This is a genomic window from Pantoea sp. X-Soil-MYKO-1785, assembly GCF_059730675.1.
In genome coordinates, this window is record NZ_AP036000.1 from 2,170,629 (window position 1) to 2,223,026 (window position 52,398).

General features: G+C 51.9%; 72 protein-coding genes, 1 tRNA gene and 1 pseudogene (2 of these 74 running past the window's edge). 24 read left to right on the top strand and 50 right to left on the bottom strand.

The features are described from left to right. The 16 genes from AC6I8D_RS10240 to AC6I8D_RS10315 form a co-directional block, all read right to left on the bottom strand. On the bottom strand, positions 1-797 hold the 5' end (the start) of the coding sequence (locus AC6I8D_RS10240) for a phage tail tape measure protein (RefSeq protein ID WP_497820105.1). 2,485 nt of this gene lie to the left of the window's left edge; only the first 797 of its 3,282 coding nucleotides appear in the window; its start codon is at positions 795-797; the stop codon falls past the left edge of the window. A 34-nt stretch (positions 798-831) separates the two neighbouring features. Beyond that, positions 832-1,095, bottom strand: coding sequence for a phage tail assembly protein T (locus AC6I8D_RS10245; protein ID WP_497820106.1), 264 nt, complete (start codon positions 1,093-1,095; stop codon positions 832-834). A gap of 23 nt (positions 1,096-1,118) precedes the next feature. Next, on the bottom strand, positions 1,119-1,529 hold the full coding sequence (locus AC6I8D_RS10250; RefSeq protein ID WP_497820107.1) for a phage tail assembly chaperone: 411 nt from the start codon (positions 1,527-1,529) through the stop codon (positions 1,119-1,121). Positions 1,530-1,602: 73 nt separating this feature from the next. After that, the gene (locus AC6I8D_RS10255; RefSeq protein WP_497820108.1) at positions 1,603-2,073 is read right to left on the bottom strand and encodes a phage tail protein; all 471 of its coding nucleotides are present in this window, start codon (positions 2,071-2,073) and stop codon (positions 1,603-1,605) included. 60 nt (positions 2,074-2,133) lie between these two features. Further along, a complete protein-coding gene (locus AC6I8D_RS10260; protein WP_497820109.1) occupies positions 2,134-2,481 on the bottom strand; it encodes a DUF3168 domain-containing protein in 348 nt (115 codons plus the stop codon). Beyond that, positions 2,478-2,924, bottom strand: a complete 447-nt coding sequence (locus AC6I8D_RS10265; protein ID WP_448309792.1) for an HK97-gp10 family putative phage morphogenesis protein — start codon at positions 2,922-2,924, stop codon at positions 2,478-2,480. The genes AC6I8D_RS10260 and AC6I8D_RS10265 overlap by 4 nt, the downstream gene beginning before the upstream one ends. Continuing rightward, on the bottom strand, positions 2,921-3,262 hold the full coding sequence (locus AC6I8D_RS10270; RefSeq protein WP_497820110.1) for a phage head closure protein: 342 nt from the start codon (positions 3,260-3,262) through the stop codon (positions 2,921-2,923). The genes AC6I8D_RS10265 and AC6I8D_RS10270 overlap by 4 nt, the downstream gene beginning before the upstream one ends. Next, positions 3,262-3,594 (bottom strand): head-tail connector protein, encoded by a 333-nt coding sequence (locus AC6I8D_RS10275; protein WP_497820111.1) that lies wholly within the window; start codon positions 3,592-3,594, stop codon positions 3,262-3,264. Before AC6I8D_RS10275 ends, AC6I8D_RS10270 begins: the two co-directional genes overlap by 1 nt. A gap of 34 nt (positions 3,595-3,628) precedes the next feature. Further along, on the bottom strand, positions 3,629-4,786 hold the full coding sequence (locus AC6I8D_RS10280; RefSeq protein ID WP_497820112.1) for a phage major capsid protein: 1,158 nt from the start codon (positions 4,784-4,786) through the stop codon (positions 3,629-3,631). A 1-nt stretch (position 4,787) separates the two neighbouring features. Then, a complete protein-coding gene (locus AC6I8D_RS10285) occupies positions 4,788-5,465 on the bottom strand; it encodes an HK97 family phage prohead protease (RefSeq protein WP_497820113.1) in 678 nt (225 codons plus the stop codon). Positions 5,466-5,482: 17 nt separating this feature from the next. Then, positions 5,483-6,757: a phage portal protein gene (locus AC6I8D_RS10290; protein WP_497820114.1), complete on the bottom strand. Its 1,275-nt coding sequence runs from the start codon at positions 6,755-6,757 to the stop codon at positions 5,483-5,485. Beyond that, the gene (locus AC6I8D_RS10295; protein WP_497820115.1) at positions 6,757-8,271 is read right to left on the bottom strand and encodes a terminase large subunit; all 1,515 of its coding nucleotides are present in this window, start codon (positions 8,269-8,271) and stop codon (positions 6,757-6,759) included. Before AC6I8D_RS10295 ends, AC6I8D_RS10290 begins: the two co-directional genes overlap by 1 nt. Positions 8,272-8,277: 6 nt before the next feature. After that, positions 8,278-8,763: a phage terminase small subunit, hendrixvirinae-type gene (locus AC6I8D_RS10300; RefSeq protein ID WP_497820116.1), complete on the bottom strand. Its 486-nt coding sequence runs from the start codon at positions 8,761-8,763 to the stop codon at positions 8,278-8,280. 164 nt (positions 8,764-8,927) lie between these two features. Further along, on the bottom strand, positions 8,928-9,239 hold the full coding sequence (locus AC6I8D_RS10305; RefSeq protein ID WP_497820117.1) for a hypothetical protein: 312 nt from the start codon (positions 9,237-9,239) through the stop codon (positions 8,928-8,930). Continuing rightward, positions 9,239-9,580, bottom strand: coding sequence for an HNH endonuclease signature motif containing protein (locus AC6I8D_RS10310; protein WP_497820118.1), 342 nt, complete (start codon positions 9,578-9,580; stop codon positions 9,239-9,241). The genes AC6I8D_RS10305 and AC6I8D_RS10310 overlap by 1 nt, the downstream gene beginning before the upstream one ends. Further along, positions 9,577-10,164, bottom strand: coding sequence for a hypothetical protein (locus AC6I8D_RS10315; RefSeq protein ID WP_497820119.1), 588 nt, complete (start codon positions 10,162-10,164; stop codon positions 9,577-9,579). The genes AC6I8D_RS10310 and AC6I8D_RS10315 overlap by 4 nt, the downstream gene beginning before the upstream one ends. Positions 10,165-10,476: 312 nt before the next feature. On the opposite strand from AC6I8D_RS10315, the gene AC6I8D_RS10320 reads away from it, so the two are divergent. Next, on the top strand, positions 10,477-10,809 hold the full coding sequence (locus AC6I8D_RS10320) for a hypothetical protein (RefSeq protein ID WP_497820120.1): 333 nt from the start codon (positions 10,477-10,479) through the stop codon (positions 10,807-10,809). A 126-nt stretch (positions 10,810-10,935) separates the two neighbouring features. Here the strand turns inward: AC6I8D_RS10320 and AC6I8D_RS10325 are convergent, their stop codons facing one another. Then, complete coding sequence (locus AC6I8D_RS10325; RefSeq protein ID WP_497820121.1) at positions 10,936-12,393, bottom strand: glycosyltransferase family 2 protein; 1,458 nt, start codon at positions 12,391-12,393, stop codon at positions 10,936-10,938. Between the two features lie 32 nt (positions 12,394-12,425). Continuing rightward, positions 12,426-13,028 (bottom strand): hypothetical protein, encoded by a 603-nt coding sequence (locus tag AC6I8D_RS10330; protein WP_497820122.1) that lies wholly within the window; start codon positions 13,026-13,028, stop codon positions 12,426-12,428. Between the two features lie 224 nt (positions 13,029-13,252). On the opposite strand from AC6I8D_RS10330, the gene AC6I8D_RS10335 reads away from it, so the two are divergent. After that, positions 13,253-13,522, top strand: a complete 270-nt coding sequence (locus tag AC6I8D_RS10335; RefSeq protein WP_497820123.1) for a hypothetical protein — start codon at positions 13,253-13,255, stop codon at positions 13,520-13,522. Positions 13,523-13,654: 132 nt separating this feature from the next. Here the strand turns inward: AC6I8D_RS10335 and AC6I8D_RS10340 are convergent, their stop codons facing one another. The 7 genes from AC6I8D_RS10340 to AC6I8D_RS10370 all read right to left on the bottom strand — a co-directional run bounded on the left by AC6I8D_RS10340 (position 13,655) and on the right by AC6I8D_RS10370 (position 16,470). Further along, a complete protein-coding gene (locus AC6I8D_RS10340) occupies positions 13,655-14,038 on the bottom strand; it encodes a hypothetical protein (protein WP_497820124.1) in 384 nt (127 codons plus the stop codon). Between the two features lie 119 nt (positions 14,039-14,157). Next, complete coding sequence (lysC, locus tag AC6I8D_RS10345; protein WP_497820125.1) at positions 14,158-14,397, bottom strand: Rz1-like lysis system protein LysC; 240 nt, start codon at positions 14,395-14,397, stop codon at positions 14,158-14,160. Beyond that, the gene (locus tag AC6I8D_RS10350) at positions 14,312-14,749 is read right to left on the bottom strand and encodes an Rz lytic protein (RefSeq protein ID WP_497820126.1); all 438 of its coding nucleotides are present in this window, start codon (positions 14,747-14,749) and stop codon (positions 14,312-14,314) included. The genes lysC and AC6I8D_RS10350 overlap by 86 nt, the downstream gene beginning before the upstream one ends. Then, positions 14,737-15,369: a glycoside hydrolase family 19 protein gene (locus AC6I8D_RS10355; RefSeq protein WP_497820127.1), complete on the bottom strand. Its 633-nt coding sequence runs from the start codon at positions 15,367-15,369 to the stop codon at positions 14,737-14,739. The genes AC6I8D_RS10350 and AC6I8D_RS10355 overlap by 13 nt, the downstream gene beginning before the upstream one ends. Then, positions 15,353-15,706, bottom strand: a complete 354-nt coding sequence (locus AC6I8D_RS10360; protein ID WP_497820128.1) for a phage holin, lambda family — start codon at positions 15,704-15,706, stop codon at positions 15,353-15,355. Before AC6I8D_RS10360 ends, AC6I8D_RS10355 begins: the two co-directional genes overlap by 17 nt. A gap of 180 nt (positions 15,707-15,886) precedes the next feature. Continuing rightward, on the bottom strand, positions 15,887-16,039 hold the full coding sequence (locus tag AC6I8D_RS10365) for a DUF3927 family protein (protein WP_497820129.1): 153 nt from the start codon (positions 16,037-16,039) through the stop codon (positions 15,887-15,889). Further along, the gene (locus AC6I8D_RS10370; RefSeq protein WP_497820130.1) at positions 16,039-16,470 is read right to left on the bottom strand and encodes a tellurite resistance TerB family protein; all 432 of its coding nucleotides are present in this window, start codon (positions 16,468-16,470) and stop codon (positions 16,039-16,041) included. The genes AC6I8D_RS10365 and AC6I8D_RS10370 overlap by 1 nt, the downstream gene beginning before the upstream one ends. Positions 16,471-16,706: 236 nt before the next feature. On the opposite strand from AC6I8D_RS10370, the gene AC6I8D_RS10375 reads away from it, so the two are divergent. Then, positions 16,707-16,889: a type II toxin-antitoxin system HicA family toxin gene (locus AC6I8D_RS10375; RefSeq protein WP_124890676.1), complete on the top strand. Its 183-nt coding sequence runs from the start codon at positions 16,707-16,709 to the stop codon at positions 16,887-16,889. A gap of 45 nt (positions 16,890-16,934) precedes the next feature. Beyond that, entirely contained in the window at positions 16,935-17,348 is a 414-nt protein-coding gene (locus AC6I8D_RS10380) for a YlcI/YnfO family protein (RefSeq protein ID WP_497820131.1), read from the top strand. Positions 17,349-17,526: 178 nt separating this feature from the next. Here the strand turns inward: AC6I8D_RS10380 and AC6I8D_RS10385 are convergent. The 6 genes from AC6I8D_RS10385 to AC6I8D_RS10410 all read right to left on the bottom strand — a co-directional run bounded on the left by AC6I8D_RS10385 (position 17,527) and on the right by AC6I8D_RS10410 (position 21,877). Then, positions 17,527-17,601 (bottom strand) — tRNA-Asn (locus tag AC6I8D_RS10385). 115 nt (positions 17,602-17,716) lie between these two features. Then, entirely contained in the window at positions 17,717-18,496 is a 780-nt protein-coding gene (locus AC6I8D_RS10390) for an antitermination protein Q (protein WP_497820132.1), read from the bottom strand. Beyond that, positions 18,493-19,866 (bottom strand): replicative DNA helicase, encoded by a 1,374-nt coding sequence (locus AC6I8D_RS10395; RefSeq protein ID WP_497820133.1) that lies wholly within the window; start codon positions 19,864-19,866, stop codon positions 18,493-18,495. Before AC6I8D_RS10395 ends, AC6I8D_RS10390 begins: the two co-directional genes overlap by 4 nt. Next, positions 19,863-20,744, bottom strand: a complete 882-nt coding sequence (locus AC6I8D_RS10400) for an ATP-binding protein (RefSeq protein ID WP_497820134.1) — start codon at positions 20,742-20,744, stop codon at positions 19,863-19,865. Before AC6I8D_RS10400 ends, AC6I8D_RS10395 begins: the two co-directional genes overlap by 4 nt. Continuing rightward, positions 20,741-21,592, bottom strand: a complete 852-nt coding sequence (locus tag AC6I8D_RS10405; protein WP_497820671.1) for a helix-turn-helix domain-containing protein — start codon at positions 21,590-21,592, stop codon at positions 20,741-20,743. Before AC6I8D_RS10405 ends, AC6I8D_RS10400 begins: the two co-directional genes overlap by 4 nt. Before the next feature lie 39 nt (positions 21,593-21,631). After that, positions 21,632-21,877 carry a transcriptional regulator gene (locus tag AC6I8D_RS10410; protein WP_089561472.1) on the bottom strand — a complete coding sequence of 82 codons (246 nt, stop codon included), beginning with the start codon at positions 21,875-21,877 and terminating at the stop codon, positions 21,632-21,634. 105 nt (positions 21,878-21,982) lie between these two features. Here AC6I8D_RS10410 and AC6I8D_RS10415 point away from each other — a divergent pair, with 105 nt between their 5' ends. The 13 genes from AC6I8D_RS10415 to AC6I8D_RS10475 all read left to right on the top strand — a co-directional run bounded on the left by AC6I8D_RS10415 (position 21,983) and on the right by AC6I8D_RS10475 (position 27,384). Continuing rightward, positions 21,983-22,648, top strand: a complete 666-nt coding sequence (locus AC6I8D_RS10415) for a LexA family protein (protein ID WP_497820672.1) — start codon at positions 21,983-21,985, stop codon at positions 22,646-22,648. 484 nt (positions 22,649-23,132) lie between these two features. Then, positions 23,133-23,390 carry a hypothetical protein gene (locus tag AC6I8D_RS10420; RefSeq protein WP_179420096.1) on the top strand — a complete coding sequence of 86 codons (258 nt, stop codon included), beginning with the start codon at positions 23,133-23,135 and terminating at the stop codon, positions 23,388-23,390. Between the two features lie 109 nt (positions 23,391-23,499). Beyond that, complete coding sequence (locus tag AC6I8D_RS10425) at positions 23,500-23,718, top strand: hypothetical protein (RefSeq protein ID WP_448309827.1); 219 nt, start codon at positions 23,500-23,502, stop codon at positions 23,716-23,718. Next, a complete protein-coding gene (locus tag AC6I8D_RS10430; RefSeq protein ID WP_448309828.1) occupies positions 23,702-24,046 on the top strand; it encodes a hypothetical protein in 345 nt (114 codons plus the stop codon). Before AC6I8D_RS10425 ends, AC6I8D_RS10430 begins: the two co-directional genes overlap by 17 nt. Further along, a complete protein-coding gene (locus tag AC6I8D_RS10435) occupies positions 24,043-24,264 on the top strand; it encodes a ParE family toxin-like protein (protein ID WP_497820135.1) in 222 nt (73 codons plus the stop codon). The genes AC6I8D_RS10430 and AC6I8D_RS10435 overlap by 4 nt, the downstream gene beginning before the upstream one ends. Beyond that, entirely contained in the window at positions 24,261-24,653 is a 393-nt protein-coding gene (locus AC6I8D_RS10440) for a hypothetical protein (protein WP_497820136.1), read from the top strand. Before AC6I8D_RS10435 ends, AC6I8D_RS10440 begins: the two co-directional genes overlap by 4 nt. Positions 24,654-24,664: 11 nt before the next feature. Beyond that, positions 24,665-25,426: an ORF6N domain-containing protein gene (locus tag AC6I8D_RS10445; RefSeq protein ID WP_497820137.1), complete on the top strand. Its 762-nt coding sequence runs from the start codon at positions 24,665-24,667 to the stop codon at positions 25,424-25,426. Further along, positions 25,426-26,013, top strand: coding sequence for a hypothetical protein (locus AC6I8D_RS10450; protein ID WP_497820138.1), 588 nt, complete (start codon positions 25,426-25,428; stop codon positions 26,011-26,013). Before AC6I8D_RS10445 ends, AC6I8D_RS10450 begins: the two co-directional genes overlap by 1 nt. Beyond that, positions 25,997-26,131, top strand: coding sequence for a hypothetical protein (locus AC6I8D_RS10455; RefSeq protein WP_497820139.1), 135 nt, complete (start codon positions 25,997-25,999; stop codon positions 26,129-26,131). The genes AC6I8D_RS10450 and AC6I8D_RS10455 overlap by 17 nt, the downstream gene beginning before the upstream one ends. Continuing rightward, complete coding sequence (locus AC6I8D_RS10460; RefSeq protein ID WP_497820140.1) at positions 26,128-26,349, top strand: hypothetical protein; 222 nt, start codon at positions 26,128-26,130, stop codon at positions 26,347-26,349. The genes AC6I8D_RS10455 and AC6I8D_RS10460 overlap by 4 nt, the downstream gene beginning before the upstream one ends. Beyond that, a complete protein-coding gene (locus tag AC6I8D_RS10465; RefSeq protein ID WP_497820141.1) occupies positions 26,346-26,678 on the top strand; it encodes a hypothetical protein in 333 nt (110 codons plus the stop codon). The genes AC6I8D_RS10460 and AC6I8D_RS10465 overlap by 4 nt, the downstream gene beginning before the upstream one ends. Next, positions 26,665-26,907, top strand: coding sequence for a hypothetical protein (locus AC6I8D_RS10470; RefSeq protein ID WP_497820142.1), 243 nt, complete (start codon positions 26,665-26,667; stop codon positions 26,905-26,907). Before AC6I8D_RS10465 ends, AC6I8D_RS10470 begins: the two co-directional genes overlap by 14 nt. 129 nt (positions 26,908-27,036) lie before the next feature. Further along, complete coding sequence (locus tag AC6I8D_RS10475) at positions 27,037-27,384, top strand: phage protein NinX family protein (protein ID WP_497820143.1); 348 nt, start codon at positions 27,037-27,039, stop codon at positions 27,382-27,384. A 185-nt stretch (positions 27,385-27,569) separates the two neighbouring features. On the opposite strand, the gene AC6I8D_RS10480 is transcribed toward AC6I8D_RS10475, so the two are convergent. The 5 genes and pseudogenes from AC6I8D_RS10480 to AC6I8D_RS10500 all read right to left on the bottom strand — a co-directional run bounded on the left by AC6I8D_RS10480 (position 27,570) and on the right by AC6I8D_RS10500 (position 31,591). Continuing rightward, positions 27,570-28,757: a tyrosine-type recombinase/integrase gene (locus AC6I8D_RS10480; RefSeq protein WP_497820144.1), complete on the bottom strand. Its 1,188-nt coding sequence runs from the start codon at positions 28,755-28,757 to the stop codon at positions 27,570-27,572. Between the two features lie 396 nt (positions 28,758-29,153). Further along, on the bottom strand, positions 29,154-29,636 hold the full coding sequence (locus tag AC6I8D_RS10485; RefSeq protein ID WP_312757093.1) for a hypothetical protein: 483 nt from the start codon (positions 29,634-29,636) through the stop codon (positions 29,154-29,156). Between the two features lie 164 nt (positions 29,637-29,800). Next, the gene (locus AC6I8D_RS10490) at positions 29,801-30,034 is read right to left on the bottom strand and encodes a hypothetical protein (protein WP_312757096.1); all 234 of its coding nucleotides are present in this window, start codon (positions 30,032-30,034) and stop codon (positions 29,801-29,803) included. 621 nt (positions 30,035-30,655) lie between these two features. Continuing rightward, positions 30,656-30,985, bottom strand: a pseudogene (locus AC6I8D_RS10495) (DNA methyltransferase); the annotation flags it as partial. Positions 30,986-31,414: 429 nt separating this feature from the next. Beyond that, complete coding sequence (locus AC6I8D_RS10500; RefSeq protein ID WP_312757350.1) at positions 31,415-31,591, bottom strand: Arm DNA-binding domain-containing protein; 177 nt, start codon at positions 31,589-31,591, stop codon at positions 31,415-31,417. A gap of 286 nt (positions 31,592-31,877) precedes the next feature. Here AC6I8D_RS10500 and sapC point away from each other — a divergent pair, with 286 nt between their 5' ends. The 5 genes from sapC to AC6I8D_RS10525 all read left to right on the top strand — a co-directional run bounded on the left by sapC (position 31,878) and on the right by AC6I8D_RS10525 (position 36,824). After that, the gene (gene sapC, locus AC6I8D_RS10505; protein ID WP_031377773.1) at positions 31,878-32,768 is read left to right on the top strand and encodes a putrescine export ABC transporter permease SapC; all 891 of its coding nucleotides are present in this window, start codon (positions 31,878-31,880) and stop codon (positions 32,766-32,768) included. Further along, positions 32,769-33,764 carry a putrescine export ABC transporter ATP-binding protein SapD gene (gene sapD, locus AC6I8D_RS10510; protein ID WP_031377774.1) on the top strand — a complete coding sequence of 332 codons (996 nt, stop codon included), beginning with the start codon at positions 32,769-32,771 and terminating at the stop codon, positions 33,762-33,764. Between the two features lies 1 nt (position 33,765). Further along, the gene (sapF, locus tag AC6I8D_RS10515) at positions 33,766-34,569 is read left to right on the top strand and encodes a putrescine export ABC transporter ATP-binding protein SapF (RefSeq protein WP_031377775.1); all 804 of its coding nucleotides are present in this window, start codon (positions 33,766-33,768) and stop codon (positions 34,567-34,569) included. Between the two features lie 142 nt (positions 34,570-34,711). Then, entirely contained in the window at positions 34,712-35,500 is a 789-nt protein-coding gene (gene fabI, locus AC6I8D_RS10520; protein ID WP_312054475.1) for an enoyl-ACP reductase FabI, read from the top strand. Between the two features lie 217 nt (positions 35,501-35,717). After that, a complete protein-coding gene (locus AC6I8D_RS10525; protein WP_497820145.1) occupies positions 35,718-36,824 on the top strand; it encodes a CMD domain-containing protein in 1,107 nt (368 codons plus the stop codon). A gap of 5 nt (positions 36,825-36,829) precedes the next feature. On the opposite strand, the gene AC6I8D_RS10530 is transcribed toward AC6I8D_RS10525, so the two are convergent. The 3 genes from AC6I8D_RS10530 to AC6I8D_RS10540 form a co-directional block, all read right to left on the bottom strand. After that, positions 36,830-37,726: a LysR family transcriptional regulator gene (locus tag AC6I8D_RS10530; RefSeq protein ID WP_312054710.1), complete on the bottom strand. Its 897-nt coding sequence runs from the start codon at positions 37,724-37,726 to the stop codon at positions 36,830-36,832. A 163-nt stretch (positions 37,727-37,889) separates the two neighbouring features. Then, positions 37,890-38,213: a LexA family protein gene (locus AC6I8D_RS10535; protein WP_497820146.1), complete on the bottom strand. Its 324-nt coding sequence runs from the start codon at positions 38,211-38,213 to the stop codon at positions 37,890-37,892. Between the two features lie 2 nt (positions 38,214-38,215). Beyond that, on the bottom strand, positions 38,216-38,455 hold the full coding sequence (locus AC6I8D_RS10540; RefSeq protein ID WP_497820147.1) for a hypothetical protein: 240 nt from the start codon (positions 38,453-38,455) through the stop codon (positions 38,216-38,218). 405 nt (positions 38,456-38,860) lie between these two features. On the opposite strand from AC6I8D_RS10540, the gene AC6I8D_RS10545 reads away from it, so the two are divergent. Continuing rightward, complete coding sequence (locus AC6I8D_RS10545) at positions 38,861-39,130, top strand: hypothetical protein (protein WP_497820148.1); 270 nt, start codon at positions 38,861-38,863, stop codon at positions 39,128-39,130. A 584-nt stretch (positions 39,131-39,714) separates the two neighbouring features. On the opposite strand, the gene AC6I8D_RS10550 is transcribed toward AC6I8D_RS10545, so the two are convergent. Next, positions 39,715-40,947: a tail fiber domain-containing protein gene (locus tag AC6I8D_RS10550; protein ID WP_497820149.1), complete on the bottom strand. Its 1,233-nt coding sequence runs from the start codon at positions 40,945-40,947 to the stop codon at positions 39,715-39,717. A gap of 167 nt (positions 40,948-41,114) precedes the next feature. On the opposite strand from AC6I8D_RS10550, the gene cor reads away from it, so the two are divergent. Next, positions 41,115-41,339 (top strand): phage exclusion lipoprotein Cor, encoded by a 225-nt coding sequence (cor, locus tag AC6I8D_RS10555; protein ID WP_312759579.1) that lies wholly within the window; start codon positions 41,115-41,117, stop codon positions 41,337-41,339. On the opposite strand, the gene AC6I8D_RS10560 is transcribed toward cor, so the two are convergent. From AC6I8D_RS10560 to AC6I8D_RS10605, 10 genes are all read right to left on the bottom strand, one after another. Then, positions 41,328-42,287, bottom strand: coding sequence for a hypothetical protein (locus AC6I8D_RS10560; protein WP_497820150.1), 960 nt, complete (start codon positions 42,285-42,287; stop codon positions 41,328-41,330). The genes cor and AC6I8D_RS10560 overlap by 12 nt on opposite strands. Beyond that, entirely contained in the window at positions 42,287-45,421 is a 3,135-nt protein-coding gene (locus AC6I8D_RS10565) for a TipJ family phage tail tip protein (protein ID WP_497820151.1), read from the bottom strand. The genes AC6I8D_RS10560 and AC6I8D_RS10565 overlap by 1 nt, the downstream gene beginning before the upstream one ends. Before the next feature lie 9 nt (positions 45,422-45,430). Continuing rightward, on the bottom strand, positions 45,431-45,955 hold the full coding sequence (locus tag AC6I8D_RS10570) for a tail assembly protein (RefSeq protein WP_497820152.1): 525 nt from the start codon (positions 45,953-45,955) through the stop codon (positions 45,431-45,433). Beyond that, complete coding sequence (locus tag AC6I8D_RS10575; RefSeq protein ID WP_497820153.1) at positions 45,898-46,623, bottom strand: C40 family peptidase; 726 nt, start codon at positions 46,621-46,623, stop codon at positions 45,898-45,900. The genes AC6I8D_RS10570 and AC6I8D_RS10575 overlap by 58 nt, the downstream gene beginning before the upstream one ends. After that, positions 46,623-47,327 carry a phage minor tail protein L gene (locus tag AC6I8D_RS10580; protein WP_233985006.1) on the bottom strand — a complete coding sequence of 235 codons (705 nt, stop codon included), beginning with the start codon at positions 47,325-47,327 and terminating at the stop codon, positions 46,623-46,625. The genes AC6I8D_RS10575 and AC6I8D_RS10580 overlap by 1 nt, the downstream gene beginning before the upstream one ends. Continuing rightward, complete coding sequence (locus tag AC6I8D_RS10585) at positions 47,324-47,677, bottom strand: phage tail protein (RefSeq protein WP_497820154.1); 354 nt, start codon at positions 47,675-47,677, stop codon at positions 47,324-47,326. Before AC6I8D_RS10585 ends, AC6I8D_RS10580 begins: the two co-directional genes overlap by 4 nt. Before the next feature lie 3 nt (positions 47,678-47,680). Further along, complete coding sequence (locus AC6I8D_RS10590) at positions 47,681-50,800, bottom strand: tape measure protein (protein ID WP_497820155.1); 3,120 nt, start codon at positions 50,798-50,800, stop codon at positions 47,681-47,683. Positions 50,801-50,860: 60 nt separating this feature from the next. Continuing rightward, on the bottom strand, positions 50,861-51,316 hold the full coding sequence (locus tag AC6I8D_RS10595; RefSeq protein ID WP_480255221.1) for a hypothetical protein: 456 nt from the start codon (positions 51,314-51,316) through the stop codon (positions 50,861-50,863). Positions 51,317-51,399: 83 nt separating this feature from the next. Continuing rightward, on the bottom strand, positions 51,400-52,074 hold the full coding sequence (locus AC6I8D_RS10600) for a DUF6246 family protein (protein WP_497820156.1): 675 nt from the start codon (positions 52,072-52,074) through the stop codon (positions 51,400-51,402). 51 nt (positions 52,075-52,125) lie between these two features. Continuing rightward, positions 52,126-52,398, bottom strand: partial view of an Ig-like domain-containing protein gene (locus tag AC6I8D_RS10605; protein WP_497820157.1) — the final stretch only. The gene runs 474 nt beyond the window's last position; the window shows 273 of its 747 coding nt (coding positions 475-747); its start codon lies beyond the right edge, outside the window — the gene reads right to left on this strand; it ends in the stop codon at positions 52,126-52,128.

A 52,398-nucleotide genomic window follows, 5' to 3' on the forward strand; every position in this document is an offset into this window, starting at 1 on the left:
CAGGCGAGGAAGGCATTTTGCACCTTCTGCGCCGATCCGCTTACAGAGGCAGGCAGGCTCTCAAACTCTTTGCGGAGCACTTCGACATTCGTCAGAAGCGGCACAATCTTGTCTGTTGTCAGCTGGCCGTTATTAGCCATATTTCGCAGACCGCCGACCGTAACACCTAAGCCATCAGCCAGAAGCTTAGCCAGCCGGCCGCCGTTTTCCATAATGGCGTTAAACTCTTCGCCACGTAAGACACCTGAGCCCAAAGCCTGACTGAGCTGAGTGATAACCGAACTGGCTTCCTCTGTGCTCGCACCGGAAAGCTTCAGTGAGGTGGCGACCGTCTCAGTTACCCTGGCAACATCAGAAGATGCATAGCCAGCAGCTCGCAGTGACTGTGCAATACGGCTGTAGAGCGTGGAGTTTGCCTCAAGGGAAGTGCCGGTACGCTGGCTGATTTCCATCAAAGTGCGCTGTGCTGTAGCAAAATCATCCGTGGATGTGGACGCCAGTTTCAGGCGCCCGTTCATCTGATTCCACGTATCCGCAAATTCAATCAGCTGATGAGTAGCGAACGCACCAGCCCATGCGCCGGCGAGACCGGCTGCCGATGATTTTACTGTTGCCAGCTCTGAATTCAGCTCTGACAGTGATCGCCGGGTTTCACGCGTGGCCGCCGCCGCCTTTTTGCCTCCCTGCTCCATTGTTTTGTAATAATCGGCACCCATTCGTGAGGCGCGGGAAATTTCAGACTGAAAAGAACTGGAATTGGCGGAGATTTTGATAATCAGTTCGCGCAGCGTTGCCATATGTCACCTGTTGAAACCCCGCCGGCGCGGGTTATTAAAGACCACCCATCCATTCTTCAAGGCCGCTGATTTCTGCCTCTTCGTCTTTCTCACCCCATTTCAGGAGCATTTCACTGATGGTCGCTTTACCGCCCTGAGCTTTCAGGATGGCGGTTGATACCTGAGCTGCCTGAATATCACCGCGCCAGTCACCGATCGGACTCAGGCGGTCATAGGCGATCCACATTTTCAGTTCAGACGCGGAAAGGGTTTCGCGAATTTCGTGAAAGGTGCGCCCCAGCCGAAGGGCCAGCGTCATAAGGAAGAAGGTCAGCGGCTCTTTTACTTTGCTTCAGCGGCTTCCTGTGACATGCCAAGGTTCAGGGCCTGAGAAAGCAGGCGGGAATGAACCGGTCCGTAAATTTCAGACACTGTAGCTTCGTCCTGATCGCTAAAGACGCGATTGCCGTCTTCATCCAGCAGTACATCCATAAACATCACTACGTCCGCTTTTTTATTACGAATGTAGGTTTCCTGCTGGGTCAGTTTTGGCGCGTCTTCGCCTTCAGCCAGACCCGGGGTCATGATTTCCCGGAAACGCAGCCATGCTTCACCAGACGGCTCGCGAAGCATGACTTTTGCCCCGTTCCACTCAGGCACCTCAATTACTTTTGAGCGAAATCCGGACGATGGAGCAAGCGCCAGATCGCGAAGTGCAGACGGTGATGTTTTGGTTTTTTTAGTTGGCGACATTTCATGATCTCTGTGGTCTGTAATAACAGAGTGACCATAGGCCACTCAGTGAAAGAAAAGCGGCCGTAGCCGCTTATGAACCTGACGCAACGATGCGCTTAGGTTTGCCACGCACGCGCAGCGAGTAAGTGGCGCTGACAACAGATGAAGTGGTCGCACCCCACGAGCTCTGACGCACCTCTACCAGCACGTAAAAACCGTTGCCGGACGGGAAAACCACACGCAACGCGCGAAGCTCATCGTTTTCATATGCCGTCTGCAGCGCCGCCTGTGCCTCTTCATTACCAACCCAGTTTCGGCTGATGCTCATCTCTGCCGGCGCGGCCAGACCGTTGGTCTGCTCCTGCTCGGTTGAGCAAAGTGTGGTAACGTCAATGTCACCCTTCTGGCCGCCGGTATAGGTAATTTCCTTCGTTGCACAGGCCGCCTCTAGCCAATTAACGCCTGCAGAAGGAAAACCCGCCGCATCGAAATCTTCTGGTGTCACCGGCGCGTCAGAGACGGCAAACGTCATCCCCTTCGTTACTTCATATTTACTGGTCATGTTTTCTCCAGACGAAAAAAAACCGCCTTGTGGCGGTGGTGATATTGATGAGGGAAGCGATTACTGCTGGCTCTGAATTTCCAGCGTAGCCCGGAACAGGCCGGTATCGGATTCGTAGCCGTTAGTTTTGTTCATTTGGGTGAACTTCAGCGGCGACAATGCAGCACTGGCTTGCTCTCTGATGGTTCGTGCCTCATCCGGAGTCGATGCGTATACATCAACCTGCAGTGTGCCGCTCTCCTCTGCCGGACCACAGAGCGTATCCCCATACACTTCACTGACCACAGCAAACACAACCCATGGCGGCGAAACGGATGGTTGCCCCTGCGGGTTTAACGGTACCACGTAGGGATAAACCTTCCCGCCAGACAGCTCACTGAGCAGAGGATAAATCTGTGATTCCGTCATTTTGTTAGCGCCTCATCAATGGCCTGATTGGCACGGGCAAACGCGGCATTTGCGGCCTCTTCTTGCCTGGCATCATAAGCTGGCCGAACAAAAGGGATAGCCGGCATATTCGACGTGCCTAACTCAACAAACCGCCAGTAAAAAGCGTTCCGTGAGTCTTTGGTTTTCAGCTTGCTGTCGCTGTTGCCTGTGCGCGGATTCGTGCCTCGAATGTGAACGCCAGAGGAAATGTCGCCGTTACGCGTCCGCTGGGTCATTACAACGATATTCTTTTTCAGCTTGCCCGTTCTTACCGGGGCCCGCTTGATAACTTCGTCCTGAAAAACCGTGGCAGCGGCGCGGGTTGCATCACGCATGACCTTACGATTTTCGGCTTTACTGAGCGCCTTGAGGTCATCGCTCAAATCTAATAAGCCTGCAAAATCCAGTTTGGTATCGATCACGTTTTTACCCCCTGCTTACAGAGAATTTCCAACCGTGTTCCGTTGCTGTTGGGTACGGGGGTGCCGGCAACGTCCAGAATCATGCCTTTTAACGGTCCATTGGTGCAGATAAGGCGTGTCCCGGCGGTAATGTCCGCCCGAAACCGCATCCAGACACGAATGGTCGCCTCGGCTTTCTCGGCGCCAGAAGTCAGCAACTCCCGACCGCTAATCGCTTTGACTTCTGCAGGGCAGCCTACAGCCACATCATGCCATTCGTTTTTGGGCTGACCCGAAGGTGTCCTGACCTGAAGTGAATTCTGTATTGTCACCCGATGGCGAAAGCGTCCAGGTTCCATCAGCTACCTTCCTCCGGGTTTACATCCTCTTTCCCGCGCCAGTTGCGATGGATGAACATCATCCTCTCAGCCGCGGCATTTTCATAAAGCTGCGCTTCACTCTGCGCTGTACGGTGTTCGAACATATCCGCAAAGCAAAGCAGCACTGCACCCTTTACGGCAGCCGGTATATCCCCTGCTACTTTCCATGCGGGTTCATCGCACCACCGGTAGCAGTAGTCGAAAGCAGCCTGCGCAAAGAGAGTGATCAGCTCGTCGCGATCATCTCCCTCAAACTCAATCTGCTGTTTCAGAAGATTCAGGCTTAATACGTCCAGTACATCTATCGCCATGCGTTAAAAGGGCGGGTTTCCCCGCCCTCCCTCATCAGGAACCAGAAGCAAAGGTGCCCTTGATGATCGCTGTCGGGCGGTAGTGGGCCAGAGCAAGGCGCTCTTCGCACAGGATGGTCAGCATGTTTTTGATGAAGTTATCGCGATCCTGATTACTGATCTCGATAGTTGCATCCATGCGGTCCCAAACCTGAGAAGCCAAGTCAAAACCACCAACGGTGAAGGTGCCTGACGCCTGCGCACGGGTAGGAACAACCGGCAGACCCCACATGATGTTGCTGGTAAACGCCTGCGGACCACCGAAGATGTAGCGGCCTTCACCATCTTTCAGCAACGCGATGTTGTGCCAGTCACGTGGGTTAAGGATGATGCCTGATGCGCTGTATTCGGACTCGGTCACCTGGTAAATAGCATGAGCGATAATGTCTGCGCGGGTGTCACCCGTTGCATTCAGCGTGGTGTCATACGCTGTAGCAACATGGTTGATACCTTCCAGATCATCACCGGTGCCGTCACCATTCAGAAGCTGATCTTCTTCTTTCAGAGCCAAGCCATACAGCAGGCGGGTGTTGACGTAGGACTGCAGCATTGGCGCATCGTCCATAACCTGACGAGATGCCTGAATCCAGTGAGCGATGGTCTTCACGTTGGCGGTTTGTTTGCTGAATGTGATATCAGATTCTGGCTTCTGCGCCTTCTCTGCAACAATATCAGCGTTGTTGGTGAACACATCTTCACGCATATATTCCAGTGAGTTACTGGAAATGCGACCCTGAGCCAGCAGATCTCGGATGGTCAGACGGCGCAGGCCCGGAGCAACAATCCCCGGCACCTGCATCGGCTGGATCAGCGCACCTGCAGATGCAGCGTCACTACCGAGAGACTTGTTAAAAGTTTTAGCTTCGAAGCTGCCTCGATTGCCGTTCCATGACTTCTTCAGTTCTTCGGCGGCGCGTTCAGAGAAGGACTTCTTCTCACCCGGATTTTCAGCGCCAGATGCTAGCTTCTGCTCCAGGTCAAAGAGACGGGCACCGGATTTCTGCAACTCTTCGTTTACTTTTACAAGATCATCCTGCAGTTGCTTTGACACTTTACCGGTGCTTTCGATTTCTGCTTTCTGCGCATCGAAAAGCTGGGTCATTTTTGACTGTGAGTCTTCGATGGCTTTCTGAATTTGTGCAAGTTCGGACATGTTATTTACCTAAATGAGAGGGGAATGATTTGATGCTCTCTAAAAGAGCACTGATTTGCGTTTTGTTCGCGTCATCCTCGGACTCGCTCCGAATTGCTGACTTAAACCGGGATATAAACCCTACTGCCTGTGATTTGGTCAGGCCGACTGAATCCCTCAGCCAGCTCTCCACATCACGAATGGTTTCGATACCATCCAAACTTTTCATAGCTGCCACACCGGCAAGCTCATTGGCCGGGAATGTGCAGACGCTGATTTCACGTAACAGCGGGATGTTTTTGAAGATGCGACCGCTGGTACCGACCGAGTAATCGTCTTTATTAACTGAGAAGCCAACCGACATACCCTCCACCGTGCCGTGCTGCATGGCCGCGCGCAGGTCAGTTGCGCCGCTGTGGCCGGGCGTAAGCTGTCCGCGCACATACAGCCCTTTTTCGTCTTCCGCAATGCTGTCCCACTTCCCGACAGGCAGCTCCCATGTTTTATGATTGAAAAACATGGCTACTTTTCGCGTCTGGCTGGATAGCGCACTTTTAAACGCGCCGGGTAGAATAATGTCGCCGTCAGAGTCGGTGTTGTTGAACACGGACGCATAGCCTTCGAAAATCCCCTGCTTGCCGTCACCGGTAAACTTGATTTCCGTTTTATCAAACGACAGCGTTTTTACGATCTCAGGCATCACGGCCCCCATAAAAATTAAGCCCCGACATCGCGGGGCTCTTTGTTGGTTCCTAAATCAGTAATTGGCACGTACTGCGCCTGGCGCATCGCCACATCACCACCCGGCAGAGGCGGCATATTATCTGTCCGCCGCATTTCGTTGATCGTTCTGAGACCTGCCTCACCCATCGCTTTCATAAAGGCAGCGCGTGAAGCGGAATCGCCGCGCAGGAGCCCATCAAGGTTGTGCTCTGCGTGATACCGGCCGACATCCGCCGGCGGGATCAGCCAGCGCTGAATGCTGTTTTCCCAGCGGGATATGTAAGGCTGCAGCGTGTACTGAAGAAAGCCGAGGTTTTGCTGTTCAATGCCCGTCCCCCAGCTCGTAGACTTCTCAACGTCGCCGACGAGGTGAGGTGGAACGCCGAAGAATCGCGCCAGCTCACTGACCTGAAACTTCCGCGACGCCATCATCTCTGCGTCCTGCGGCGTCACGCCGATTGCCGAGGTTGAAAAGCCAGCTTCCAGAATCCAGAGCCGCTTTTTGACCGGTCCGCCGGCTATTTCCTTAAAATTCTCTTCTACCTGCGAGCGCTGAGCCTCTGTCAGCACTTTTTCGCCAGTAGAGAGGATTTGGGGTGATTTGGCGCCGTTCGCGAAGAAGTCACGCTGCTGATCTTCCATCGCCACCGCTACGCCAGCCGATTTGCAGGCAAATGCGATTGGTGACAGCCCGGTCAGGCCAGTGAAGCCGAACCCTTTAAGATGAAAAATTTCTTTTTGCGCAAAGTCCGCGTAGCTGCCATCGCGCTGATAGCGATAGACCAGCCTTTTGCCGTCCATCCGCACATCCATGTTGGCAGACTGCAGGGGCAGCAGGCTGATGACATCACCCGCGCCATTCCTCTCAACCAGTGCATACGCATTCCCGTAGAAACACAGCTGCATCGTCATAGCCTCCCGAAATTCCTGGGCGGTCATGTACTGGTTAGGAGAGAACCGTAGCAATCGGGCCAGCGGGTTATCCATGCCAACCTTACTGCGGTTATCGTCTTTGTCAGTTTCAAAAACATCGAGCGGAAGGCAGGCTGTAAGCGTTGAAATCAGGCTCACGCAGCGCCACACCGTCGAGATCTGGAGGATACGCTCATCATTTACGGATGAATCGCCGAGGTGTCCGTGTGCCGACACCGGGCCAGATTGCGATCCCTGATTGGGAGTGACTAACCGCCCGCCGACAAACCACGACTGCAGGCGCGCCCACATCCCGTTATTGGTTCGCAGGTCTATCGAGTATTTTTGTTCTTCCATCACATGCTCAGCGGTCTGAAAATGAAGTCTTCAAAGTCACCACCTTGCACAGTGACCTCCCCATTTGCCGCACCGACTGACATAGTCATCGCGACCATGCCATCAATACGGCCTGTTGCTTTGGATTTATCGAGTTTCCGGTTGCCGGCGGCGTCTTTTACTACCACTGCGTTAACGGCGCACATTGTCAGTACCGGATGCATGCCATGCCTGACGCGTCCGTTCAGCATCAGTGACTCCAGCGTATCGACCGCGGGGCCCATGTCTTTGAACCCCTGTCCAAACTCCACCAGTGGCAGTGAAAGGCCGATCGCGTCAGCATCCTTCCTGAACTGGTCGATTCGCCAGCGGTCAAATGCCATAGACGTCAGGTCGAATTCGCTGATGATTTCAGCGATATCGCTCACTACAAATGAGTAATCTACGGATGCTCCTGGGGTGGTTCTTAGCAGCCCATCCCTTACCCATACGTCATACGGCGCCCGATCTGTCCTGGTACGCTCTTCAAGCGTTTTTTCCGGGGTCCAGAAGAACGGGAATACGTCCCATATCCCATCAGATGATTCGCCAGCAATAACCAGCGCGGTTAAGTCATTTCGGGCTGAAAGGTCAAGGCCGGCATACCATTTACGTGGAGTGTTCAGAGGTTGCTCACCACAGGATTCCCACACGCCGCGGGAAATGAAAGGTGACACCGTCGAAACGCGCTGGTTAAGGTTCAGGTTGCGGAAGGTGTTTTCAAAGCTGGGCATGCGGCCGGCCTTTTCAGCCTGGCGGGCCATGTCTTTCTCTGATCTGAAGGTGCCTAGCGCGGGGTTTGCCGCCAGCCAGGACTCATGCTTGCTGATGTCCGCCTCTTTCGGCGCCTCATAAACATGGCAGACGATATGCGGGTCTTTTGACTTCACCGCGTCATCAATCCAGATGCTAAGCAGGTCCGCGTCATTCGCTGCCTGGGTACTGATCACAATCAGCAACGGGTTTTCATGGGCACCCTGTGCCGTAGTAATGGCATCAATGAAGTCATCCTGCGGTCCGCGCACCTGCCCGGTTTCGTCGAGAATTGCCAGAACCGGTGACAGGCCGTGCGTTGTCTTACCCTCAGCAGACAGCGCTTTATATTCAACATTGCACGGCAAGCCAATGAGCTTTTTACCGCTCGGCGTGATGCGCACTATTTCCTGCAGCGCAGGATTAAGGTTCACCATCTTTACCGCGAGGTTAAAAACTATCGATGCCTGTTCGCGGCTCAGCGCCCCACTAACGATCTGCGTGTTTTGTACCGCCTCCGGCCCAACCAGGTGAGCAAGCAGAATCCCGGCGATAAGCCCGGTCTTGCCGTTTTTTCGGGCGATACTCAGGATAGCCATGTCAGTGCCGGCGGGGTTGTCGTAAACCGCCAGAATGAACTCTTTCTGAAAAGGGTCCAGCCGCATAGGCTGACCAATAAGCTTGCCTTCAGGCACAATGCAAAAGCGTTCGATGAACGCTATTACACGCTCACCTCGCGTCATAGGTTGTTATCCGTGTTTGGGGAAGGCGATCAGATTGTCTTCTTCTGACTGGTGCTGTTTAGCAACGTCACGCGCTGTCTTGTCGTTCTGGTTACGCTTCTTCTGATCGCGCGTCTCACCGTTAGTGGCATGCGAATGAATTTGCAGGTCCCGGCGCTGGGCCAGAATGGTTCGCTGAAGCTCAGGAACCTGTTTTCTCAGATCTTTGATAAGCGCTTCGTTGCGTTCCTCGCCCAATACTTTTTCCTGCCTTCTTAGCTCTTTACGCAGGGCAATGACATAGAGCTGATTGTTTGCCAGTTCTGCCGCAGCCAGCAGGTCCGCGGGAGTCCAGCTGTCGAGCGCTTTGGATCGGATGTTGTCATGCCAGAATGGTTCGGCGCCGGCTTCAAGCCCTGCATAATCCGGGGGCTGAATGGTGTCCTCGGCTGCGTTTTTCATGGCCTGAATCGCCGCCGTAGAACTGTCTGAGCGGGTTCGTCTGTCTGCCATATGTCAATGCCTAAAGTGGAAAAAATCGGGTTAGCGTTAAAATAAAACTTTGGCGGCGGTCATTTGGAGCAAAGGGTTTGAAGATTTACCCTCCCCCCCTGCTCTGATGAGATTCATTCTCATTTGATATAGTTGCAAATGAAATGATTTCACAGTTGCATCAATCATGCAGCATCGTCTGGCGGGTTAGGTTGGTCGGTATCATCATATTTGTGAGGATGTCTGAGAGCGCACGGGAGGCCACCGAAAGGAATCTGACCTTCACCGAATCGCTTCGTTACTGATTCAAGTGTCTTCCGATCAATGTCTGGCGCTATCAGCGTCTCTTTGCTTGATACCTTCGTAGTGATCGTCAGCGTTGGCAGATCACTGCCCTCATGGATCAAATGTAATGACGACAGACATTCAACCAGTACGCCATCAACACGGCACTCCAGCAACTTGCCATCGCAGTATTCAATCTTCAGCGACTTCATTACTTACTCCAGTGAGACGCGGGGTCGAGCGGGTAGCCGTTAGCATCGCAGCCAATGACTGTGCCACTCTTCTCCATTCTCTGTTTGGTTGAGTCGTGATGCGCTTTGCACAGTGGCTGCCAGTTCTCTTTACTCCAGAACAGGTGCTGTGCTTTCGATATCGCCAGCGGATTGCCAGACTTCAGCGCGTCTTTAAGTTTGTGGGGTTCGATATGATCAACAACTGTGGCCGCTGTGATTCTCCCCTGCTGTTCGCACATCACGCATAGCGGGTGCTGCTGCAGGAATCGAAGGCGTGCTTTATCCCATCTGCTGCCATAAACGCGAGGTTCTTTAATCATGCCAGCCTCCATGCCCTGCGACGCTCTGTCCTCGGTTCATTGTCCGGGTGTCGCTCAACTGTGGGCGTGTCAGCGTGATCCACCAGCGAGTAACACGGATAGATAACGCGGCTACCAAATGCATCACCTACTGCGTAATCAGCAGCCAGCGTTTGATTCCATCTGCTTAATACCTGCTGCACTTTATTCACTGGCAGGCTATAGCAGACGCCGTGAATGAGCTTGCTCATGGCTATGTAATCGCCGTTTGTTCGGTCAGCTTCCACCAGCATTCCGGCAATCTCGTTCTGATACTGAGGCGGTCTGCCGGTACCGAGATAGAAGCTGATAAGCTCATTGGGGAAACGGCTGAGCCAGGCTGTTACCTTCTCAGTGAAGCCGTTAACCAGAACCGCATCATCCTCCAGTATCACTACCCGGCAATCCTGCTGGCTGGCCCACTCGATTGCACGACGATGATTCCAGTTAGCGCCGTGCTGCCCTTCGTCAATAAGCAGGTGAGCACGCATCGACCAAGCAAGTTGTTCTGCCTGATGCTGGCGTGCGTGATGACCAACCACCACGAACTTAATCTCGCCACTCATGTGCTTCCTCGGATACTGATCAAATATCAGGATATTTATTTTGATAGGCCACATATAAAGTGAGGATTAAACGAAAAAGACAAAATCCGTTTCACTTTTTTTTCTGAGGCAGCAATGGCAAATGAAAAAGCTTTAGTTCCAAATCGAGTTTGCGGTGAATGTACCGTATGTTGCACATCACTGCGCATTGATACACCTGAACTGAAAAAAAGATCGGATGTACCTTGTCCACATCTTTCTCCCGTGAAGGGCTGCTCAATATACGATTCAAGGCCGCAAGTATGCCGTAACTGGTACTGTGGCTGGAGAATAATGCCTTTTCTCGGAGATGACATGCGGCCGGACCGTGCAAAGGTTTTGATTAAAATAGATGGCTCAAAATTTACTTTCATGCCCATACAAAGAGACGGTGCTTCTAATTTGCTGGCGATGAACGTAATGAATGCTCTGGCAACGCTGGTCTCGGGTGATGTAAAGGTGCAGGTATCTGTTCCAACAAGGCCTGGATACACTAATTCTTTAGCACCCGTGAATGATGCGTTGAAGCCATCGCTCAAAACGATGGATTTTGAAGAAGGAATCAAAGCAATGAATAACGTTATTTTCTTTGCTTCACGGACTCTGACCCTTCAAGAGCGTGATTGAAATTTACCTTTTCAGAGTCGATATATTTGAGGTTTACGTTTTTGATATTTTTAAAAACCTCATTTATATCGGCTGGAATTTCACACTCGTCCATGCTGTTTTTATCGCTACTTATACCTTTCGGTATCACTTGTGTTTCCACCAGGCAAACTCCTTACCGATTCCGTCTGACTTGAACACTGTGTGGATGCGCGGACCGGTAATAACACGATCACCGAAAGACTTAGCCGCAATCCCGAAGGCTCCCATATCAACCAGAGTGGCGGGTGCCGTCTCCATCTTCCAGAAGCGGTGGCTTTCGATGAGATAATGTTGCCTGATAATACGGTGAGCAAACTCCATTACATCTTCACGGCTGGCGCCCAACAGACCAGCATTGAGCAGAGGTTCATTCCGGTGCTGTTCGAGAAACTCGCTATACGCTTTCCCGTGGTGATTTGCCTTCATCCATTGCTCGGCGTATGTCTTGTGCTCAGAGCCTACATAGATTTTGCCTGACTCCATCTCGTCCCATGGTGCATGCAGCATCTCAACGTCAGTGCCATCGGTACACCAGACCCGTCGATACTCTGGGTGAGCACGGAGGTATTGGTAGATATGGAGCCAGCGGGCGAAATAGGGACTCATCTGAAGCGCAGGTACATGAATCAGACATGCATCGCCCGGGGCAGTGGTTAGCTCATCGGCCAGAACAACAGCATCTGCACCGCGGACTGACGCAGCCCACGCCTGCAACAAATCGGCAGCGGGAGCAAGTTTAGTCCCGCGCTGTGGATCAGGCTGACTGGTCAGCAGTGTGGTGATAACAACATCTCGCTGCTGCCGGAATGGTACATAAGCCGTGTAACCGCTGTCGCGCCGGACGCTGTAGATAACAGCATTAGCCTTTGCCAGTGCTTCACGCTCAGGACGTGGAATAGAGCGCGTACCTTCTTCGTGCTCATCCATAGAGTGGATCAGCTTTTTCGAGCCAACCACATCAGCAAAGGCCCAGGTAGTTAATCCTGCATTGTGAATGCGTAACGCTAAATCAGGATGCTCATACATGCCGCGACCGTATACCGGATCGAAGCCACCCAGCTGCTCAATTGCGCTGCGGTGGTAATAGAGCATCACGCCGCGCTGACCGGTATACGCGATGTGCTTATCATCACGGTACAGCACCGTCATATCGTTCAGCTTATTTCGGCCAGCCAGGTCGAGGAACTGATACGCCAGATGTGGCTCAGGCGATTCGATGTATGGCTGTTCCCAGCCACCAGCAATCGGCCAGGCATCATCGTCCCACAGGAAGAGATGCTCACACCCGGCATCAATCAGCGCCTCAAGGCTCGCATTTTTAGCGGCCACGATACCGCGTGAAACATCATGACGAATAACCCTGACACCTTCAGGCGCTGTCACTGGTTTGGCTGAACCGTCATCAATAACAACCACCAGCGCGCCGGCCGGCAGAAACTTCAGATGGTGATCCAGTGCGCTGGATATGACGTCATGGCGGTTATGGGTGCTGATGGCGATACCAATATTTGATGCCCGCTCAGTTACCGGTGCGTACCGCACACCATCAATCATAACGTCCATATTGACCCCATAAAAAAACCTCCCGAAGGAGGTCATCGTTTGTGAAGTAAGCCGCCTGGCTGGCTTTCTGCCTTGATGCGCTGGCGAACTTGCTCGCTGATAAGTGTTGCAAGCTTGGTGTAGGCGCTTTCTTTCTCAATAAATGATTTCAGCTCACCCACCAGTTCATCTTCATACTGAGTGGCTTCGCCTGTCAGATAACGGGAAACAATCTCACGAATTTTATCAGCATAGGTGTCCGCTTTGTCAGAATTGACCTTGATGCAGGTATTCAATTTGTATGTTTTAGTGCCAGAAAGCAGCGCCTCATTGATGAATGCTTGCCCGTTGTTAAACATAAACGGCTGCTGTTCAGAAACGAAATCTGCTGTAACTTTAAGGTTAGGCAGGTCTGGCCGGTTATGAACTGCGACTAACTCACCATATGTTGCTTTCACCACTACAACGCGTGTGAACTGATGCGTCGCTTTACCTGAGAACGCTTCACTGTGAATTACCTTTCCGTCCTGAATGATCTCTACATTTGCTGTAGCACCAGAGACAATGCCATCTTTCCATTGCTCAAGCCCGGAGATGGTGATTCCAACCTTTCTGTCAAATTCAGGGCAACCGCCCATTGGTAAACTGGAAGTCATCAGAGTTTCCTGCTGGCTGGATGTGTTTAACCCTCGGCAATGGTGAGACCACCAGCCGATGATTCATTGTGTTTATGCTGAAAGTTGAACTCAGTGAATGCAGTTTTCAGCACAAAATAAATTACTCCATCCCGAGCAAGATTAATGACTTTTACTCAAATGTAATTTATGTATATTTGTGCCGATGCCTTCGCATCTCACACAGCCAATTAAAGGAAATAAAAATGAAGCTATCCAAGCACCATATCAAAACGATACTTGATAAGTTAGAAAGCGTTTACCCCCTCATGCTTGAGTCGGACGGTTATCGTGAGCTTGTTGAAGAAATCGGAGACGATGTAACTCTCGATGCTCATCTGCTGTATCTATATGAGAAAGGCCTGATTGAGACTGAAATGAAGTACGACCCTTATACTCCTGGCTGGACGGTCAGCGCTCATCAGACGCGTATAAACAGTAGCGGCATTGATTTAATCGCTAACGCAAATGCCTAATAGTGATGTTTTAGAAGCCGCTAATCAGCGGCTTTTTCTTTCAGCTTCGCAGCGCTTCACAGCGTGGCTAACCGCTATCCCTTGTCGGAGAGATTCATCATCAGGCGCACTCGCAAATGCGCCTTGTGATGGTCACTTAACCAAGTGAGCGGCGTATTCGATGAGGTAGAGCTTTGGTGCCAGCCAGATTTTTAACCACGTCAGGTTCAGCCATCCAAGCGGAATCAGGGTAATCAGCCAAAGCATAAGCAGGAAAATAGCCTCGGGATGCTGAATAAAATCATCTCCCGCCCATTCTTTGCGAAGATATTTAATCCCTCTCCACGTGCCATATTGCGCAGCCACAAATAAAGCTGCACCAAAAAAGCTGAAGATGATGCTCACTGCGAAGTTCCACACCAGTAGCTGATGTACCACATCCGGAATCTGAGCCTGACTGAATGACACGGCGGCATCAATGCCGTTACTGGCCTTCTGCAACAGGTCAGCAAGAATTTTATTGGCTTGTTCGTTCATGTTTTCCCTTGTTCTGGTTACTTAAACCCTTCAGCAATCATCATGAGGACAAAGACAATGAACGATGACAATGCAATGCCTTTAGCCATTTCAATGAGATTCTTCATTTTGTTTGCCTACTACTGCTGGGGTCTGGATGATTCGATGCGCCGAATGGCTGCCCGGTCGATATTGCACTGCCCCAGCACGCCATAAAGCTCTGCATTTAACGCCACGCTGTCACCGAACGTCATGAGCGCCGGCGGCTGCGGCGCTTCAATCTGGCTGGTCAGTTCAGCCGGCAGGTTTAACCGGGGCTGCTTTACTGTCCGGTACTCCACCGGCGGCTTTTGCTGCGTCCCGCAACCGGTCAACAGCATCAGGGGGAACAGGAGCAACAGCGCACTTATCCGCCGCAAGATAACGTTTGATTTCATTCTGTAGTTTCCGGTTCTGCTGTGCCGTCACTGCGCGTTGCTCGGTAACCTGTGTCATCACCGCATTCTGCTGGTTAACTGCTTTGACCAGGTCATTTACGCTGGCGGCCAGGTCATCGTTTTTGGAGCGCAGATCGTTTATCTGACTGTCTTTACTGTTTGCCAGCTGCTCCAGCCGGTCATTAGTGGCGCTCAGCTGTGAATTACGGGCGTTAAGCCCCCACAGGCAGACGCAGATAAGGCCGATGATGATGAGATGCGAATAATTTCGGATAAAGCCGATTACGTTGAACATAGAATCCCCTTAGCTTTGATTAAGCGGGATTTCCGATCTTCAAGACCATTGGTGCCACCGTTAATAATTCTGGTGATGCGGGTAACATCATCAGAGTCTGCAATCTCATTAAGTCCGTGAGCCTTCCACCATGCAGCCGCTGATGCGGCCGCCATCTGATAGCCCGTCAGTAGCTCAGGTTTTGCGACAACATCGGCTTCCAGCGCATCCACCAGCGCCGCATAATTGCTTTTTCCGGTTATCTGAATCAGCCCGCGTCCGCGATAGCGGTAGCCATCTCCTGACTGCGCATTACCATTACCGTTCCGGCTGGCATAGATAATGCTGGCGATCATCTTCTGGTTTGCCGGGTGCTGACTGTTACGCCCGTACATTCGCGCCTGCTCTACGCTGATACGTTTGCCAAACATCGACTTAAGCGCGCCCTCGCTGTAATTCAGCCCTTCTTCCAGCTTCTGGAACCCGGCAGACTCATGGCCGGTTTGTGCCAGAAAGTGAGATTGCCTCAGCGCGGTGGTGATCCCAAACTTAATCATCGCAGCGGCGATATGGGGATACCAGGTATCACGCAGCGCGTTACTGACGCCGGTTGCCTTCTGAAAGTCACTGGCTGTCAGCATTGCTGTCTCCTAACCGCTTATCAATCAACCGGCGCAGCTTTGAAGAAAGCCAGTCCACGCCAAGGAAGCCGAGAAACACCGCAACCACACGCGTTGTGTCGTCGCTGAAGTTCCAGTTAAAGACCGAGCCAATCACCTGCAGCGTCGGCTGGAGAAAAAAGGCAAAGACGCTGCACATCGCTGCATCGAGCAGGCGACGGGGCCATGTGTCTTTGCCGATATAAGTGGCGCGAAGAATGGCCATCACGCCTGCCAGCCCGGCATAACCGGATTCATTTTTGTGGGCATATAGCCAGGCAAGTAGGCTTGCCCAGAAGCCCGGATCTTTTTCTGGCATTCGTTTCATCCTCACCTCCCTAATGGTCGGTGCCGTTCGTAGTCATAGAAAAATGGCGTGCCTCCCCTACAGCAACGGGGAAATCTCAAAGTTTCGGGAGGACGCCAGAAGAAGTCCGGGTATGCCGGATCATTTGAATTCTTTCTGTCAAAGGCACCCAAAGATGCCTTTTGCAGAAAGCTATTTGTTTGCTTTAACCAGAGGCCAGAGAAGAGCAGTCACTACACAGATGATTGCGCCATCCGCAATTACTGACATCATCCGGCTGGTGAAATCGATGGCGATAACCAGGAACAGCAGAACGGCAATTGCCAGCCACCGCAGTCGGGCCATCAGAGATGATTTTCCAGACGCAGACCGAGAACATTGGCGATTTGCTCCAGAACCTTCTGCTCTTCCGGCTCCAGCTCGCCATCAGCCATTGCGATTGTTACTGCCACATCAAGTACGTCTTCACATTCACGCTGATCGCCTTTTACATCTTCGATTTCACGCAAGGCAGCACGACGACCAATACGAATATCAGTGTCCAGTTGGGCAATGATGCGAGTAGAGATATCGTTGATTTCACTGCTGAATGCCGAAAGCGTCGGGTTTGAGCGCAATACCTGCTCAATCTTTGCTTTCTCAGACGGCTCACACTCCCCATCGGCATAGGCCACCAGATAAGCAGCGTTTACTACAGCCTGTGCCAGATCGCGCTTCTCAAACTTTTTGATATCGCTGACAGCACGACGGGCATTCTTTTTGAACATACCGAACATAGTGACTTTCCTTTTAGGGGGTGAGCCAGCGCTCAGAAATGGTCAGCCCACAGAGATAGTCACACCGACCATCACTCTGGCTCACCTTCCGAAAGGCTCTGTGGTTGAAATGCGTCGAGCGTGACGCCTGATGAATATGTTACGCAAAAAATAAATACACATCATACATACTGTTTATTGCACATAGTGTGTATGGTGTGTATACTTGTCTCATCAGTTAACGAGACGGAGGAAGATTGAAAAGTTCGGAACTGATAAAGCTGTTAGAGAAAAATGGCTGGCAACTAGACAGAGTGAAAGGAAGTCATCACCAGTTCAGCCACCCGGATTTCACTAACATAGTAACGGTTCCGCACCCTAAGAAAGATTTGAAGACTGGTACAGCTCACCAAATCATGAAGGATGCGAAACTTAAATAATCAGGAGCCGCCCGCAAGGGCGCTCTTTATGCGTGAGGTGAATGCATGTTGTATTACGGCGTCGTTGAAATCGACCAAGACAAAACAGCCAGCGGTTACTTTCCCGGCATTACCGGCTGCATTTTCGCAGGCGATAATATGCGTGAAGCACTGCAGGATGCTGAGTCGGCGCTTAACGCTCACTTTGAGCTGATGGCCGAAAAGGGTCTTTCCATTCCTGAAGCGAACGATATACCCGATATCGATTCAGGTGATTACGGAGAGAGCGGCCTGAAGGTAGTGATGATCTGCGTTGATATCGATATCACCAAATATCTCGGCAAGTCAGAGAGGATCAACATCACCATGCCGCACCTACTGATTGAGAAGATCGACAGGGCTGTGGGACAGGACTCCCGCTATACCAGCCGCAGCCAGTTTATTGCAGAAGCCGCACGCAAAGAGCTGTCTCACCGCTAACTCTCTCTTCCTTCGTCTCAGGCCGCACATAGCGGCCTTTTTTATTATCCCTGACGCAAACGCGGTAAGTGCCTGGCTCGTCAACCACAGGGATAATCTGGTGCAAACTGGTGGTAACGATCCACCCTCTCAACCTCTTCAGGGAAGCGCTAATCCTTCTCAGCTAAGTTTGCATATGTGGCGGGCAAGGCAGGATTCGAACCTGCGACCAATCGGTTAACAGCCGAACGCACAACCTCTGTGCTTCTCACCCTGAATATGAGACATAAAAAAACCCCGCCGAAGCGAGGTTTAGAATTTATTTAGTGGCGTATGCGTATAAATATCCCACTATTTGGCTAGAATACGCCAGTTTTATGCAAAGTCAATTATTTTGTTACCTTTCTGAACATTGCATCAGCATGACTTTCCTCGATCTCACACTTAGCTACCAGCTTTTCAAAGAATGGCTTCCAGTTACGCGACCATGATGATTGAGTGAGATCCGGAACCAGCACATTAATGGCCCTGAATGCAGTGCTCGATGGCATCCGGCGATAACCACGGCCGGTGCAGCGCTCACACTCTTTATCGACCGGCGCTCCCCGGCGGGCTGATTCCGCCAAATCCCGCACCCGGCCTGTTCCATTACAGCGACAGCGCGATGAAATGCGCCCCTTCCCATCGCAATGCTGGCATTTCGCCCGCACTATCTGCATTTCCGTGCGGGGCGCAATCACCTGCTCACCTGACGCGCTGAATTTCCCAGCGTACTTAACTACTTCCGTTTCTGATTCGATGAATCCGGTGCCGTTGCAGTGCTCGCATGACTCTGTTGTAGCGGCAGAACGTACATACTCATCAAAGGCCAGCTTCGACAGAATTACCAGACAGCTTCCCAGCTTTGGACCAGCCGCTTTACGGAGCAGCTTTGGCGCGTTGCGGTTAGCGTACTGCATCAGCTGCTGAACTGTCCTGATGGTGTCCTGCTCACTGTTGCCCGTCTTTGCCATCACTGCAGAAATGCCGAAAGGCGATTTTGACTGGCAGAATCCGATGGCACCCATCAGATCGGTTCCGGTCAGTGATTCGCTTCCTGTTGCGCGCGAAGAGTCGGTGAAGCTCTGGCTTTTCGGATTGAAATACTTCAATGCTGATTCAATTTTCACGCTGCACGCCCCTTCGAATAACGCTTATTGCCAGTGTGTGATTCTTCCCGTTCCGTGCTGCGGACTCGGGCTTCTGCCTGGTCGATATGGTGGAAATGGCCGTTCCAGAACCGGCGATAAACGGTACCCAGTGGCCCGTTACGGTTCTTGGTGATGTTGATTTCAGCAATGCCCGCGGCTGGCGACTCCGGGTTATAAACCTCATCCCGGTACAACATCATGATGATGTCAGCGTCGGCTTCGATTTCGCCTGAGTCCTTAAGGTCAGCGTTTACCGGACGTTTGTTCGGGCGACTCTCCACGCTGCGAGAAAGCTGGCTGAGTGCCACTACAGGCACCCGGTTAGCCTTAGCCAGGGATTTCAGCCCCTTTGATACCTCGCCCACTGCCAGATCGTGACGGCTTGCGCTCTGCAGCTTAATCAGGCGCAGGTAGTCGATAGCCACCAGCGCGGTCTCCGGGTGCTGCTGAATGTGGCGGGTAGCGATGTGCTGAATCTGGTCAACAGTCAGGTTGTTGGCGTCGACGATCCAGATATTGCGCCCGGTCATCTGCCCGATCCCGTTGCTGATTCGCGCCCAGTCTTCGTCTTTCAGCTTGTCCGGTGACTTGAGGCGTGAGGCTGAGATACCGCCCGCCGCTGCAACGTGACGCTCTGCGATCTGGATGTCGCTCATTTCCATGCTGAAGAACAGCACCCCAGCGCCGCTGGCGGTCAGGTTTTCGGTGATATCCAGAATCATTTCCGTTTTACCCATCGATGGCCTCGCCGCCAGCAGGATCAGGTCGGTCTGGTCAAAGCCGCCGGTGACCTCGTCCAGCTCCTCGATCCCGGTCATAACCGAACGGCCGGCACTGTCGGACGCCATCCGCTCATCAATTCGGTTGATGATGGTTGGAAGAAGTTCATCGATTGAAACGGGACGGATTGCATCGGATTCCGTCTGTATCGCTCCTACAGCCGCTTTCACCTCTTCCAGAATGCGAATCCCCGCATCGCTGTTAGGTGCTTTCTGGAGGCTGTTAAGGGCAACAGATAGTGCCTGAAAAGCATCACGAAGCGCTGCGTTGCGAACCAGTTGCTGTGAGTAGGACTTGAGTGAAGACCTTGCCCACGCAATCCGGCCGGTCTCATCAATAAGCGCCTGGTGCTGAGGAAGTTGCTCACCAATCAGGATCGGGTCGATAACACCTTTGCCGCGTGCCTGTACAGTGATCGCCCGGTAGATATCCCGGTACTGAGGAAAGTTAAACGCAGAGTCCGGCAGCGAGCTGATGACCTCCATCACCTCAGCTTCAGCGCCGCGCAGGAACATCGCCCCCAGTACGGCCGCTTCCATATCCTGATCCCGCCACTGTGCATCACTCATACTGCCGGCGCTCCCTTCTGGCTGCGATAGCTGGGCCAGTCAAATACCAGCGTTGCCCCGCCCCCCTCAACCATGCGGTCTGTCAGGCGGTCACCGATAACCTGGGAAATCTGAGGCAGCGCCAGATTGCTGATGAGCACGGTTGGCAGCATGCGTTCATAGCGGGTGTTCAGGATGTCGAACAGGATGATCATCTCTGACTCTGAACCGTACTGAATACCTACCTCATCGATAATCAGCAGGTCCATGCCGGTGTACAGAGCGATCACGTCCTCTTCGCTGCGTTCACTGCCCTTATCCCAGGTACTACGGACGGCGCGGATGATGCGCATCACGGAGGTCAGCAACACTGTTGCCTGATGCTGCTCAATGATGTTTTTCGCCAGCGCCACTGCCAGATGGTTTTTACCGGTGCCCGGCCTGCCGGTCAAAATGAGGCTGGTACCGGCGTCGAGCATCTGCGGCCACGCACTGGCGTAGTCACGAAGGATCGACAGATTGTTTTGAGCGGATTTGTTCACGGCCTGATAGTTTTCGAAGCTGCAGGCCGCGAACCGCTCAGGGATGTTCGCACGCTCGGTCAGCATTTCGGTCTGGATAGCACGCAATTTGTTCTGTGCGGCTTCCAGCTCTGAGGCAATGCATTTCGGGCAGCGGGAAAACTTTTCAGCCACGCGACCACTGTATTCAGTCCAGATGCGCTGCTGCTGAAAATTACCGTGCGTCTCACAGATGCCGGCAACAGTTTCCTGTCGGTCAAAGCAGCGGTCCAGCATAGAGACCTTGCCACCAGCAAAGCTCAATTCTTCCTGAAGCGCTGAGATAGTGGTTTTCAGTGACTGAATATTTGCGCCGCGCTGTGTAGGTACATAGCTCATTCTGCTGCTCCTTTTGCCCAGGATGGTTTGGTGGTGGTGCCGTAGTCGCGCTCTGAGAATCCGCTATGGCGGCTCTGTGCTGGCGAATTGCGCTGCGAGCTGGCGGGTGCAACCCAGCTTTCAGCAAAGTGGTGATCAGGACCAAAGAACGTCGCTGCCTGCTTCACGTACTCGCTATTTGCTTTGCCTGTTGCAGTGATGTAGGCCGCATATCGCTGTACGCCTGCCAGCATGTCAGCGGGTTTAACGCCTTCACGGATGCGGGCAGACCAGCTCTTCCATGCTGAAGGCTTAGGATTGCCACCAGCACGCTTCGGATATGCCTGCCAGGCTTCTTCAAATTCAGATGAGTAATCCTGCTTAGCATTACGTGACGGCTCAGCGGCTTTAGCCGATGTGCCAATAGATTTAGATTCATTGACTGGTTCAATGACTGGTTCTAAAGAGTGACTGATTCTGGGGTCAGCTCCTGCCCCACCCCCTAGGTCAGCTCCTGCCCCACCCTCGGTCAGCTCCTGCCCCACCTCAGTCACCTGCTGACCTAGGTCAGCTCCTGCCCCACCCTTTGAAGGCTGCTTGTATTCTTTTTCATCAAGGCGCAAATGAAATAAATTGGACTGATTCAGCTCGCCCTTGCGCCGATATTCCCGGCGTAGCATCCCCATTTCTTCCAGTGCACGAACATGACCTTTAACAGTCGATCTTCCGATTTCACACTGGTCAGCGATGTGCTGATATGACGGCCAGCATTCACCCTGGTCGTTAGCGTTATCGGCCAGTTTCAGAAGAACCAGTTTGCGTAGCGGATTGCCGACTTTCAGCTTCATGGCTTTTACCATCAATTCCATACTCATTCTGAAACCCTCCGAAGAAGCTGATGCAATGATTTACTGGGCTGCACGGTCGGACACCTCAAGCTCAGGCCAAATCTTGCTCCAGTTGGACGGGCGTAGTGACTTTCGGGTTACTTGTCCGCCGCTGTGAACCTCAATCTGCGCACACAGCTCAGGTCCGATCGGCTTTCCGGTGCTCATGACCTTGCGGAGATAATTGATGGTTGTTCCACACTTGATTGCGAATTGCTTTTTTTCTTCTGGCGAAAGCTCAGACATAAAGGCGTTTAAGGTTTTCATGATGCCCCCTGTATAAATATCAGCATTGATATTACCCATAGGTAACAGGATAATCAATACCCACAGGGCATTTACCGACAGGTAACAAAGATTAAAATGGCAGGCATGGACAAATACGAAAAACGTCGTTTACGACTCATCCAGTTGCGGGATGACTTTTGCAATGGCAACGCATCAGAACTCGCTCGTAAAATCGATCGAGAACCTTCTTATGTATCAAGAATGTTATGGCCGGAGGGTAAGTCAGGCAGAAAAAGAATTGCTGACGATATGATGGAAGTTATTGAAAAGTCTTTCAAACTTCCTAGAGGCTGGATGGATGGGATTGCATCAGAGAATTCTAATGTTGAACTAATGCAGCAACCAATTTTAAGGAAGAAATATCCCGTGATTAGTTGGGTTAGCGCAGGAGCATGGGCTGAGGCATTAGAACCATATAGCCTTGATGACGTTGAAGAATGGTGTGAATCAGATGCACATGTAGAGGGTGAAGGCTTTTGGCTCAAGATTAAAGGCGACTCGATGACGTCACCGTCAGGGTTGAGCATTCCCGAAGGTATGATGGTGCTTTTTGATACAGGAAAAGAGTGGTGCCATGGTGCGCTGGTGCTAGCAAAGCTGGTAGATGCCAATGAGGCCACCTTCAAAAAGCTCATAGTTGATGGTGGCGATCATTACCTGAAACCCCTCAATCCATCCTATCCGCTACTCCCGATAGATGGGAACTGTAAGATTATCGGTGTAGCAGTTGAAGCTCGCATGAAACTCTGATTTCCCCCCAAATTATTTAACCCGCCTCGGCGGGTTTTTTTATACCTGTAATCAAAGACATAAAATAAAAACCAAAATATTTGTACCCATAGGTATTGACGAGACTTATTACCCACGGGTATTCTCAACTCATCGGCAAACATGGAGCCATAGAGATGAGTATCTTTTGCATTCACACCAAACTTAAAGAGCAGCAAAGCTCGATTAATTATTTATTCATCGCAAGTGACCGCGAGAGTGACTTTAAAAACAAGCTCATCACTTCATATGATCAAAATGACAATATGGAGCACGCGCTTTATAAGCGAGATGGCCAGTACTTTATCTTGGTTGACTTTTTTAAGGAAATTTCCGAAGCATGCCCGGAAGCCGTGAATATTATTAAGAACTCCCGATTCAGAAATCAATTCTTTTAATTTAATTGCAAATATACACAGCGCCCGCGCTGGGTCTAAACACATCCAGATAATCTTTGAGGTGAATTATGAGTCAGGTAATAGCTTTATCAGATAGCAAGATTTCCACTACCAAAGAAGTTGCCGGAATTAGCATTTCTAACTCTTCTGACACCTCAAAGGCGGCGCTGATGTATGCCGAACAGCTACAGCGGGAATACCTGGAGTTGCTGCATAGCCCGCTGGCCCGCGTGGATGCCAGCGTTGCGGGTCGATTCCACTCTCTGATTCATGAATTGGCATTCATGGTCGAACGAACAGAAAAAAACGTAGAGGCGGGCCGCTAATGTCTCCTTCAATTAATAAACAAAAGTTTCGTCAGGCTTTGCTAATGCGAGACAGTGGCCAGTGGCATCTGGCTGTTTTATTCCTCAAGGCTGCTTATGGGGTGGTGTGATGAAGTCTGAAATGATTATTTGCGAAGCGTCTGAATTGTCGGGCCAGCTAACATCGTTGCTTGAGCTTTTATATGAAAAAGGAACCGGAACTGGTCTTCCAGTTAATGACAACGTAATTGGGCTTGCTTACAGCATGGCTACAAGAGTCAGAATCTTCTTAATGGAAGAAGAGAAGAAACAGGATGAAGAGGAATTAAAAAATGCCAAGCCTCGTTGAAATTAACCGCACCCGCCTGGTGAATATTTATCTTGCAAATAAAGTCGCTAAAACAGGCGTGATGATGACGACCGCCAAATTACCGGACGGCTCAATCACTACCGTGCAGCTGGATGCCGAAATACTGAATAAAGCGCTTATTAAATTATTCGAAACCGCAGTGCGGAAAGTAACGCCTGCCGCAGCTGCTGACCGGGAAATAGCCGAGACGTATGGCGACTGCGTGAAGATTAAATCCGGGAAGCTATCGCACATCGGTGAGGGGTTTATGGAGGAGCTGGTTTCCAACCTGGTCGAACAGGCATTTGATCGGCGGGGTGTGAAATGACGCTGACAGCGCTCCGCGCTCCTGAATGGGTGATCGGCCAGGCAACACGAAAGCTGGCTCAGTACCGCAAGCGCCGAATCTATCCCTGCCGCATCCGTGGCACCGGCTATCTGAGCCTGAAGGTTAACCCGCGCTGGCGTCTGCTTTCGCAGAACGGCGGTAAAGACTGGCAGTTAATGACGCATGAGCGGTACAACTCCGCTAAGGATGGAAAATGATTCAAGTGACAAAAATTCTTGCCGGTGCTGAAGAAGCTTTCTGCCAGGTTGAAGCCCCTGTTTATATTGTGACACGTCACGGACGCCGCCGGCGCTTTCTGAGCCGCAGCGCTGCGATTAATAACCTGGTGCATTTCATGGTGACCGGCACCTTCGATAAAGCAGGTATTCCGACGCATAGCGAGACCCGCCAGGCGTGGAGCGAGACTCTGGGAGCAATGGTCCATAAGCGCGGTGAACTGACCGAGCAGTACTGGAACGCACATCACCGCACCTATCGCCGTGTTCAGAAGCTGATGACCCGCCGCCGTGAAATCGCAAAGTGGCAGAAAAACTATGACGCCGCCACCAGAAATATCGCTCAACTGTTAAGCCAGAAACCTTATTGAGGAAAGCGCCGATGAAAACGGTCACCATTTATAATACTCAGCTTCCGGTAGTAGTCCTTCGCGGTCAGCGTGTCGTTTCAACTGAAACGCTTGCAGAGGGCTACGGTACCGAAGCGACTAACATCCGCACCAATCTTTCTGCACACAAACACCGCTTCGTTGAAGGTGAGCACTACTTCATCATTTCAGGTGAGGAACTCTCCGATTTGCGAGTCAGTAATCCTGACGCACAAATTTCATCCAAAGTCAGGAGCATGGCGTTTTATACAGAGCGTGGGGCTTCCCGCATGTCAAAAATTGTCGACACGGATGAAGCGTGGGATTTTTTCGGCAAGCTGGAGAATGCCTATTTCCACCCTGCTCAGATGCAGCCGAAAACCCAGAATGAAATTATTGCTGCTATGGCGCTCGCCAATGTCGAGCAGGAACGCCGGATCAACCACGTGGAAAGTAAGGTGGATGAGGTTGCTGAGACCGTAGAGAAAATCAAGCGCGGTTCAATTCCTTCGGGCTGGGCCGGATTCTCTGTGCTGCGAGTTAAATGCGGGATGACTGACGCCAAATGCCGGACGCTGGTTAAAAGCTACGACATTCCAACCAACACGATCACCATCATGACACCGGAAGGCCAACCCCGCCCGATGAAGATCGTTCTGGAGGCAGATTTCATGGCGACTTTTCGCGGAATGATGAGCGAAGCGGAACAGCGAAACACCAAATGGTTCCATCCGAATATGGGGCTGTTTCAGGTCATCGGCTGGGAGGCTAAATAATGTTCATTCATACCGATCTGCTCCGTGCCGCGCTGTGCTGCGTGGCTGACCAGAAAGAAGAACGCCGCTACCTGCAGGGCGTCAACATCACCAGTACGCACATTCAGGCCACTAACGGTCATGCCTACGTCTCGATGGAGCATGGATGCACCGTCAAAACTGAAGGTGTGTTCATTATCCACGGTGAAATCCCTGATTCAGCAGAAGGAACTCTGTTCCAGCTGGTCAACAGTCAGTGGATCGCCTCGCATGTAGATGAAGAAGAAACACTGGTAGGACATAACGAAGTGGAATTCATCAAGGTGGATTTCCCTGACGTGTCAAAGCTGCTGGATGGCGAGCCGGAACCATGCGACACGATCCCTACTTTCCAGGCTAAATATCTCGCCCTGCCGCATCTGATGTTTGGGCGGTTTGCCAGCTTCGTACCAATGCAGATCAGGTCATGGGGAAAGGGAAAGCCGTGCCAGATTATCTTCGACAAAACCCTCAGCTATATGTACGGCAATCCACTGCTGATCATCATGCCAATGACGGATGACACCTTCGAGAAGCTGGAGCAGGCATTCGATGAACAGAGTGAGTGACATGGCCCAGGGCATCGTTGCGGTAATCCTGTTCGTGGCTCTGCTGACTGCTGGCCTGATTATTGGGTATCTGGGAACAAAGCAGGTGCTGCAATTTTTGTGGGAGGTGATTGGATGAAGTTTGAATTTAAGGATCACGGTGCCGTGGCAACGCTGACCATCACCAGCAGCCTGTTTGAGCTGCGCAAACACACCCGGGCAGTTGATGCTGCCCTTCTTTCCGCTGATGTGATTGCCAGAACGTCAGGCATCTTCATCCGTAAAACGGTAATCAGCGGACCGGTTAAACGTGGACTGCGTGCATACCGTGCGGCCACAAGGGAGGCGGCTAAATGACTCAGCCAAATGTATTCTCACTGGCGCAGGTTATCAAAGCGGCAGGTACCGACCCCAGCGAAGTTACCGATACTGTATGGGCTGCTGGTTATCGTCGGCCTGCCCGTACAGTAGAAGAAGCCGTAACGCTGACGCTGGACATCATCGCCGGTTTTGATGGTAACGATTTGCCATGGGCAGTCTGGCCCAAAAGCTATGACGACATTCTCAGGTGTGAGCTGAATGAAATTATCGAAGAAGCGCTCCACGCATACAAAACGGCACACAGCATCGCCAGCAATCTTCTGATTGCCGGTTACGACAAGGTACTGACCAATGACGCAGCATGAAATGGCAGACCTCAACGACGCGCTGGTACAGGCCAGCGTCAAAATCGATGACGGGTGCGACCACACACAGCGAATCGTGTGGCAGATGAACCAGAAGCGCTATATGCGTAATGGTCAAAGCCCTGCCCGGCCACCAGCACTGCAGGTAGCGCCGGTGAAGATTGAGCCGAAGAAGAAGCCACGCAAGCGCGGTTACAAAATTGTCCAGCAAGCGATAGGTGCGGTGTGATGACTAAGTGCAATGCTCTTCTCTACGCAATGGTAATCGGATTCGGCTTCGTAGCTGGAGTCCATACATACCTAGCATGGTCAAGTTTGCTCGAAGCTATCTTCAATTTCATTAAAGCGGCGGTGCTGAATGCTTAATTATAAAAAGATGACAGACGGTGAAATTAGTGTGCTGGTCTGCAGGCTGGAAAATCCAAAGTACGAGGCGGAGGTGCACCCCCATAATCCAAAGGGTGCTCAGTACACGCGGAGCTTCGGCAGCATCAGCCATAAGTACACCTTCTGCCCGTGCTCACGAAGTGAAGACGGCTTTCAGATTATCGTCCGTAACCGGATCGCTATTGCGCCGGCATCAAAAACAACGTGGGAAGCAAGACATGAAAGCGGCGCTGCTGCCCGTCACAAAAACCCGCTAAGAGCAGCAATGATCGTGTATCTGATGATTAGAGATTTTGAGGAGGGCAACAATGCAAGCTGATGAAATCATGCTCACACCTGACGTTCTGAAGCGTTACAAGATTTCTCGCAGCACACTTTACTTCTGGAGTACGCCAGAGAGAATGCCAGCATGCTTCAGTCGCCCTTTCCCCAAGCCAACGATCGGGGGAAGCCCTAAGCGCTGGCGAGGAGCGGACCTGCTTAAATGGGAAGAGGAAGTTAATATTATGCCAGCCGGCACGCAATCACCTTCTCCAGATGCCTGACCCAGACATCTAACCAGATGTGTTGATCCTCAAGGTAGTCATGAAGGTTATAACGTGCCATGACTCCTCCCATCTGATGCCCGAGCAGCTTCTCAATCACATGTGGCGGCGCGCCGAGTTCAGAAAGGCGCGTTGCTACAGTTCTCCGCAGGTCATGTAGCGACCATTCCTTCATCCCAGTCTTCATGATTATTTGTTGTGAGAAGAAAGCAATATTTGGCTGGGCCGGTGGCTTATCGTCTTCGGGTGATTTGTAACGGGACCGAGTAATTACATGCTTCGTTATGGACTGCTTTTGGTGTTGCTGAAGCATTAGTACTGCTGGCTCTGGAAGCGCCCTTCTTATAGTTTTACCGGTTTTATATTCACTGGATGGCACGGTCCATGTCCTTTCCTTAAAGTTGAACCAATCCCATTTCGCCACCCTGATCTCATTACTGCGGCAACCAGTCATCATCAGAAACCGCATGATGATTTGCTGGCGAACCGGCATTTCATTCAGCGTGTCCCAGACAAGCCGGATTTCATCATCAGAAAGGACCCTGTCTTTCATTGCTGCAGCTATTGCTACATCCGATCGCCGCAGGTCAACCAGCGGGTTGACGTCTATCACGCCCCTGTTGTGACAGAAGCGAAAGGCCCTTTGCATCAGACTGAGAATCTGGCCGGTAACGACCCTCCTCCCCATGCCATCGAACAGGCTGAGCCAGTGGCTTTTCGTCGTGTGATTAACAATCATCTGACCTAATACCGGCTTAACATGGTTCTGGAAGTTCTGTCGGTTTTTATGGATCTTAATAAGGCCCTCTGGTTTGCAGTAATGCTCCTCCCAGTAAACAAAAGCCTCTTCTACAGTCATGGCCTCGACTTTTTTTAACCGGTCCAGAGCTACCTGCCGGCGAGGATCTAGCCCCTCAGTAATCCACAACCTAAATTGCTGCCGCCGTTCCCTTGCCTGCGACAGTGATATCGACGGATAATCCCCTATAGTTAGCTGGATGGGCTTGCCCTCCCAGCGATACCGGTAAAAAAATGTCACGCCCCCTGAGATGGTCAGTCTGACATTGAGACCGTGTGAGTCAGAAATGATCTCTATTTTGTCGCGGCGCTTTCCCAGCGCTTTCCTGAGTTTGGTATCTGTAAGCAATGTGTACATCCCCCTTGGCGTATACGCAAGAGTGTACACAAAGTGCATAAATTAAAGCTAATCAGATTAAACCATAGTAAAGCATCATAAAGCACAAATGCGAGATAACCACCTGATATGAATTGTTTTTTTAAATCGAAGTTGCACAAAGTAAACCACATTAAAGCGGATACATATGCCCTCCGATAGCGCGTACGGATAGAATTAATAGTTATTAAAATTCATGCAGTTGGCAGTTTTATAGCTATTAAAAGGTTTCAGGCACGCTTTGATGTAAACAAATTTTATTGTGTCTTTATGAATAAGCAGCCGTAATGGCTGCTTAGATGAAAAATTTTTATAAAGTACAGGTCATCACCGATATGGCTCATAAACAGCCAGCACTTCGGCGATGACTTATCCCCGCACTATGACGCCATCAAGCCTGCTGCCATCGATCGTCTCGCCGTACCGAGTGATTATTTCTGACGGGAACAACTTCTCCAGTTGCAGGTATTCTTCTGACTGGTATGCCACAACATCACCCGGCCTTATTTGGCGGACCGATTCACCAGCAAAAATCCTTCCAGCCGGATGCACTTTAAGCCCGCCAGTGCCGCCGACGTCAGTTAATCCGGGATCGGCTATTACCTGATCGGCATCACATACCGTTTGAAACGCCATGCAAGACATCATCAGGGAGTGAGCATCTTCCGGCTCAAATATCACGCGTTCGATCAGCATCCCGGATGCCGATTTAGCAACAAAACCAACACCAAATACATCCGCCGCGTATTCAAAAAGAAAATATCCAAAAATTTGTATTCGCGCCACATCGCTGGCTGCGACGATAAAACATATCGACCCGGCAATCGCTTCGAACGCTATTGAAAAATTCACAGAGGTTATAAACCTCACCAGCGCAGACGTGACAATGCTCCCGCTGCTACCGTTCCGACAGTAGCGCTGGTTCTCAATGGCTCTGGTATTATTTACCCCTAAAGTCATTAGATTATCAGAAACAAAAAAAGCTCGCAGAAGCGAGCTTATTTTATCAGACGGTGTTACTCTCCTTTTCCACTCATGAAGTAAAGCGTCAAGTCTTTGAGCAGGGAAATACCGCCATAAAAACAAAATAAAATCACAAAAAATTTTGCAATTTCACACGGCAGAAAACCCATCAATCCATCATGAGGAAAAATATTTACTGAGGTTAAAAATACTGCAGCCAACAGGATGCCTGGTATAATGCAGGCGCTTTTAACTTTTTTTTCTCTACCAGGTGCATTGTCCACCATAATTACTCCCCGAACCGCCGCCGTTTCCATTTCCGCCAGCAAAGCACCCAGTTAGCGCCCCTCCGGCAATCCCCTTTGCCATAGCTGGCAATGAACCTGCACCAGATATAGCACCGGCAATAATACCCGTTGCACAGGGGTGATCTCTGATGATCGAACCCAAATCCAATCCACATGAGTTTGTACCAACGAACCCGTTGGCCTGTCCGCCATAACCTCCATGCTGGCTTCGACGGGCACTGGCTCCAGCATAGGCAGGATCATATGCACCGCTTGCACCAGCAGTCATTATTAACTGTGCTTTATTCAACATTTCCATATTCTATCTCCAACAGTCTTATCCATAAGTAACCCTGAGCAGCGCTGCGAATTTGTTATAACACTTACAGGTAAAATTATCAAAAACCACTACCGGAGATTAAAAACTAAATAAATAAACAATACAAACAGCCACTTACTTTAAGCCGAGATATTTTTATTAGGGCGGCGCGTTAAAAGAATTCAACAAAAAACCATTCAATTTTATTAACTGTGAGATTAATCTCGTTATTTTTAAAGTCTGCGTTAATTACATTAACAATGATTATATTTTAATAATGGAATCCGGCAACTGATTTATTTTTACATCATCTTTCGTGTTAAATTAAATGCCGTTCCTACATATTCTTTCATCTCTATTGCTGTCTGCAGAAAGTTTTCCCTCTCCAGCTTAACACCCATCACTCGTCGGCCCAGCTTCATGGCCGCTTTCAATGTTGAGCCTGACTCCATGAAAAAATCAGCAACCACATCACCCGGCCTGCTGCTGGCATTGATAGCCTGCGCCAGCATAACGGCGGGTTGTTCACACGGATGTTTGCCGGGATAAAACTGAACCGGTTTAGATGTTCACACGTCTGTAGAGGGAATCGTTACCGAGAGAGCAAAATATCTGCGGAGCGATCTATATTCCTGCTGCGGGCTAAATATGCATCACGGAAATGATCAACCAGCGGTTCTTCCGGTTATTTGTAACGGGGGCGTGTAAGGATATGCTGCGTGATAGACTGTTCCTGATGCCTCTTAACCATGACGCTAGCTGCATCAGGTAAAGCCCTCCTTTTTGTCTTACCGGTTTTATATTCACTGGCAGGAACCGTCCATGTTCTGTCTTCATAGTTAAACCATTCCCCTTTCGCCGTCCTGATTTCAGTACTACGGCAACCTGTCACCATCAAAAATCGCATATAAGCCAGTGGCTCCGGGTTGTGTGATTTCCCCCCCTTTGCCCCAGCACCGGCTTAACGTGGTTCCGGACGTTCTGCCGGTTCATGTGAATTTTTATCATGCCTTCGGGTTTGCAGTGATGCTCTTCCCAATAGTCATACGCCTCTTCGACCGTCATTGCCTCACATTTTTCAATCTGCTAAGCACAACCTGCCGACGAGGATCGTAACCCTTAGAAAGCCATAAGCGAAATTGCTGACGCCGTTCCCTTGCCTGAGACAGGGATATCGAAGGATAATCCCCTATAGTTAGCTGAATGGGTCTACCTTCCCGGCGATACCGGTAAAAAATGTCACGCCCCTGAGAGGGTCAGCCTGACATTCAGTCCATGTGAATCAGAAATGATCTCAACTTTGTCGCGGCGCTTACCCAGCGATTTCCTGAGTGTGGTATCTGTGAGCAATGTGTACATCCTCTTAGCGCATACGCATAGATGGACAAAAAATGCACAAATTAAAGTCGATCAGCTGAAGCGACAGTCGAACATCATAAAGCACAAATACGAGATAACCACCTGATATGATTTATTTTTTTAAATCAAAGCTGCACAAAGTAAACCACATTAAAGCGGATACCTATGCCCTCCGATAATATCTACGCCGAAAAACGCTTGCCGAGCGCTTTTCGTCAGAGCTGGCACCATTTTTATGGCGATACTCCGGCGATGGTCGGTCTGTACGGCTTCGGCGCGCTGCTGTTGCTGTGCATTTTTGGCGGGCTGATGGCGCCTTACGGCATTGATCAGCAGTTCCTCGGCTATCAGTTGCTACCGCCGTCGTGGTCGCGCTATGGCGATGTCTCTTTCTTCCTCGGCACCGACGATTTAGGCCGCGATGTGCTGAGCCGCCTGTTGAGCGGTGCCGGTCCGACCGTTGGTTCAGCGATTCTGGTGACGCTGTTTGCCACATTCTGGGCGCTGGTGCTGGGTATTCTGGCCGGCATGACCCACGGCGTGCGATCGGCGGTGATGAACCACGTGCTGGATACGCTGCTCTCGATTCCGTCACTGCTGCTGGCAATCATCGTGGTGGCGTTTCTCGGGCCCAGGCTGGAGCACGCGCTGCTGGCGGTCTGGCTGGCACTGATGCCGCGACTGGTGCGCGAAATTTACAGCGCGGTGCATGATGAGCTGGAAAAAGAGTATGTGGTCGCGGCGCGGCTGGACGGTGCCAGCAGCCGCAATATCCTGCGCTACGCCATCCTGCCCAACGTTCTGCCATTATTAATCAGTGAAATTACCCGCGCCCTGTCGATGGCGATTCTGGACATTGCCGCGCTGGGCTTTCTCGACCTGGGCGCACAGCTGCCCTCGCCGGAATGGGGTGCGATGCTGGGTGATTCGCTTGAACTGATCTATGTCGCGCCGTGGACGGTGATGCTGCCTGGCGTGGCGCTGATGGTCAGCGTATTAATTGTTAACCTGCTCGGTGACGGCCTCCGTCGCGCCGTCGAAGCGGGAGTGGAATAGATGCCGTTACTCGATATTCGTAATCTCACCATTGAATTTATGACTGCCGACGGGCCGGTCAAAGCGGTCGATCGCGTTAATCTGACCCTGAGCGAAGGTGAAGTTCGCGGCCTGGTAGGTGAGTCAGGTTCGGGCAAGAGCCTGGTGGCAAAAGCGATCTGCGGCGTGACCAAAGATAACTGGCGCGTGACCGCCGACCGGATGGTTTTTGATGATGTCGATCTGCTGCGCCTGTCACCCCGCGAGCGCCGCCGCATCATTGGCCATAACGTCTCGATGATTTTTCAGGAGCCGCAGTCCTGTCTCGATCCGTCAGAAAGTATTGGCCGGCAGCTGATGCAGGCGATCCCGCGCTGGACCTATAAAGGCCCGTGGCTGAAGCGCTTCTGGTTCTGGCGCAAAACCCGCGCCATAGAGCTGCTGCATCGCGTCGGCATTAAAGATCACAAAGATATCATGCGCAGCTTTCCTTATGAGCTGACCGAAGGTGAATGCCAGAAAGTGATGATCGCCATCGCGCTGGCGAATCAGCCGCGCCTGCTGATTGCTGATGAGCCGACTAACGCCATGGAGCCGACCACTCAGGCGCAAATTTTCCGTCTGCTGAGTCGTCTCAATCAGAATAACAACACCACGATTCTGCTGATCAGTCACGACCTGCGTACCATGAGCCAATGGGCCAATCGGATTAACGTGATGTACTGCGGGCAGACGGTTGAGACCGCCCAGAGTGACGATCTGATGAGCACCCCGCATCACCCTTATACCCAGGCGCTGATCCGCGCCATGCCCGACTTTGGCCGCGCCCTGCCGCATAAAAGCCGGCTGAATACGCTGTCGGGCGCAATTCCGTCGCTGGAGAGTTTGCCGATCGGCTGCCGGCTGGGGCCACGCTGTCCCTATGCGCAGCGCAAATGCGTTGAAACGCCACGGCTGGCGGGCGGCAAATCGCACCTGTATGCCTGCCATTTCCCGCTGAACATGGAGAGCCAGTAAGATGGAAACCCTGCTGGAAGTGCGCAACCTGAGTAAAACCTTCCGCTATCGCACCGGCCTGTTTCGTCGTCAGCACGTTGAAGCGGTGAAATCGGTCAGCTTTACCCTGCGCGAACGGCAAACGCTGGCGATTATCGGCGAAAACGGCTCCGGCAAGTCGACGCTGGCAAAAATGCTCAGCGGCATGGTCGCGCCGACCGAAGGCGAGATCCTGATTGACGATCATCCGCTTAGCTTTGGTGATTACGGCTATCGCAGTCAGCGCATCCGGATGATTTTTCAGGACCCTTCGACCTCGCTTAATCCGCGTCAGCGGGTCAGTCAGATCCTTGATTTTCCGCTGCGGCTCAATACCGATCTGACGGCAGAGGCGCGCGAAAAGCGCATTATCGCCACGCTGCGTCAGGTCGGGCTGTTACGCGATCACGCCGGCTATTATCCGCATATGCTGGCCCCAGGCCAGAAACAGCGTCTGGGTCTGGCGCGTGCGCTGATCCTGCAACCGAAAGTGATTGTGGCGGATGAGGCGCTGGCCTCGCTCGACATGACCATGCGCTCCCAGCTGGTTAATCTGATGCTGGAGCTGCAGGAAAAACACGGCATCGCCTACATATATGTCACCCAGCATCTGGGTATGATGAAGCACATCAGCGATCAGGTGCTGGTGATGCATCAGGGCGAAGTGGTGGAGCGCGGCGGCACCGCCGATGTGCTGGCCTCGCCGCTGCACGATCTGACCCGACGGCTGATCAGCAGCCACTTTGGTGAGGCGTTAACCGCCGAAGCCTGGCGGCGTGAGCACTGATTATTGCTGCATATCCCGGAAATTGCGGGCTGATTTACCTGATCTCTGACAGACGTGCTAGAATCCGCACGTCGATCAACGTCGGTCGCCTACTTTTTAAACACTGCGACCGCCAACTACAATGACCATAAGGATTACAGCTATGGGTTTTCTTTCCGGTAAGCGCATTCTGATTACTGGCGTTGCCAGTAAACTTTCCATCGCCTACGGTATTGCACAGGCGATGCACAAACAGGGCGCAGAACTGGCTTTCACCTACCAGAACGACAAATTAAAAGGTCGTGTGGAAGAGTTTGCTAAAGATTTGGGTTCAGACATCGTTCTGCCGTGTGACGTAGCCGAAGATGAAAGCATCAAATCCCTGTTCACTGAACTGGCAAAAACCTGGCCGAAATTTGACGGTTTCGTTCACTCCATCGGCTTCGCCCCTGGCGACCAGCTGGATGGTGATTATGTGAATGCCGTAACCCGCGAAGGCTTTAAAATCGCCCATGACATCAGTGCCTACAGCTTCGTTGCGATGGCCAAAGAGTGCCGTGCGATGCTGAATCCACACTCTGCGCTGCTGACCCTCTCTTACCTGGGTGCTGAGCGCGCCATTCCGAACTATAACGTGATGGGCCTGGCGAAAGCGTCGCTGGAAGCTAACGTGCGTTATATGGCCAATGCGATGGGGCCGGAAGGCGTCCGTGTGAACGCCGTTTCTGCTGGTCCAATCCGTACACTGGCGGCATCAGGCATTAAAGATTTCCGTAAGATGCTGGCGCACTGCGAAGCGGTTACCCCGATTCGTCGTACCGTCACCATTGAAGATGTCGGCAACTCAGCCGCCTTCCTTTGCTCCGATCTGGCGGGCGGCATCACCGGTGAAATCGTTCACGTTGATGGCGGCTTCAGCATCGCCGCAATGAATGAACTGGAACTGAAATAAGTTCTCAAGGGCGAGTCTGACTCGCCCTTCTCTTTCCTGCCTCTTGCCCCTTCCTGCCTGATTTTCCTCTCGTTATACCGTAACGCTATTAATTATCACCGATCATTCTTTTGCCCAGGCCTGGCCTTCGGCGACGATACGTCTGCCCTTCGGTTTATGCATTTTTTCAGATTCTGCCGCCTGCATGCCGAACCAGAATTTTGCAAAAGGATTGATCATGGAACAACGCCGCTATCCGGGCCATAACCACTGGTTTTACGAGAGCCAGACCAGTCCACGTACCTCGCAGGCCGCGCCGCTGGTCCCTGAAGCCGCCGATATCGATGACCGTTTTCTGCTGGGATGTGTTAACGATCAGCTGCCGTCACTGTTACGCGCTAACCAGCCCGCCTTGCTGGCGGCGCGCGATCTGGCCCAGCTGCTGTTCCCCGACCGCGTTGTGACCTCGCTGACCCACACGCTGACCCTTTACGATCGCCTGAGTACCGCCCTGACCGTCGCCCAGGTGGCGGGCGTCCAGCGCCTGTGTAATCACTACTCGGCGCGCCTCAATCCCCTGCCGGGGCCGGATTCATCCCGTGAGAGCAATAACCGCCTGACCCAGATTACCCAGTATGCTCGTCAGCTGGCGATGCAGCCGGAGCTGATTACCGCCAGTGCCATTACCGCGCTTGATGCGGTGGGACTGACCGAGCCGGACATCGTGACGCTCAATCAGCTGATCGGCTTTGTCAGCTATCAGGCACGAGTGGTCGCCGGACTGCAGGCGCTGCAGGCCCAGCCGGTACGCTGGCTGCCCGGCACTACGCCGCCGCCGGATGCGGATGCGGCGGGCTTTGGCAAACCAACCGTCTGGCGTCCGGCGCTGAAACCGCTGGAGCTGCGCTACGCCAGTGCCGAACAGCTGGCGGCGGTGACCCGCAGTCAGGCGCTGGCCGGCATGCAGGATGCGGTGTGGTTGCTGGCGCATGATGCCCCGGTATTGTATGGCTGGGTAATGCTGCGTCGGCAGCTGTCTGCTGGTCAGCCGCTGGCCGAAGCGACCGCTGCGCGTATCCTTGGCAGTCGCTGGGCTTTCCAGCAACTGTCAGGCGTCGAGGCGTTAATAGCGGGCGTGGATGAGGCGGAAGCGCCTGAGATTGAGCGGCAAATTATCGCCCTGGCTGCCCAGCTGACTCGTGCGCCGGAGCGGTTCAGTGCCGCACATCTGCAACCGCTGGCGGAGGCAGGCTGGTCAGCCGATGCCCTGTTTGATCTGATTCAGTCGGTGGCGATCGGTAACTGGAACAGCCGTCTCTGTTATGCGCTGGGCGAGGCGCAGTAAGCGACTTAAACCGGTAATTGCCCGCGCGCTTCGTCGAAAAAGTGCTGCGCCAGAGGCGTCGCGCGTCCCGGTTCGGCAATCACCAGCGCCGCTTCGCGCGCCATCGGCGGCAGCGTAATCGGCCGCTGCTGTAATCCCTGCAGGGAAGCAGGCAGCAAATGGCCGACCGGTGAGACCAGTAATCCCAGCCCGACCTGCGCGCACTGCATTAGCTGCATCACCGAGGCACTTTCGACAATTACCCGCGGCACCAGCGACGCTTCGCGAAACGCCATGTCGAGATAGCGGCGAAAGTAACGCGTCTGTTCGGCCAGGCAGAGCGGCTGCTGCGCCAGTTCACTGAGCGTGAGCGGCTCAGCAGAGACCAGATCGGGAAAATGATCGGGATGGAAGATCGCCTCGACCCCACGATCGGCCAGCATTGCCGTCTGAAAATGGAGTTCGCGCAGCGTAGCCATCTCAAAAAAGCCGATGCCAACATCCACGGTGTGGCTGTTAAGCGCCTCCAGCAGCTGGTCGGCGCTCAGCACCGCGATCCGGTAATCAAGCTGCGGATAACGCGCCTGCACCGCCTTTAGCAGCAGCGGCAACGCCACGCTGCACTGTGGCACCACCCCGAGTCGCAGGGTGCCATTGACCCCATGCTTCAGCGACTCTACTTCCAGCTTCAGTCCCTGGTAAACCGAGACGATTTCCCGCGCCCACGCCAGCACCCGATCGCCTTCCGGGGTAAAACCGGCAAAGTTATTGCTGCGATTAATCAGCGACAGGCCCAGCTCACGCTCCAGATTTTTCAGGCGCATCGACAGGGTCGGCTGGGTGACAAAACTGGCTTCGGCGGCCCGGCCAAAATGGCGTTCGCGTTCGAGATTACACAGGTAAATTAATTGTTTGATGTCGATATTCTTTTACCATCAATGACTTAGGTGGCTTCATTTTGCATGAATCTATTTTTATGTACTAGTTGCTGTACTAAATAAAATTTCGCTATGTTTTTTATCGCCGGGATTGGGAGCATCTTATGCCTAATATAGCCACGCTTCAAACAGCTGGAAACATGTCTCATCAGATAGTCGGCCGGTAAGGCTCATATACAGCCAAAACCTCGGCCGTGACCTTTCCCAGCACCACTACCTCCTCAAGCCCCTGACCGTCGATCGTCTCGCCATCCTGCGTGATGATGCCGCTGGGGAACAATTTCCCAATCTGCGGGTAATCCTCAAGCTGATATGCGACGGTGTCGCCTGGTCTGGGTGGGATAGAACGGTCTACCAGTACGAATCCTTCCGGCGTTTCAATGCGCATCATGTTGGCCGGGTTCGGCATCAGAATGCTGTTCAGGTTAAGCCGGTGCTCAATATGGTCCTGCGCAGGAGATGGAAAGCCCATATTTACCTCACATATCCCATGTTCATCAGTGCGTAAGTACGGTTGTCGCCGCCATCAGTTACCAGTTCCCTGAACATGTTCTGTTCGCGACGTATCCACTGGTTGCACTGTTGCAGCGTCCATATATGATTGACCGCCTCAAGGCTTCGCTGGAATGCGCCGGTGGTTACTACCTGCCGCCCCCTGCCGTCTCTGCTTATGGCCTGTAAAAATGCGCCTTTGATATCGCTGTTGCGCGCCATGATGAAAATCCTCCCTTGATAAATACTGTATGGATAAACAGTAATATCGATCGGTGGTTTTGATCAAGGCGGAGCGATTGAAGGAATTGTAAAGCTGTTGGTAGGAAAAGAATTTTAGTTTTCGGTGGACTTGATATGAGGTGAAACTGGATTAATGCACAGATGTGAAAAAATACAGCAGTTAAGCTGATCTTTTTATTGAGGTTTTTGTGCTGCCTGGATATTATCCCGATATTGTGCGGTCAAATAGTGATCTGCACATAAGGGAAGGCCCCTAACTGCGTCAACAGTTAAGGGCCAATAAAAACAGTCAGTGCTTGAATGTTTTCTTGAGATCTCGCCAAAGAGACTATCTCAAGCGAGATCCCGTGTAAAGCGTTCGGCGCCTAATTTTAGGTGCGCTTTATGAAGAAAATTTGTAAACAGAGTCATCGCTGCAACCAGATGTTTGAGGTTCTTCCAGAGAACCAGGGGCAGACAGGTCGTCACAAATGCGCTGGATGTGCATATGATTTAGGTAAATGGCACGCAATGATTGGCGTTCCTAAATCCAGTGACGATTGCGTACTTAGCGAACTTGCTGAGAGCCAAGCAAGCTATGTTCGCCACAAGGATGCCTTCACAGCATACCTTATGGGCTACGATGATGGCTTAAAGATGCGAAGTGTTGCTTAACCTTTTAACCCGGCCACCGCGCCGGGTTTTTTGTGTCACACGTTCAGCAGCACTACACAAAAAAAACTTACCGCTTACGCTTGTTGTTGAATTCATTATCAATAGACTTTCTGAAGATAGGTGGAAACGGATAGTTCTGCCAATCTGACGCAAGAAGGGAAATCCACCCCACTCCCTTCTTGTGTGCACTGTAGAGAGGCCGATAACAACAGAGCACCCATGCGCGCTCTAGCGCTTCACCTCACTTTGTACCTGCCCTGTTCATTGGGGGGCGGGTATTTTTTTGCCCACAGTTTCAGTGATGACTAATATCAAATTACCCACCCCGCAACCTGCTCAGACAGGAGCGGCTGAGTCATTGCCCGGTCGCCGGGCTTTTTTATGCCTGCCTCATACGTTTATTAACTGGCATTGATAGAAGAAACCTCAGCTTTCAATGGCCTTGAGTCAGTGAGCCTATTCTATATCTCATCTCAGAGGTTACTAATTGTGCAACTAAAGCCTATGATGCTCTTCGCACACAGCAGTATATATAACCAGAAACAACAACATCCGAATGATTGGCCCGCTTCAGGCGGGCTTTTTTAATGGTCAGCATTAGGTGAGTCTGTCGCTGGTTGCTCTGGTGGCGTTTCAGACTGATTGACTAAAGCCCACTCCATTCGCATATCAGTTTCGTTCGCGTCATCTGTTGATGCGTTGATAGAATCAACCAGTTCTGTAAGTTTGGCCCTGGCTGAATCGGGGTCAGTCAGACACTCTAGCATCAACTTAACTACATCTTTTAATGCCTCAGTATTCAATGCCGTAATCCCGGCATAATCCAGAGACAGCTGATCGTTAATTATTTCTCCATCTTCTAATACTATTTCTTCACCGCCGACAGTGACGGATTCTGGAAGTATTTTTTGTGCGTCTTGCGCTATAACACCTGCCCGAGCCTCTCCCTGAATCTGGTAGGTCATACCCCTTAGCGTCATGGACCTGGAAAGCGCATTACCAATGAAACGCTTGTTAAACTTAAGTCTTGAATCGGATGTCGGGTTGAATGAGGCCGCATAACAAGCCCCGTTACTGTTAGCCCGGAATATCTCCGTGCTGTTCTGGATAAAGCGCACGCAGTGATACTGGAGGTCAACAAGTCGGTAGTGGATTTGCACATCGTAAGAAGTAGAAGACCCTCTAATCAGCATTCCACGAGCAGTCTGACCCGTCGCGTCAGCGGCTGTAGTGGCTGCAACAAAACCATAATTGCCAGAAACAGTTGAGTTAAATGGCTGGTCACATGTCACGGAACCACTTATTAATCCGCCACTTTTACCATTTACCGTATTAAGCCGCGAATCATCACCTGCGGCCACTGTCCCTGACGTTGTTCCCACATTGCGCGTTGCTGAATTCCCAAGTCCTGCAAGGGAAGTTGCCAGGCTTTTCCATGATGGGCCACTGTACTGAGTACCGTCTGGCAGCGTAACGGTGATATTGCCGGCAGTGCTGTATACCTGCTGCCAGTTAGCCTTGTCGAGATTGAGCCCGCGAATAGCCCTGGCAACATCCGCTGCTACCTGAGCAGTAATCCCAACCAGCGCCGCATTAGGAACCGCCGTCCATGCCAGCCCTGAAGTTGTCGGCCCATTGTATGCCGTAGTCAGTGTCACGCTGGTCGCTGAGTTAACTGACTGCACGCCAAGTGTGTAAGTCACCCCGCCCACAATGGCTACCAGGAAATCGTTAGCCTTCAGCTCAGAGGAAAAATTAGTGCCTGAGCCGGTAACTGCGGTTGAGTTGTTAGTTAGTGCAATAGTGCCTGCTGGCATAGCTTTCTCCGGGCAATAAAAAACCCGGCGCAATGGCCGGGTGTTATTTGGAATGGTTTCCAGTTTTTTCAATTAAGCAAAATAAAGCCAAGCTTCTTTTCAATTTACTTAATCACACAGTCAGTGCATGATCTAAAATCTGCACATAATCAAAAAAGGATATTTAAATGAAAAAGGTAATGACTATCATTTGTGTTGCAATGACTCTTTCAGCTTGCGTCTCTAACTCGCCCCCCATCTGCTATAACGAAGCTGTTATCTATAAACAAAAGTACGACATTGCAGTTTTTAAAGTCGAGGAAGGAAAGTACCTTGCTGGCAAGCCTTTTTATACATGGACAGACAAATCACAGTTTACCGACACGGCAGCATGCGATCGATTAAACCCCTAGCGCCTGACGGTAATATGAGTCATATACATTGCAGTATATAAATCCCGGAGGGCCGCATGAATAAGCCGGCGGCCTACCCTGTGGGACCTGATAGTTAGAAGATGCAAATAGATCGCCACCGCTAGCCTCGTAGTTGCCAGAGCTATTCACTCCCCCGCTATAGCAGTTGTAAAGCGTTACTCCTGTATTTGGGAAGGCTGGGTCAAAAGGCTGACTAACTACTACCGAAACACCGCTGGTAGATGCAACCGGCTGACCGGCGTTGGTTGTTGAGCCAGTCTGCATCTGCAAGGGAAGGCAATTGCTGTGCCAGACCATCTGACCATTGTTGTACATGAAGAAGCCACCTGAAGGTACGTTTACCATCATCTTGGCAAAAACATAAATTCGGGTTGCGGTCATCGGGTAGCCAAAGTTAGGCCTGAACTGAATCGCCCAATACCCATTCTGATTAATCTCATTCCACCACACGTGATTGAATCCAGATGCCGCCAGGCTCCTGTGAAATGCTATCAAGGGAGTACTGACCGGAACGTTGGTCTGCACAATCTGACTAAAGGATGGTGTAAGATCGATTACCTGAACAAGGTTAAATGGCGTGAATGTCGGTGCAAGTTTGAATATCGGCGGATTGACTGAGTAGTCGTTATATACGAATCCTGCATAGCTCAACGTTGTAGTTGGTGTAGCGGTTACGATTAACTTTGAGACTATATCAACCCCTGCCCATGAGACAGTCTGGCCGGAAACAGATACCGTGTAAGTTATATTGCTTGTTCCCGCTGAAGTTCTTCCGCCAATTATCGCTGCGCTTATTGAGAACCCCGGCAAACTATAACTTTTGCTGCCCGTTCCTGATACTGACGCCACGTCAGCAATAAAATTGTATGACATGGCGTTTACAGCATCGAAAGAGGTTCCGTTAATAAAAGCCTGAAATCCTGCCATTACCTCTGAATCCCCATTGAGCACACCAACTGACCGCTAGCGTTGTACCAGGCGGCCCCTCTGTTATCCACTACAAACTTGCCCTGACCTGAAACTGGCCCGTTTAGCTCAAATGAACCATCGGAACGCATGATCGTCCCTGTCTGACCGGCGACGTAATTCGACGAATACCACGAGCCAACCTTGGCAAGCGTAATCGAGGCATAGTTAATGAAGGCATCCCGCATAAACACCTGTCCGTTAACGGCGGTGAATGCGAGCTGATAGGTGCCGTTGGTGGTGTTGTAGATGCCAAAGTTATCGGCACTGAACAGGGCAAATGATTGGGTTGTACCGCCATTCCCCTCCACACCAAGCTGCATGCCAGCAACATATTTGTTGCCGTTATTGTCTACCTGCACCTTCACGCCCCATTGGGCAGAAAGTTTGCCGCTGAGGTCAGAGTAAGCGCTGGAGACCTGTTGCACAGATGCTGTGTTCTGGTCTGACTGCGCCTGAATTTGCTCAAACTTCTGAGCGTAGGCGCTGTTATTGTCTGCAACCGTCTGGCTTACAGAGATGATATCGGCGCGATTGCGTCCGTAAGCTTCGAATTGGTGATCGACAGATGCATCAAGGTTCAGGGCGTTCTGCAGTATCCCCTCAATGTTCGTATCAATGTTGGAAGTAAGACGGTCGAATGCTTCCGACTCTCTTATCGCCTTATCGATGTAATCAATCATACCAGGGATGTCGGAAGATGCCTGACCCGATACCTGCACGAAAGGCGACACGCCAAACGCGTTTTTGGTCCTGACGTACATGTAGTAGGTTTTATCAGCCTTCAGGCCATGCAGTGTCCACTGTGAAGCCCTTCCGAGAAACTGCGCCTCCGTCTCCACGGCACCGATTGAGCTGGCCGGCACCTCCCCTGTGTACCAAAATTCGAATGTAGTATCTGTTGTTGCGCTGACATTCATCACCGGCACGATATCGGCCGAGAAGATGCCTGGTGTCCACTGTATGAACGAAGGTGCAGAAGGTGCGCCAATCACCAGGCTGACCTGAGTTTCGGCACCCTTCATGCCGTTTTCATTACGGCCACGCACGCCCAGCGTATAGATACCGGCATCCAGTCCATAGAAGTCATAGCGAAACTGGTCTGTTTCGTACTGAGCAACCACCTTCCCGTCCGCGTTATAAACATAGAGTTCGAACACGATCTTCTTGGTCAGCGTCGCTGTCTGCCAGGTTGCTGTGACCTGAATAGTCTCGCTGTTTACATTAATAATCCGCAGGTTTTCGATGTTCGGGACACGATATCCATTCAGGGTATCGTTAGGCGTTTCGAATACAGCGCCATCATCCACAACCGCCTGCTTGTTCGGGTCATAGAGCGTTGCTGAGATGCTGTAGACAGAGTTATTTTCGTCTTCAGAGACTCCCATAACGCGAAACAGGCGCGTTGCCACGTCACCAGTAGAGATGACGAATATCGTTCCGTCTTTAACCCAATTCGGCGCAGTGCGCAGGGTGATGATTCGACCAGAAACTGATGCGATCGGATAGCGGGTGAATTTGCCATTCGAGCCCATCAGCGACATTGTGTCGCCGCCGCCGGCCAGAGATGAAACATCGGCATCCACTGTTATCACGGCTCCGCTATGAGAAATGATGCGGCCGCCAAGCCGGGTGGCGGCATAGTCATTATCCATGACCTCAATGACATCGCCCGGAATGAAGGCGATAGCATCTCGCGCCATCTTGAAAGTGACTTTTTTGGTCTCTCTCTTGCAGGTTTCCAGCAGCCATTTCCCGGCCCGGAAAGCTTGCCCGCGGGAGGTGCAACCGAAGGCTTCCAGCGTCGTTTCGTTATAGCCGTAACGGTCAATCATCTGGTCATCAGAGACGTATTCTTTGACCTGCTCCCATCCGTTGTTTGGGTCAGTCCAGGACACTACCACGGCGTTAAAGCGCTCTGAGCGTTTCATGGAGCTGTAAGTAAACAGCCCATCCACAACGCTGGCGTTGGTTACAGCTGCCACCGGGTCCTGCGGGTTGTCCAGCATGATTGAGAAGCGCATGCCGTCCCACAGAGCAATGCCTCGGAACATGCCTGCAATCTTGTCGAGAATGTCGCGGGCGCTGGATTGCTCAGTGATATAAGCATTCAGGGTGAAGCGTGGTTCTTTGCCGCCATAGCCATCATCAACAAGCTGATCGCAGAACTGAGACAGGATATAAAGGCTGCCATCATCAACGTCGATGTAGCCTGCCCGGCGGGCAAGCCCATAACGCGTATTTTTCACTAAAGCGCGAAACAGCCATGCGGGATTATTGGTCCATGCGGATTTAAACCCGCCGGTCCAGATGCCAGTGTATGTTCTGGCGATCGGGTCATAGTTATCCGGCACATCGACAATCAAACCTCGCAGATGATATGTGCGGGTAGGCGTGTCGGTGTACTGGTCCCGGTCAATCACTGCGCCGGCTACGGCCGAATATGGGTATGACAGGCTATCGTCGGTGATTTCAGTAAAGCTGTTCCAGATCGTTCCATTAGTAAGCAGGTCGCTGGAGCTGTCAGCAGTGACGCGGCGCAGACGGATATCAAATGGCTTCTGCACCGGAGCATCAATGATATGCGCCTCAAGGTACTCGCCTGATATTTTCCCGCTGATAGTCACTGTCTTCTGGATATTCCATGAGCCGGCCGAACCGTTGCGCGTCTCGATCACCATGGTCACCGAGGTTTCGTGCTGGTTGCCTTTGGTATCCTGCTCTACCAGACCGGTTACACCGATGTTCATTCGCACGCGAGTCACGTCAGTATCAGTTACCGTGCGCACCAGCGGCGTGCTCTGCGTTACGTCCGTATTAACGATAGTGGTTGATTCAATCGCATCAAAGCCGGTGATCGGGGACTGATTTGCAGAGCCTGGCCGCCATGCCACGCTGACTCCGTTGATTGTTACGTTACCAGCTGCATCAGTAACGGGCGTCTTATTCAGCATGAACGAGGAAAGGTGGTTCTGGTCTACCGGGCCGTAAATCGGTCCTTCTGAAATGAGATCGAGGACTTTGAGAAATTGCTTTGATTTGAGGTTGTCGTCGATAAGTTTTGGAGTGCTTCCGCCACCGCCGCCTGAGCTCATGCTTTCACCTTAACTGATAGAAATATCCCAGTCCTGATTGTTGCTGGTATCAATACCGAGAGAGGTAACGTTACTGCCAACCACCATTTCGCCAAGCAGTATTGGAACCGCCCGGCCCTGGCCGATTCGGTTCTCTGCGCTGGTGAAAGAGTTGTTGGTTATGGAGTTTGTGTCCTGGTCTGCAGCGCTCTGCGTCTTCATGTGTGAGGTCATATAGAGCGAGTAAGCAACCGAGGCGACCGTGACGGCCACCATGATCCAGACTGCAGCTACGGCGCTGATTGCCCCTTCAACAATCGGCACGAATAGGACTGTCGCACCGTATTTCAGGTGCCGGTTCATGTGGAATTCGAGGTTATCCAGTGACACGTCACCGCCATCGATGCGAAGCCGCAGGCGGGTTTTATAGAAATCGCGTTTGAATTCGGGGCATTGAGCAAGCAGAAGGCGCAGGCCTTGCGAGGGTGTATCGACGTTCAGAGTGATTTGGCGGAAATGTCGTCGGAGATTCCCCGCAAATCTAAAGATGAGCATTGTTCATGCCTCCATATAGAGTGCGTCAGGGTTACATAGGCTTGCCGGTAAGGCTCGCGGCGGCTGAGGCGCCCGGCCAGTTCGTGATGGATTACGGTGTTGTCCCCGAGCCAGAGCATTGCATGGCAAGGGTCTGACTCAGGGAATGCGCGCCGAATGATGACGTCCCCCGGCAGAATGTCGGCCGGAGTAACTTCGTAAAATCCGTTGACAGCCATATTCTTCAGGTAGAGGTTCTCAGCCCTCACCCACCATCCGTTAGTGCGATCGAAGTCTGGCAGGTCGATACCGCACAGGTGGTAGGCGTCCCGGAAAAGCGTGTAGCAATCCATCACGCCATGTTCGAACCGGCGGCCCAGTAAATACGGTACCGGTCGGAACTTTCGAAGCCTGCCGGCGCTTGCCAGCCACCACTCAATGCCGGTAGATATCTGCGCCACCCTGTCGGCAGCCGAAAGAACGAGTTTTGGCTCCGGATGGGAATGAAAAACGGCGGTGATTTCTCCCGCCGCCTCTGCTCTCATCCAATCTGTATCGCTTATGCGAAAGTTTCGCCCCGGGTCCGGGTGCTGGTTATCACAACGCATGAACCGAGCGTCATCAATAATCAGGCCACACACTTCATCCCGGGATAACGCTGCATATGCCAGGCATTCATCTTCAATCATCAGGAGACCTTGGCAGAGCCGGGATAGCCGCCATAGGGCAGCGGCTCAGGTTTAGGGAATCGCATGCGGCAGCCGGTGAGATGCTTTGAGCATTTATCCCGTGACATGTCAGAGGTTGGATTATCTTTCTCATCAGCAACCGGACCGCCTGAATAGCCACAGCCGTCGCCGCGGTAAACCCACTGGCAGACATCCGCCAGAATGGTTCGAGCCGGTATAATGGCGTTATCGCAGTCAACAGGTGTCGCGAGGTTGTATGTCACGGTCTCGAATGTCTCTTCCGCCATCTCCTCGATGACGTAACGAGACACGGCTTCCATAGTCGGATCTGCATCTGCATTACCATTCGGGAAGTTCACCGCGTCGAGATGCTTCACCAGCACCTGCCGGCGCGTAACTACCGCCCCCAGTGCATCATCGAAGTCGTGGTTGATACCGGTGATAAGCCCGGTGATGTTCGCTACCTTCATCGTCGGGCGAGAGTATGTGCCTTCGGACTTGGTTTCGAATCCCTCAACCGCGATCGGATAGGCTGAGTACTGTCGGCCCTGCCAGATGACGTCGCCGTAATAGCCGTTCGTGCCTGCATGAAAGCGAATTACATCGCCGCCGAATGACTGAAGGTCCACTTCGAAAAGGTCGAGCATCGCGCCAACACCCGAGTCAGTGCTTTCGATGATTAGTTCTGCTGGTATGTCTCTCATCGTGGCACCTGCTCAAACGTGGCCATCAGTTCATGCTGATTGCCGGTCTTCTTCAGCGACCATGACCGGCACACATACAGTCTTTGCACGCCGGTATCCGATGGCGTCCAGTAGAACGCTTCAACAGCCATCCTTGCTTTCAGGAACGCATCGGCCGCTTTAGCTGCATTAGGTCGGGAGCATTTAGCATCGTCGAAGCCTGCGAACGTCAGTTGGTACCGCCCCATTAACGGGTTGATACCCTTAACCTGCCGTTGCTCATAACCATCGCCCAGCTTTACTACGGCTACATCAGGCGTACGGTCGCCCGTGAAGCCCTTTTGTGGGCTCCATGTGAAAGTTTCTGGCATGGGTTATCTACCTTTACTGAGTAAACCTGAAGGGCGCTGCTGGTCTTTGATAGTCCGAATGGCAACGGCCTGCATCATTTGCGCCATCTGCTTCTGCGTGGCTTCGTCAACGCCGCCAGTGGTTTGAATGTCGAAGTTGAAATTCATCACAAGCCCACCGCCGGCACCGCCCCCACCGCCAATATCCCGGTTGCTGATTACAGATCCATTGTCGCCGGGGATCATGTACTGGCTGCCATTGCTGGCTTTGAAGATTTCAGGCTTTCCGCCTTCGCCTACCTGATACATGCTGCTGGCATTGACGGGCCCGCCGTGCTCACGAGCGCCAGCGATTGCCAAGCCTTTAGATGCAAGTAGTGAGGTTGAATAGGCCGTAGTGCCTACAGTAGAGGCAGCACCCATGGTTGCTATTGATGCGCTAACAGCCGCAGGCGCCCACATTCCAGCTGCCGCCGTTGCTTGCGCCGCGGTTGCAGCAAGCGCTGCAGTCGCCGCCGCCTGACCTACAATCATGTTTTTTACATATTGAAGGCCCATCTCAACCAGCCCGCTAACTACGCTGTTTAGAATCGTGCTACCTATATTTGCAAATGCTTCGCTTAAGCTTTGGGTTCCATTAAGCAGCCCAGTTATGGCATTTGAAGCTCCTCCCTGCAAAGAGTCGATCGCATCTGCAAGAAGGCTGTTTGAGGCGCTCTGGTTACGATAAATTTCCCACTGAGCAGCGATTCTCTGCTGCTCATAGTGAGCATTAGCATCATTGCGTAATGCCAGCCCCTGCTCCTCCGTCAATGTTCTTTGCTGCTCGAACTGCTGAATAAGGGCTAGTTTTTGAGCGTTCTCATTCGCCAGCGCTTGTACAGGATCAATAGCTCCAGTGGCAGTCTGCTGAGGGGTGACTGCAGACTTTGCGTTGGCCTGAGCTATAAACTCTGAGTACGTCGCCGCAATGTCTGCTCGTCGCTTTTGGCTTTGCTCGAAGCTGATATCTCCGGCTGCAAGCTGCCTTTGAACCTGAGCTAAATCCTGATCTCTCTGCCTTGCTGCATTCACAAAAGCATCTTGCTCAAGAGCAGCTTTTCTATCTGCCGCTTTCTGTTGAATGTCGAATATTTGCCCGGCTTGCTGAGCGGCTTGCTTAATTTGGGTGGAAGTAGCACCAGCTCCCAGATCCTGAATTGCAGCCAGTTGAGCCGCCTCCCTGTTGAGCCCCTTGTACTGAAGCTCTGCAACAGCTACCTGATCTGTCAGCTCCTGCAGAGACTTCTGCCGGCGCTTTTCAGCCTGCTCAGCTTGTGTCTCTGCTTTTGCAGTTTCCTTGGTTGCCTTGGTTCTGCTTGACTCTGCCTGCTGGAGATCGTACTGAGCAGCAGCTAATTCCCCTGCGGTATTAATTTGGTTAGCGTTACCACCCTTGCTGGAGGCATCCATGCGAGCCTGAGTAACTGCTCGCAGACGCTTGTCGGTTATGGCGAGTAGTTTATTTTCATCTTCAAGTTGCTGATTGTACTTGTCAGCATCTGCGCTGCGAGGAATTTGCAGGCTTGAGGAATTGAACTTCTCTTTAGCAGTAGCAGCTAGGTTAACTGACTGTGCAAAGTGGTTCATCATGCCGGCAGCATCGCCCGCAGCCTTTGATTCACGGCCAAGCAAATCAATACCCGTCTTCAGCCCGGTGGTTAGCTGGGCCTGACCAAGTGTGATTGCGCTCTGAGTCTGACTGAGGCGCCGTTGTGCCTTTTCAAGGGTTTCAGCGGCGATGTTCTGCTGGTCCATTGCACCAGACAGCGCCTCTGACGCCTGCCGGCCTCGGGTGGTGTTCACTCCCCAGTTGTCGATTTCTTTGCGCAAATCCCTTACGCGATACATTGCGTTATTAAAAGCCTTCTCAGCATTTTCAACGCCGTCGGTCAGTGAAGGTAGTGCCTCTCTCAACCGCGCGATGGATGCGCCAACTTCAGTCGCAGACATTTCACGGAATTTGCTGACCAGGCCGCTGACGCTATCAGCGAGATCATTAGCTTCCTGTTTCGCCTGTTGGGCCTTCTGATAAAAATAGAATATCGCTGCGGCGGCAAGCGTGGCGACTCCTGCTGGTCCGCCGACCAAAGCCATTACACCGCGAAGGCCTGCCGACGCTGCCGATAGTGCGCCCTGAGCGGTTGCAGCGCTGTATGCGCTGGCGGCTAGGGTTAGCTGCTTCTGAGTGGCAAGAACAAGCGCCGCTACATAGCGCGATCCCATCACAGCGGTTACGGCCAGAATTACAGTCGATACTACGTCAAGGTTTTCGCTCAGGGTAATCACTGCATCATTGAAGATAGCCACGCCAGCTTTAACCGTTGCCGAACTTCCGACGAACTGAGTGATATTGTTCCCGGCTGCTTGGAATGCCTGACCTATCGTCTGCGTTGTATTGGCAAACTCGCGACCAATTGCATCGCCTTGACCCAGCAGGCCATTAACCACTACGTCTGTTGTTAACTTTCCTTGGGCCGCCATGGCTCGCATCTGGCCTATGCTGACGCCCATTGAATCAGCCAGGGCAACAATTAGCCGGTTGCCTTGCTCGTTTACTGAGTTAAATTCCTCACCCCGCAGCGCCCCTGAAGCTAAGCCCTGAGACAACTGGATGATGGCATTCTCAGCCTCCTGAGCAGTTGCGCCCGATACAACAAATCCCTGATTTATGATTGTAGTTAGCTTCGCTACATTCTCAGCGCTTGTGCCATATTCACGAGTAGCGCGCTCGAGGCGGGCATATAGGGATGCTGTTGCGTCCAGGCTTGAGCGCGTAGATTGGGTTATGTCGAAGACGCGCTGGGTAACTTCTGCGAGGCTTTCACCAGTTCGGATAGAGTTGGCAAGTTTGTTATTCAGCGTCGTCCAAGCGTCTGCATAGTTTGCAACCTGCTGGATAGAAAGAGCTGCCGTCAAAGCGCTGGCGACTTTGGATAATGAAGAAAATGACTTTTCAGCGCCAGAAACAGACTTAGACGTGCTATCGAAGCTGCCTTGCAGCTTATCCAGGCGATCATTTACCTGCTTTTGATTCTCCAGCAACTTCGCGACGTTCATTTCTACTTCATAAACGATGTTGCCAACCTGCTGCTCGCTCGCCATTCATCTATCTCCGGGCATAAAAAAACCCCGCCGTGGCGAGGTGTTTTTTTACTTTTCTTGTCAGTTACAGTTTATAGGGCGACCACGGAAGATGATTGTCCCATATGCATCATTGGTACTTTTTATTCTGAGCACTTTGTTATCTCTAATGAAGGCCCAGTAAAGTTGTTTGCCGGTGTACCCACCATATGAGTTCTTGGCATTAACAAACACGCAAGTGGAATAGCCATAGATGAACTTTCTCTGGTCAACCATTACCTCTCTACGAGGAGTGGTGAACCCAGAGAATCTAGCAGAGTCTGGGTCTTTCAGTTGCTCTCGAATTGCCCCTTCAACTAAGGACTGATAATCAGTGGGTTTGCTACCCACGTCGGCAGTTTCTAAGTTGATGTTTTTTACCGACTGCTCAAACTCTGCATCTCTTTTTTTTGCTTCTTGCATCTGTTGACTTGGTGCGCATGCAGATAAAAAGAATACCCCAGCTAACAGTGCGCCAATTGAAAATCGACTATTCATATCCCTATCCCCAAACAAAAAGATGAGATAAATCCTAGCTGGGATGCATCGCAATGGGAAGCAACAAAACTATCGAGCTTGTGTTATGACGCCTTCGCCAGTCTCTTCGCCTTTTTAGAAAGGTAGTCATCTGCAACCTGATCGTACTCTTCCCGCGTGAATCCCTTCTGGTCAGGGTATTTGGCTGCAAGCATGTGCTGAAACTCGGTCATCGTTAGTTGCTCTGCTTCTGAGCGCGCCATATTGAAATGATTTCTGGCCGCACTGACGTAATCAAAGGCATTAAACTCTGTCGTCGCCTTACCGCTTTCATGGCGCTGCAGCTGGCGTACTTTCGCTTTGCCGATGATGCCGTGTGTTATCAGGGACTGAGCGATTAGCAGCAGCTCAAAGTCCCCAATCAGGCCCATGCGGCGCTTAAATGGCCTGCCTTTTGTTCTGGCCGGACGGAGCTCACCGATAAGATCCGACAAATCATCCTCACAGCACGCCTGCATTACAGTCATGGCAGCCATAAGCGCTCTCTTGCCATAACTGCAGCTGCGGATGTGTTCGATTAGCCAGGCGGGAACGTGTCCATATGCGTCTGTTGCTCGCTCTATAAGCGGTGTCAGCTCATCGTGGTGCAGGTCTGCAAAGGTCTGAACAATTTCCTGCGGCTCACCGATTCGGCTCATTGCTGCAAATGACGGCCGGAAGAAGTATTCATCCTCACCAACCGTGATGAGGCATTCACCAATCTCTTTATACGGCGTCATGTGGTCTCCATAATCATTATCAATGGGCTGAATTCAGCCCATTTGGAATGGTTACGAAGCAGTAACCGTTACAGCCGTAGTTCCGGTAAAGTTACCATCATTCGACTTGAATGTGATCGTCGCGGTGCCAGCGGCCACACCAGTAACCAGTCCGGTGCTGTTAACGGTTGCTTTCGTAGCATCTGAGGTTGTCCATGTGCCGGACTTGTCAGTTGCATCAGCCGGTAACACGGCGCCGGTCAGCTGGCGAGTTGCACCAACTACGACGGAGGTAGTCGCTGGAGTTACGGTAACGCCTGTAGCAGGAACGCTGTCATCGGTATC

Coding starts and splice junctions, on each gene's coding strand:
- AC6I8D_RS10585 (WP_497820154.1), bottom strand. CDS start 47,677: ATGCCAGAAACTTTCACATGGAGCCCACAAAAGGGCTTCACGGGCGAC.
- AC6I8D_RS10545 (WP_497820148.1), top strand. CDS start 38,861: ATGAAGAAAATTTGTAAACAGAGTCATCGCTGCAACCAGATGTTTGAG.
- AC6I8D_RS10380 (WP_497820131.1), top strand. CDS start 16,935: ATGTTGTATTACGGCGTCGTTGAAATCGACCAAGACAAAACAGCCAGC.
- AC6I8D_RS10425 (WP_448309827.1), top strand. CDS start 23,500: ATGAAGTCTGAAATGATTATTTGCGAAGCGTCTGAATTGTCGGGCCAG.
- AC6I8D_RS10415 (WP_497820672.1), top strand. CDS start 21,983: ATGGACAAATACGAAAAACGTCGTTTACGACTCATCCAGTTGCGGGAT.
- AC6I8D_RS10560 (WP_497820150.1), bottom strand. CDS start 42,287: ATGGCAGGATTTCAGGCTTTTATTAACGGAACCTCTTTCGATGCTGTA.
- AC6I8D_RS10335 (WP_497820123.1), top strand. CDS start 13,253: ATGAAGCTATCCAAGCACCATATCAAAACGATACTTGATAAGTTAGAA.
- AC6I8D_RS10455 (WP_497820139.1), top strand. CDS start 25,997: ATGAACAGAGTGAGTGACATGGCCCAGGGCATCGTTGCGGTAATCCTG.
- lysC (WP_497820125.1), bottom strand. CDS start 14,397: ATGCTGTTGACCGGTTGCGGGACGCAGCAAAAGCCGCCGGTGGAGTAC.
- AC6I8D_RS10275 (WP_497820111.1), bottom strand. CDS start 3,594: ATGGCGATAGATGTACTGGACGTATTAAGCCTGAATCTTCTGAAACAG.
- AC6I8D_RS10340 (WP_497820124.1), bottom strand. CDS start 14,038: ATGAACGAACAAGCCAATAAAATTCTTGCTGACCTGTTGCAGAAGGCC.
- AC6I8D_RS10580 (WP_233985006.1), bottom strand. CDS start 47,327: ATGAGAGACATACCAGCAGAACTAATCATCGAAAGCACTGACTCGGGT.
- AC6I8D_RS10290 (WP_497820114.1), bottom strand. CDS start 6,757: ATGGAAGAACAAAAATACTCGATAGACCTGCGAACCAATAACGGGATG.
- AC6I8D_RS10330 (WP_497820122.1), bottom strand. CDS start 13,028: ATGACTTCCAGTTTACCAATGGGCGGTTGCCCTGAATTTGACAGAAAG.
- AC6I8D_RS10255 (WP_497820108.1), bottom strand. CDS start 2,073: ATGACCAGTAAATATGAAGTAACGAAGGGGATGACGTTTGCCGTCTCT.
- AC6I8D_RS10360 (WP_497820128.1), bottom strand. CDS start 15,706: ATGCCAGAAAAAGATCCGGGCTTCTGGGCAAGCCTACTTGCCTGGCTA.
- AC6I8D_RS10320 (WP_497820120.1), top strand. CDS start 10,477: ATGCCTTTTCTCGGAGATGACATGCGGCCGGACCGTGCAAAGGTTTTG.
- AC6I8D_RS10305 (WP_497820117.1), bottom strand. CDS start 9,239: ATGAAGTCGCTGAAGATTGAATACTGCGATGGCAAGTTGCTGGAGTGC.
- sapD (WP_031377774.1), top strand. CDS start 32,769: ATGCCGTTACTCGATATTCGTAATCTCACCATTGAATTTATGACTGCC.
- AC6I8D_RS10470 (WP_497820142.1), top strand. CDS start 26,665: ATGACGCAGCATGAAATGGCAGACCTCAACGACGCGCTGGTACAGGCC.
- AC6I8D_RS10245 (WP_497820106.1), bottom strand. CDS start 1,095: ATGACGCTGGCCCTTCGGCTGGGGCGCACCTTTCACGAAATTCGCGAA.
- AC6I8D_RS10395 (WP_497820133.1), bottom strand. CDS start 19,866: ATGAGTGATGCACAGTGGCGGGATCAGGATATGGAAGCGGCCGTACTG.
- AC6I8D_RS10325 (WP_497820121.1), bottom strand. CDS start 12,393: ATGGACGTTATGATTGATGGTGTGCGGTACGCACCGGTAACTGAGCGG.
- AC6I8D_RS10250 (WP_497820107.1), bottom strand. CDS start 1,529: ATGTCGCCAACTAAAAAAACCAAAACATCACCGTCTGCACTTCGCGAT.
- AC6I8D_RS10570 (WP_497820152.1), bottom strand. CDS start 45,955: ATGCTCATCTTTAGATTTGCGGGGAATCTCCGACGACATTTCCGCCAA.
- AC6I8D_RS10285 (WP_497820113.1), bottom strand. CDS start 5,465: ATGCCTGAGATCGTAAAAACGCTGTCGTTTGATAAAACGGAAATCAAG.
- AC6I8D_RS10590 (WP_497820155.1), bottom strand. CDS start 50,800: ATGGCGAGCGAGCAGCAGGTTGGCAACATCGTTTATGAAGTAGAAATG.
- AC6I8D_RS10270 (WP_497820110.1), bottom strand. CDS start 3,262: ATGGAACCTGGACGCTTTCGCCATCGGGTGACAATACAGAATTCACTT.
- AC6I8D_RS10475 (WP_497820143.1), top strand. CDS start 27,037: ATGCTTAATTATAAAAAGATGACAGACGGTGAAATTAGTGTGCTGGTC.
- AC6I8D_RS10490 (WP_312757096.1), bottom strand. CDS start 30,034: ATGGTGGACAATGCACCTGGTAGAGAAAAAAAAGTTAAAAGCGCCTGC.
- AC6I8D_RS10350 (WP_497820126.1), bottom strand. CDS start 14,749: ATGTTCAACGTAATCGGCTTTATCCGAAATTATTCGCATCTCATCATC.
- AC6I8D_RS10540 (WP_497820147.1), bottom strand. CDS start 38,455: ATGGCGCGCAACAGCGATATCAAAGGCGCATTTTTACAGGCCATAAGC.
- AC6I8D_RS10310 (WP_497820118.1), bottom strand. CDS start 9,580: ATGATTAAAGAACCTCGCGTTTATGGCAGCAGATGGGATAAAGCACGC.
- AC6I8D_RS10550 (WP_497820149.1), bottom strand. CDS start 40,947: ATGCCAGCAGGCACTATTGCACTAACTAACAACTCAACCGCAGTTACC.
- AC6I8D_RS10525 (WP_497820145.1), top strand. CDS start 35,718: ATGGAACAACGCCGCTATCCGGGCCATAACCACTGGTTTTACGAGAGC.
- AC6I8D_RS10595 (WP_480255221.1), bottom strand. CDS start 51,316: ATGAATAGTCGATTTTCAATTGGCGCACTGTTAGCTGGGGTATTCTTT.
- AC6I8D_RS10280 (WP_497820112.1), bottom strand. CDS start 4,786: ATGTCCGAACTTGCACAAATTCAGAAAGCCATCGAAGACTCACAGTCA.
- AC6I8D_RS10575 (WP_497820153.1), bottom strand. CDS start 46,623: ATGATTGAAGATGAATGCCTGGCATATGCAGCGTTATCCCGGGATGAA.
- AC6I8D_RS10260 (WP_497820109.1), bottom strand. CDS start 2,481: ATGACGGAATCACAGATTTATCCTCTGCTCAGTGAGCTGTCTGGCGGG.
- AC6I8D_RS10400 (WP_497820134.1), bottom strand. CDS start 20,744: ATGAGCTATGTACCTACACAGCGCGGCGCAAATATTCAGTCACTGAAA.
- sapF (WP_031377775.1), top strand. CDS start 33,766: ATGGAAACCCTGCTGGAAGTGCGCAACCTGAGTAAAACCTTCCGCTAT.
- AC6I8D_RS10365 (WP_497820129.1), bottom strand. CDS start 16,039: ATGGCCCGACTGCGGTGGCTGGCAATTGCCGTTCTGCTGTTCCTGGTT.
- AC6I8D_RS10600 (WP_497820156.1), bottom strand. CDS start 52,074: ATGACGCCGTATAAAGAGATTGGTGAATGCCTCATCACGGTTGGTGAG.
- AC6I8D_RS10460 (WP_497820140.1), top strand. CDS start 26,128: ATGAAGTTTGAATTTAAGGATCACGGTGCCGTGGCAACGCTGACCATC.
- AC6I8D_RS10295 (WP_497820115.1), bottom strand. CDS start 8,271: ATGACGCGAGGTGAGCGTGTAATAGCGTTCATCGAACGCTTTTGCATT.
- AC6I8D_RS10410 (WP_089561472.1), bottom strand. CDS start 21,877: ATGAAAACCTTAAACGCCTTTATGTCTGAGCTTTCGCCAGAAGAAAAA.
- AC6I8D_RS10440 (WP_497820136.1), top strand. CDS start 24,261: ATGATTCAAGTGACAAAAATTCTTGCCGGTGCTGAAGAAGCTTTCTGC.
- AC6I8D_RS10465 (WP_497820141.1), top strand. CDS start 26,346: ATGACTCAGCCAAATGTATTCTCACTGGCGCAGGTTATCAAAGCGGCA.
- AC6I8D_RS10355 (WP_497820127.1), bottom strand. CDS start 15,369: ATGCTGACAGCCAGTGACTTTCAGAAGGCAACCGGCGTCAGTAACGCG.
- AC6I8D_RS10450 (WP_497820138.1), top strand. CDS start 25,426: ATGTTCATTCATACCGATCTGCTCCGTGCCGCGCTGTGCTGCGTGGCT.
- AC6I8D_RS10300 (WP_497820116.1), bottom strand. CDS start 8,763: ATGGCAGACAGACGAACCCGCTCAGACAGTTCTACGGCGGCGATTCAG.
- AC6I8D_RS10535 (WP_497820146.1), bottom strand. CDS start 38,213: ATGGGCTTTCCATCTCCTGCGCAGGACCATATTGAGCACCGGCTTAAC.
- AC6I8D_RS10370 (WP_497820130.1), bottom strand. CDS start 16,470: ATGTTCGGTATGTTCAAAAAGAATGCCCGTCGTGCTGTCAGCGATATC.
- AC6I8D_RS10430 (WP_448309828.1), top strand. CDS start 23,702: ATGCCAAGCCTCGTTGAAATTAACCGCACCCGCCTGGTGAATATTTAT.
- cor (WP_312759579.1), top strand. CDS start 41,115: ATGAAAAAGGTAATGACTATCATTTGTGTTGCAATGACTCTTTCAGCT.
- AC6I8D_RS10435 (WP_497820135.1), top strand. CDS start 24,043: ATGACGCTGACAGCGCTCCGCGCTCCTGAATGGGTGATCGGCCAGGCA.
- fabI (WP_312054475.1), top strand. CDS start 34,712: ATGGGTTTTCTTTCCGGTAAGCGCATTCTGATTACTGGCGTTGCCAGT.
- sapC (WP_031377773.1), top strand. CDS start 31,878: ATGCCCTCCGATAATATCTACGCCGAAAAACGCTTGCCGAGCGCTTTT.
- AC6I8D_RS10445 (WP_497820137.1), top strand. CDS start 24,665: ATGAAAACGGTCACCATTTATAATACTCAGCTTCCGGTAGTAGTCCTT.
- AC6I8D_RS10315 (WP_497820119.1), bottom strand. CDS start 10,164: ATGAGTGGCGAGATTAAGTTCGTGGTGGTTGGTCATCACGCACGCCAG.
- AC6I8D_RS10420 (WP_179420096.1), top strand. CDS start 23,133: ATGAGTCAGGTAATAGCTTTATCAGATAGCAAGATTTCCACTACCAAA.
- AC6I8D_RS10405 (WP_497820671.1), bottom strand. CDS start 21,592: ATGGAATTGATGGTAAAAGCCATGAAGCTGAAAGTCGGCAATCCGCTA.
- AC6I8D_RS10565 (WP_497820151.1), bottom strand. CDS start 45,421: ATGAGCTCAGGCGGCGGTGGCGGAAGCACTCCAAAACTTATCGACGAC.